Origin of the sequence: Thalassospira sp. MCCC 1A01148 (assembly GCF_001613795.1) — a bacterium.
GTDB lineage: Bacteria > Pseudomonadota > Alphaproteobacteria > Rhodospirillales > Thalassospiraceae > Thalassospira.
The window spans coordinates 1-41,216 of sequence record NZ_LPVZ01000015.1; the positions used below are offsets into that span (position 1 = coordinate 1).

Consider the following 41,216-nt stretch of genomic DNA (forward strand, 5'->3'; position numbering starts at 1 on the left):
ATTTGTGCGGATATGCGAAGCAAAATTGCAGGAAGATGCACATCTTTCAAGATTTTGCGACAACGTAGCCCGTGCAAATCCGGGTGATCCGAAGGACAACTGATATGAGAGAAAGCCTCTGCGTCAAATCCCTTGATTGGGAACCACCCCAATCTTCGGGCTTTTCCTTGCTTTTTCTCTCATATCAATTGCCGGATCGATCATTTGGATAAGTTTGGACCCTGGTCATGGTCAAGAGTCGGTTTTGTCCGAAATATCGAACAGCTCCGATGAAAGATAAACACAAAATAGACGCCGTAAACAAAAATCAGGGTCGCCGAAATGGTGTTTGACGGTCGAATATTCGAAACAGTTCCGCGGTGGTGTTAAAGCGCTAGTGCATGGGCATGTCTCATGCTAACGACTTTGACGTGCCTGTATTGCAGGCCTTTCCGCAAGGCGAATGTGCGACATTTTGGTCAGAGGGCCGAATACCTTTCGCGATACGGGAAGAATAAAATCAGATGCCGGTGGACGGTGTCCGCCACCGAACCGGTCGAGAGAAGCACTTAAAAAGGTACGGGAGACCTTTTGATGACAGCCACCACGAAAATCAGTCGTCCGAACGATCTTTCGGCGTTCTGGATGCCCTTTACGGCCAACCGTCAGTTCAAGCAGACCCCGCGTATGCTGGTCTCGGCGGACGGCATGTATTACAAAACCGACGACAACCGCGATATCCTTGACGGCACCGCAGGCCTTTGGTGCTGCAACGCCGGTCACAAGCGTCCGAAAATCGTCGAAGCGGTCAAGGCGCAGATGGATGAGCTGGATTACGCACCGGCGTTCCAGATGGGCCATCCCAAGGCGTTCGAGCTGGCCAGCCGTCTGGCTCAGCTGATGCCGGGCAATCTTAACCATGTATTCTATACCAACTCCGGTTCTGAATCGGTTGAGACCGCGCTTAAAATCGCACTGGCCTATCACCGCGCACGTGGCGATGGTCAGCGGACCCGTCTGATCGGTCGTGAACGCGGCTATCACGGTGTGAACTTCGGTGGTATTTCTGTCGGTGGTATTTCGGGTAACCGCAAGACCTTTGGCCAGATGCTGGGCGGTGTTGACCATATGCGTCACACCTATCTGCCGGAAGAAAACGGTGTCACCCGTGGCATGCCCGAACATGGAGCCTACCTTGCCGAAGATCTGGAACGCATTTGCGCGCTGCATGATCCGTCAACCATCGCGGCCGTCATTGTCGAGCCGGTTGCAGGTTCCACCGGCGTTCTGATCCCGCCGAAGGGTTATCTGGAACGCCTGCGCGAGATTTGCACCAAGCACGGCATTCTTCTGATCTTTGATGAAGTCATCACCGGTTTCGGTCGCCTTGGCGCACCGTTCGCAGTTGATTATTTCGGTGTTCAGCCGGATCTGGTCACGACCGCCAAGGGCCTGACCAACGGAACCATTCCGATGGGTGCCGTGTTTGCCACCGACGAAATCCATGATGCGTTCATGACCGGTGCGGAAAACATGATCGAGCTGTTCCATGGTTACACCTATTCGGGTAACCCGGTTGCCTGTGCAGCCGCGATGGCAACGCTTGAGACCTATGAAGAAGATGGTCTTTACACCAAGGGCCAGGAACTTGGTCAGTATTGGGAAGATGCAGTGCACAGCCTGATCGACCTGCCGCTGGTCAAGGATGTTCGTAACCTGGGTCTGATCGGTGCGATCGAGCTGGAGCCGATTGAAGGCTTCCCGACCAAGCGTGCCTTCAATGCCTTCCTCAAGGCGTTTGAAAAAGGCATCCTGATCCGGACCACGGGTGACATTATTGCGCTGTCGCCGCCGCTGATCCTTGAAAAATCACACATTGATCAGCTGTTCGGCACATTGCGCGAAGTGCTTAAAGAGATCGATTAAGATCAAGAAATTCGCCCCTTGTCCGTTCCAAACGGGCAGGGGGCAACGGCTTGCAGGGCTGATAAAAAATCAAACGGTTCTGCAACGCCACGGAGGAAACATCTGTTTCGCGATTTTACTGATCGCGTCCCGTCTGGGAATGGACCCGCATAAAACAAAACAGGGTTCTTGGGGCGCGTTCGGACATAAGTCCAAAGATCAGCAAAAGCTGGCAAGGACATAAAAATATCAGATCAAGGAGGTATCTCGGATGTCGATGCTGAGAGGCGGACTGATTCAAATGAGTCTGAAAGGGTCAACCGATCAGACCCCCGAAGAAATCCGCAAGGCCATGATTGATGCACATCTGCCCTATATTGAAGAGGCAGCCAAAAAAGGTGTGCAGGTCCTGTGCTTTCAGGAAGTTTTCACCCAGCCCTATTTCTGTCCGAGCCAGGACAAGAAATGGTATGCGGCCGCGGAAAAAATCCCCGATGGCCCGACCACACAGCTGATGTGTGAGCTGGCAGCAAAATACAAAATGGTGATCGTTGTTCCGATCTATGAGGAAGACATCACCGGTGTCTATTACAACACCGCTGCCGTGATTGATGCCGACGGTACCTATCTTGGGAAATACCGCAAAACCCATATCCCCCACGTCGCCGGTTTCTGGGAGAAGTTCTTCTTCAAGCCGGGCGTCTCGGATTGGCCGGTCTTTGACACCCAGTACTGCAAACTTGGCGTTTACATCTGCTATGACCGCCACTTCCCGGAAGGCTGGCGTGCGCTGGCGCTGAACGGGGCGGAATATATCGTCAATCCGTCGGCGACTGTTGCCGGGGTGTCGGAATATATCTGGAAACTCGAACAGCCGGCATCGGCTGTGGCTAATGGGTGTTTCATCGGCGCGATCAACCGGGTTGGACGCGAACAGCCGTGGGATATTGGCGAGTTTTATGGTCAGAGCTATTTCGTCAATCCACGTGGCGAAATCGAAGCACAGGCATCGCGTGACCAGGACGAATTGCTGGTCCATGACATGGATATGTCGATGGTGCGTGAAATTCGCGACAACTGGCAGTTCTTCCGCGACCGTCGCCCGTCGACCTATACCCGTCTGACGGACGGTAACTGATTTCATGATACCGGCGAGCGGTTTGTGGCTGCTCGCCGTTTTGCCCTGATCGACAGGTGGGGTATCATTCCCCATTCCCGGCAATGACCGGGCAAAGGCTTTATGCGTTTGATCAAATGTCGACAGGGTTCAGGGCAACGTCCCTGAGGGAGGCTTCCAATAAGTCGGATCAGAAATCTTTCTGGTTCGGAAGAGAGACATACGATCAGGGGAAACCCCATGACGCTAAAACAAGTCGTCAATAATGTTGCTGAGATGCCCGCATCGAAAAAAGCTGTTGTTGATATCAATAAACTGTCGCTGACCTTTCAGACGGCAGATGGTCCTGTGTACGCCCTTTCCGATGTCGATCTGACCATCGAAGAAGGCGATTTCGTTTCCTTTATCGGTCCGTCAGGTTGCGGCAAAACCACGCTTTTGCGTGTGATTGCAGACCTTGAGCAAGCCACCGGGGGCGATATTTCGATCAACGGTGTTACGCCACACGAAGCCCGCGAAAAGCGTGCTTATGGCTATGTCTTTCAGGCACCGGCGCTTTTGCCGTGGCGCTCGATCGAACGCAACGTGACCTTGCCGCTCGAAATCATGGAAATCTCCAAGGAAGAGCGCGTCAAGCGCGCCCAGGAGGCCCTGAAACTTGTCGAGCTCAATGGCTTTGAAAAGAAATTCCCATGGCAGCTGTCTGGTGGCATGCAGCAGCGTGCATCAATTGCGCGTGCGCTGTCATTCGACGCCGACCTGCTTTTGATGGACGAACCGTTTGGCGCGCTCGACGAGATTGTGCGTGATCATCTCAATGAACAGCTGTTGAAACTTTGGGCGCGCACCAACAAGACGGTGGCGTTTGTGACCCACTCCATCCCCGAGGCGGTGTATCTGTCGACCAAGATTGTCGTGATGTCACCGCGTCCTGGGCGCATCATTGACGTGATCGAAACCAACTTCCCGAACGACCGTACACTCGATATCCGTGAAACGCCGGAATTCCTCGAGATTGCGCATCGGGTTCGTGAAGGGCTGCGTGCGGGGCACAGCAATGACGAGTAATGCTGCTTCCATGACCGGGTCCGTTAACGGACCATCGACCTGGACGCGCATGATGTCTGGCCAGACCGGGCCGGTCTGTGTTGTTCTGATTGCGCTTCTTGTTCTGTGGTATGTCGGGGCCGTTTTCATGAACGCACCGACCCAGATTGACCGATATGACCGTGCTGACCAGACCTGGACTGCCGGCCAGCTGATCGAAGACACGCTGGCACAGGATCGTCCGATCCTGCCGGCCCCCCATCAGGTCGCGGTCGAGATGTATAAAACCATCTTTGCCATCAAGATCACGTCCAAGCGGTCGCTGGTTTATCACAGCTGGGTGACGCTTTCCTCGACCCTTCTGGGCTTTGGGATCGGGACGTTGCTTGGTGTGTTGCTGGCGGTGGGCATCGTTCATGTCATGACGCTTGAAAAAAGCCTGATGCCATGGGTGATTTCATCGCAAACCATTCCGATCCTTGCCATCGCCCCGATGATCATTGTTGTTCTGGGGGCCATCGGGATCAAGGGACTGGTGCCAAAGGCGGTTATTTCGACCTATTTGTGCTTTTTCCCGGTCACGATCAGCATGGTCAAGGGCCTGCGTTCCCCACAGGTGATCCAGCTTGATCTGATGCGGACCTACAATGCCTCGAAATGGCAGACCTTCTGGCAGCTTCGTTTGCCGTCCGCCATGCCATACCTGTTTGCCAGCCTGAAAGTCGCGATTGCGATCAGTCTGGTCGGTGCCATCGTTGGTGAATTGCCGACCGGTGCGCAGGCAGGGCTTGGTGCGCGTTTGCTGGCGGGGTCCTATTACGGACAGACCATCCAGATCTGGTCGGCCCTTCTGACAGCGGCCTTTGTGGCGGCCATCCTTGTGGTGATCGTTGGCTGGTGTGAACGCAGGGTCCTTGTGCGGATGGGAGTAAAGTCATGACCGGGATGAAACTGGACAAATTCTGTCTCGTTGCGGCGATTGCGGCTTTGCTGGCCCTGATTTTTCCGCTGTCGGGCATTGATGGTGATACCGGAAAACAGGTTGCCTTTGTCGGCGATATTCCGGGGCTTGCCATCGCCATGGCACTTTGTGTGATTACCGGTGCGGCTTTCACCTGGCTTGGTGTGCGGTCGGTCAAGGCGGGGATGGTTATTCTTGCGGTTGCCGTGTTTGGCTGCTGGCAGGCTGTGGATGTTCTTTATGATCATGGTGTGGCCGGTTATGCCGCGCTTGGATTCTGGTTGTTTATCATTTCGCTTTGGGCGTTTGTCTGGCGCGGGATTGATGTGATCGCCAATTTCCACAGCCTTGATCGCAGCAAGCAACACGCTGCCAACATTGTTGTGCCGTTGGCCTTTGGCGTATGGCTTCTGTTTGTATGGGAAGTCGTCGTTTCAGGCTTTGGCGTGCCACAGGTCCTGTTGCCGCCGCCCAGCATGATTGGCGAACGGTTTGTCAATTCCACCGACATTCTGGCATCCGACTTCCACCAGACCTTTGTGAAGGCGGTGCTCAGTGGCTATGTCATGGGCTGTGGATCGGCCTTTATCATCGCGATTGCCGTTGACCGTGTGCCGTTTCTTAAACGCGGTCTTTTGCCGCTGGGCAACATGGTGTCGGCCCTGCCGATCATTGGTGTCGCGCCGATCATGGTGATGTGGTTCGGCTTTGACTGGCAGTCAAAGGCGGCTGTGATCGTGATTATGACGTTCTTCCCGATGCTGGTGAATACCGTTACCGGGTTGAATGCGGCAGGTAAGCTTGAAAAGGATCTGATGGCGACATACGCGTCGGGCTATTGGTCAACACTGTTCAGACTGCGTTTGCCCGCTGCCATGCCGTTTGTGTTCAACGCGCTTAAAATCAATTCCACGCTTGCGCTGATTGGCGCAATCGTCGCCGAATTTTTCGGCACCCCGATTGTTGGTATGGGCTTCCGCATCTCGACCGAGGTCGGGCGGATGAATATCGACATGGTCTGGGCGGAAATCGCATTGGCGGCCCTTGCTGGGACCGCCTTCTACGGAGCCGTGGCTTATATCGAGAGAAAAGCAACGTCATGGCATCCGTCATTCCGGGTACGTCGCCATTAAAGGCATAAAACAAGACGACCCGTCGGGAGGACTTGACTACAACCTGAGGAGACATCGACGAATGAATAAGTTTATTTCGACTGCTATGGGGTTGAGTTTCGGGTTGGCATCGTTTTCGGCGATGGCAGCAGACGAGGTAACCCTGCAGCTTAAATGGGTCACACAGGCCCAGTTTGCAGGCTACTATGTGGCACTAGACAAAGGTTTCTATGAAGAAGCCGACCTTGATGTGACCATTAATCCGGGTGGTCCGGACGTTGCCCCGCCGCAGGTGATTGCCGGTGGTGGTGCCGACGTGATCATTGACTGGATGCCGTCGGCCCTTGCATCGCGCGAAAAGGGTGTGCCGCTGGTTAACATCGCACAGCCGTTCGCCAAATCGGGCATGATGCTGACCTGCCTGAAGGAAACCGGCATTGAAAGCCCGGATGACTTCCCGGGTCGTACCCTTGGTGTCTGGTTCTTCGGGAACGAGTATCCGTTCCTGAGCTGGATGTCGAAACTCGGCATTCCGACCGATGGCGGCGACAATGGCGTGACCGTCCTTAAGCAGGGCTTCAACGTTGATCCGCTGATCCAGAAGCAGGCCGACTGCGTGTCGACCATGACCTATAACGAATACTGGCAGGTTATTGATGCCGGTATCCCGGCCGACGACCTCAAGGTCTTCAAATACGAAGACCAGGGTGTCGCAACCCTTGAAGACGGTCTTTATGTTCTTGAAGACAATCTTGAAGACCCGGCATTTGTCGACAAGATGGCACGCTTTGTTGATGCCAGCATGAAGGGCTGGATGTGGGCAAAGGAAAACCCGGAAGACGCCGCGATGATCGTTCTTGATAACGACATGACCGGTGCCCAGACCGAGAAACACCAGGTCCGCATGATGACCGAAATCGCCAAACTGCTTGGTGATTCTGCGGTTCTTGATGAAGCAGCCTATCAGCGTACCGTTGACAGCCTGCTTTCGGGTGGTTCCGATCCGGTGATCACCAAGGAGCCGGAAGGTGCCTGGACTCACGCAGTGACCGACAAGATGTAATTTGATCATCTTGTGAATTTTGACCGTCCGGCGGGGTTTTGCTTCGCCGGACGGGATGACCTCCAAGACTATGACGATTGATTGACGACTGATTGAATACCCTCTGGGTGTTTGGAGATAACGGGCGAAATGCCGGGATGGCCCGCAACTTTTCGCCGCTCAGACAACAAGGAGCCACCCATGTCCATGGTTATTCGTGGCGGAACCATTGTTACCGCCGACCTGACATACAAATCCGATATCCTGATCGAAAACGGCAAGATTGCCGCGATTGGCGACAACCTGACCGGGGACAAGGTGATCGAGGCCGACGGCTGCTATGTGATGCCCGGCGGTATTGATCCGCACACCCATATGGAAATGCCCTTTATGGGCACCTATTCCGAAGACGATTTCGAAAGCGGCACCAAGGCTGCTGTTGCCGGCGGGACGACCATGGTTGTCGATTTCTGCCTGCCGGCACCGAACCAGTCGCTGCTTGAAGCACTGCAGGCCTGGGATAACAAATCCTCCAAGGCGGTGTGTGACTATTCCTTCCACATGGCGATCACCTGGTGGAGCGAGCAGGTCTTTGATGAAATGAAGACCGTTGTGCAGGAAAAGGGTATCAACACCTTCAAGCATTTCATGGCCTACAAGGGTGCGCTGATGGTGGATGATGACGAAATGTTCGCATCCTTCTCGCGCTGCTCGGAACTGGGCGCGATGCCGCTGGTCCATGCGGAAAACGGCGACGTGGTCGCGACCCTTCAGGCCAAATTGCTGGCCGAAGGCAATAACGGCCCCGAAGCCCACGCCTATTCACGGCCCGTGGATGTCGAAGGCGAAGCATGTAACCGCGCGATCATGATTGCCGATATGGCCAATGTGCCGCTTTATATCGTGCATGTGTCGTGCGAACCGGCCCACGAAGCCATTCGCCGTGCGCGCCAGAACGGCAAGCGCGTCTTTGGCGAGCCGCTGATTCAGCACCTGATCCTTGATGACAGCGAATATAAAAACACCGATTGGGATCACGCCGCCCGTCGCGTCATGTCCCCGCCGTTCCGCAGCAAGGAACATCAGGATGGCCTGTGGAATGGTCTGGCATCGGGCAGCCTGCAGGTTGTCGCAACCGACCACTGCGCCTTCACCACCGAACAGAAACGCATGGGCGTTGGTGACTTCACCAAGATCCCGAACGGCACGGGCGGCCTTGAAGATCGCATGCCGCTTCTGTGGACCTATGGTGTTGGTACCGGTCGTCTGACCCCGAACGAGTTCGTGGCGGCAACGTCTACCAACATTGCCAAGATCCTTAACATTTATCCGCGCAAGGGTGCGGTTCTGGTGGGCGCAGATGCCGATCTTGTGGTCTGGGATCCGAAGGCCTCCAAGACCATCACCGCCGAACACCAGCAGTCCGCAATTGACTACAACGTGTTCGAGGGCATCGAGGTCACCGGCCTTCCGCGCTACACCATCAGCCGTGGCCGTATTGCCGCCGAAGAAGGTGTGGTTCTCGCCAAATGCGGCGACGGCGAATTCATCGCCCGCGAACCGTATCCGGCCGTCAACAAGGCGCTTTCCAAATGGAAAGAAATCACATCCCCGCGCAAAGTTGAACGCAGCGGTATTCCGGCTGGCGTTTGATCGACCCTTTATGTACCTGACCTTGAAATGCCGTCCTTCGGGGCGGCATTTCTTGTTTCAGGTGCCGGTTTGCCCGTGAAAGGCTCGGACCGAGTTGATGAAGGCACGAAGGGCGGATGGCAGATAGGTGCGTTTGGGATAGTAAATCCAGAACTGGCCGTAATCGGGCATCCAGTCTTCCAGGATCGGGACAATTTCACCCCGTTCAATCGCGTCATCGGCAATGCCTTGCAGCTTCTGGCCAATGCCGATTCCGTTCCTGACCGCATCAAGCATCATCTGCGTTGAGCTCACGGTCAGATTGCCGTTATTTGCCAAAACGAAATGGTTCTCGCCATCAGTGAAGTCCCATGGTGCGAGCTTGCCGCCGGGAAACAGCAGATTGATGCAGTTATGATTGACCAGATCATTCGGGTTCATGGGCGTGCCATGGCGTTTGAGGTAATCCGGGCTTGCGATCACCATCGGGCGGATGGATGGGCCAAGGCGAATGGCGGTCATGCCCGGTGCCAGTGTTTCTTCAAACCGGATACCGGCATCAAATCCCCCGGCGACGATATCGACGAAACCGTCATTTTCAATGATCTCAAGGCGAACATTGGGATTATCCCGACAAAAACCTGCGATGGCTGGGGCAAGCACCACACGCGCGGCATTGGCCGGAACATTAAGCCGCAATGTGCCGGTCAGGCCAGATCGATAATCATCGAGACTTTGCAACGCACCGCTCATCTCGCGCATGGCCGGACTGACCCGATCATAAAGTGCGCGGCCCGCATCGGTCGGCGCGACACTGCGCGTGGTGCGGTTTAACAACCGGACTTGCAGGCTGTCTTCAAGGTTTTTGATGCGGTGGCTGAGTGCCGAGGGTGTCACGCGCAGTTGCTTGGCAGCGGCGCGAAAGCTGCCCAGTTCGATAATGGCGCAGAAGGCCGCCAGATCGCTGATGTTCTCATTCACCATTGATGAAAATATCTCAGTAAATACTTTAGTATTGCGTAGATTGTTTCACCATAACGTAGGTCATAGGCTGTCGTCATTCAGTTTCGCGGAAGATCCGCACAAAGCATGGAGTTTGGATGATGTTTGGGAAATCAACAATCTGGTTGGGCGCGATGGCGCTGTGCGCCGGGCTATTGGGGGGGGCGTCAGCCCATGCCGACGAGGCAAAGCGCATTCTGGTGTTTGGCGATTCAAACAGCTGGGGCTGGAAGGCAAAGTTGGAGGCGTTCCCTGTTGAACGGTTTGGCGATGACGAACGGTGGGCAGGCGTGATGGCAACTGGCCTTGGAGAAGACTACACCGTGATTGTTGATGGGCTAAACGGCCGTACGACTGATCTGGATTTCGGTGAAGATTTGGGCGCACTGGCAGCCGAAGATTTCAATGGTGCCAAGGACCTGCCGGAGGTTCTGGCCAAGAACCTGCCGCTTGATCTGGTCGTTGTGATGCTGGGCACCAATGACGCGCAGGCGCAGTTTGATCGTAATGCCGATCAGGTGGCGCAAGGAGCGATGCATCTGGTGGATATCGTGCGCAACATCAATGGCGGGGTTCTGACCACTTATGGCACGCCAAAGGTGCTGTTGGTAACGCCGCCGCCGATGGGTGATATTTCCAAAACCCCGCTTTCGGCCAACATGGCGGGCGGTGTTGAAATCTCGCAACAATTTGCTGATGCATTTGATCGTGCGGCCAAGCTTGCCAATGTGCCGGTCTTTGATGCGGGAAGTGTCATTGGCACCAGTGGCATTGATGGCATTCATTTGACAGCCGAGGAACACGCCATCCTTGGCAAGGCCGTTGCAAAGCAAATCGAGGCAGGTGTGCTGGTTAACTGACTGGGACTATTTCGAACGAAAACAGGGCAGCCATTGGCTGCCCTGTTTCGCATTTGCGTGTTGTGAACAGCACTTTACGACGGACTGAACAATTTCAGCATCACGATCCCTGACAGGATCAGTGCGATGGCGACCAACCGTCCGGGGTTGGCCGGTTCGCCGACCATGATGATGCCAAAGATCACCGCACCCGCCGCCCCGATGCCGGTCCAGATCGCATATGCCGTTCCGATCGGGATAGAGCGCATGGCGATTGAAAGCAGCCAGAAACTGGCGGCAATTGCGGCAATGGTAAGCGCACTTGGGATGGGCTTGGTGAAGCCTTCGGTGTATTTCAGGCCAATCGCCCAGCAAATTTCAAGAAATCCGGCAATAACCAACGCTGTCCAGGCCATGGGGGCCTCCTGTCTTGCGGGGCCGTCCCCATTGATCGGATCAGGAATACCGGTCGTCCGGTATCAAGGCGGAAGTCGAACTGTCTGAAATTAGTCTAGTTCAACGTGTGCAGTGCGACAATGTAAAAATGACGCAGTGCAACATGGGTATTCGCGCCCAAAAGCGAACGTGAGCCAAGACGACAGATGCATGCCGCACAGCTCTGGACTATGATGAGGCCATCGAATTGCGTGCTTCAATTCAAAGGTTTGCTGGCGTCGTGACGAAACCTGATCAAGACCGGTCCCCGCAGATACCGACCCTTGGCCTTGTTCTGGCCGGGGGCGAAGCACGACGCATGGGTGGCAATAAGGCATTCCGTGCAGTCGGGGGCAAAAGCCTGATCGGGCGGGTGATTGATGTTGCCCGGGCGCAATGCGATCAGGTGATGATTTCATCGAATGCCGGGGCAGATGCGTTTGCTGATTTCCGCCTGCCCGTGGTGGGCGATCATCCTGCAACAGGGCAGGGGCCGCTGGGGGGTATTCTTGGCGGCTTGCGCATGTTGCCCGATGGTATTGACTGGTTGGTGACGTTCCCGGTTGATTGCCCGATTGTGCCGCTTGATATGGTGGCGCGCTTGCGGGCCGCTGCCGAGGGTGCCGGGGTGACGGCCGCCTTTGCAAGCCATGCGGACCGCGATCATTATCTTTCAAGCATCTGGCATCGGGACTCTGCGCAGACAATTGCCGATTGTTTGGCAGCCGATGACCGTCGTGTGCGTGGCCCCTTGCAGGCAGTGGGCGCAGCCCGGGTGATCTTCGCGGATCGCGTTGCCGGGTTGGAGCCCTTTACCAACGTCAACACCCCCGAGGATCTGCGTGCAGTGAATGCCGCGCTGTCAGATCATATCGCAATGGCTGATAAATCGTCGACCTGACGATAAGAGCCGCCCGGCAATATTCAGCATCACAAAACCCGTATCCCCGCGTCATTTGCAAAGCGATGACGTGAAAGGATTGCGGCATGAGTAATTATGGTCAGTCACTGCAACTGGTGTTGAATACCTATATCGGCGGGGCCACCAAACTGCTGACAAGTGATATGCGCAAACGGGTTGGCAGCGTGTTCACCCAGATCGAAAACACGGTCGCAAATATCGAAACCCTGACCGCAAAGGTAACAGCCGGTTCGGTTTCTGAGCCTGCATCCCAACTTGAAAACTGTGAACGTTCGCGGCAGATGCTTGCGATTGCGGTGCGATCGCTTGAACAAACACTTCAGCAGCTTGCAAGCGAGCGCGTATCGGCCATCAAAAAAAGTGCAACCATTGAACAGGGCGCGCTGAGCGCACTCGACAAAAAGCAGAAGAACCTTGATGACCAGCTTCTTGAAAATGTGAAACAGATTTCAAAGGCCGTTGGAACGTCGCTTGATAAGGCGACGCAAACGCTCAAGGACGCCCTTCAGGTCGTTAAAAAGCCGACGGGGAGCACAGGTCATGATCCGTCCGCAAGCAGTTCTGATGATCCGAAGAAACCATCCTCCCCGGATCTGAAAATTGCCGTTCCGAAATTGTCGGAGGTCATGAAATTCGACACGACCAAGACCGAAAAGATGCTTGATGACCTTGCCACGATTTTGCTTGGAAAAGGAGCCTGATCAATGCCCTATACCGTTCGTGCCGCTGCTGTGGCGTCTGATCATGCGGTGATTGCCAAGGCAATTGATGTCTGGATGGCGGTTCCCGAAAACGCAGTTGGGCTGTCGTCGCCAACTCTTGATCAGGTCAAGAAAGCCCTCGCCGATCATTTCAACGAGATGTTCGAGGCCGCAGTAAATGCGCGCAATTTTGAAGGCCCGGGACTTCAGACCAAGCTTTTCGATATCATCAAAGCGGCACGCAATGCATTTGCCTGGCACGTGCAGAACGAAGACGCCGATCCGATGGATCTAGATAACGCTGCTGATTTCGTGGAACTCAAGGATCTGAACATTAATGACCCCGATCTGCAGCTGACAAGGACGCAAACAGCGCGCCTTTACTTTGCGCTGACCAAGATATTGCTGGTCAGCAGCGCGCTTTCGCTTGAAGACGCGGTATCGATGGTCAACGCCGCGATGGTTTATCAGGCAACCGCCGTTGGCGAGCTTGATAACCGTCATGAGGTTTGGCTTGGCTATGTCGGGATGTTTTCATCCTTCTTGCTGTGGGTGACCGACTGGCACCGCAACGGATCGCCAAGGGTGGAGTGGCGCGAAGCAAGCGACTGCTTCGAAAAAGCCAGTGTTGTTATCAAGCATGTCGGTTTCCTGTTTGAACAGGCATCACTTGGTGCACTGAGCTATTATGGCAGTGTTCCCAATGCATCGGCGCAAATTACCGTTGCGGGTGGATGTTTGCTCGCAGCGACGGTTCTTAAGCACAACAAGGCCGTCGTGCTGCAAGTCCGCAAAGGCATTGATGTCAGCTTCAAGCTCGTCCTTGTTCTGCTGACATTGGTTATCTACTGCCTTGTCATGGCGTTTGCCGGGACAGGACAGGGCTTTGCCGGAATGTTTGGGTATCTTGGCTACCGCTGAGTGGCGATTGACGCTTATTCAACCGCGCAGGCACGCCACGGCTGCCATGGCTCGTAGTTTCCAAAGAACTCGGCCAGGAAATGATCGACGCGTTCGCGGTTGATGGCACGGTCTTTGGGCGTCAGGTCCTTGTCGAACTGGCCACAATTTTCCTCGACCGCATCGCCGATGGTTTTCCAGTCGATATCTTCGTTATGGCCAGGCATACCGGTCGCAATCGCGCACCAGCCAACGGCCTCGGCCTTGTCATCAACCGTGCGGGCTTCTTCGGCAAGGTATGCTGCTGCGCGCATTTCACCGTGTTGGGCAGCACGCCGGAGATAAGTCAGGCGATCCACATCACTTTTGGCAAACCGGTTGGCAAGCAGGGTCGCCGCACGCGGATCGCCAAGTTCCCACGCCTGTTTCAGGTGTGCCTCGGCCTTTGCCGCTTCGCCCTGATCAAGTGCATCAAGGGCGAGCCATAGCATTGCCTGCGTATTGTTCTTTTGCGCCGCCGCTGTATAGAGGTTGCGAATATCGGCTTTATCACCGCCCATCGCTTCAAGGCGGCGCGCCATGACAACACTGGCATCAGGGTTGTTGTTGTCTGATGCCTGTTCCATCAGGCTCCAGCCAGCTTCTTCGTCGGCAGCCACGCCAACGCCGTTGATGGTTTGGCAGGACAGAAGATATTGCGCGGTGGCATCACCGTTGTCTGCCAGCGATGAAAAAATGCCGGCCGACTTTTCAAATTCCCCGTGGCGATAGGCCTTGATGCCGTCATCAAGTGCCGACGATGCCAACGCCGGGGCTGCACCCAGGGCAATCATCAAGGCAGTCACCGTGGCAAGTGCCAAAGCACCAACGCGTGTGGCTTTCAAACAGGATGGTTTTGCTGAACGGGCGATGATGTTTTTCATGGTGTCTTGTCTAACATTTCTGTGCCAGGCGGGCGAAAAAAAATGCCAGAACAGACCAGATGGCCTGTCCTGGCAGTTTGCTTTCATCGCAGGGAGGCAACTTCTTCTGGTTGATTGCGGGATGTCGTTTGGGGCTGTTCCGAACGGATGGTGCGCAGGAAGTCACGAACCCGATTGCCCAGATCATCGGATTGGTTGCGAAGGCGACCTGTCGCATCAAGCAGGCCGTCAACCGCGGCAAGGTTGTCATCTGCTGCGGCGCTGACCTGCGTAATCGTGCCATTCATCTCGCTGGCAGCTGTTGCAGATTGTTCGACGTTACTGGCGATTTCAGCCACGAATTCCTGCTGTTCGGATACAGCGTCCGACATTTCACCGACGGTTTCATGGATGCCGGTGATGCTGTCTCGAATTTCGGCGATGGCCTTGACGGCAACCCCGGTGGTTGACTGGATTTCGTTGATGCGCTGGGCAATGCGGTCGGTGGCTGTTCCGGTCTGGTTGGCAAGGTTTTTGACTTCCTGTGCGACAACCGCAAACCCTTTGCCAGCCTCACCGGCGCGGGCGGCTTCAATCGTTGCGTTCAGGGCCAACAAATTGGTCTGGGCTGCAATGTCCTGAATAAGGTTCAGGATCTCGCCGATTTCCTGCGCACCGGTTTCAAGTTCATGCATGGTGGCATTTGTCCGTTGGGCAGCTTCAACCGCACTGGTGGCGGCACCAACCGACTTTTGCGCCCGATGCCCGGTATCGCGCACCCGATCCGAAAGCGACTGTGTGGCATCCGATACCGATGCCATATTGATCGATATTTCTTCGGAAGCGCCAGCAACACCGGTGGCATTGGTCGAGGCCACCTGTGCGCGATCGCGGACCTGATCGGATGTGGTCTGGATGTTTTCTGCCTCGTGCGCGACGTCCTGGGCGACTTGCAGGATTGACGTTTCAAACGCATCAGCCAGATCAAGCATCGCGCGCCGCCGTTCGTGTTCAGCCTGTTCGCGTTCGCGGGCAACTTTTTCTTCGGCCTGTTGTGCGGCAAGGCTGGTTTCACGGAACTGTCCGAGGATTTCAGCCATTCGGCCAATTTCATCCCGGCCAGTATCCCTGACTTCGGTCGAAAGATCGCCGTTGGCAACCTTGCGCATCCCGTCAATCACGCGCAGAAGACGCTTGATCAGGTTGCCACGCACATAAAACAGCATGATCCAAAGCGATATCAGCAGAACAGAAATCCCGATGATCGCAATGACCTGTTGATCCCATTCGACCTTTGAAAGGGCTTCGCTGGCGTTGGCGTCAACCTCGGTGCGCTTGGTGTCGACCATCAACGCGATGGCGTGTGACAGGGCCTCGGCAGTTGCCAGTGTGGCATCAAGGGTCTGTTCAGTTTCATACTGGTTGTCCCATTCTGCCTCGCGCAGATCAAAGACACTGTTGCTGCCTTTGCCAAAGGCCAGAAGGGCATTGGCAAGTTCACGGATACGCTTTCCGTCATCATTGTCTGGCAGTTCTTCAAGCGCATCGGTGATGCGCAGCTCCGCCCAGCTCCATTGACTGCGAACCTCATCCATGGCCTCGCCCTCGGGTACGGCGATGGCGGCGGTCAGCATGCCAAAGGCAAGGTTCACATTGGCGCGGATTTCGGCAATCAGCTGTGAAAAGCCGATGGTCTCTCCAAGCTTTTCTGCTGCATCGGTATTGCCATTGGCGACGCGTGATATACCGCGATCCACATCAATATCAACGACCTCGACCAACGGGCTCAGGAACTCTGACAGGTCGCTATAGGCAAAGACCATATCAAGGGTCAGATCACCGCGCAGCTTTTCGATCTCAAGGCGTCTGGTGGTCATTTCATGAAGGTGTTGACGCCCGGTGACGATGTTATCAAGATGCTCTCTTAGAATGGAAATGGCATCGACAAGTTCCGGCTCTGGCGCAGTGGTTTGCGCATCAGCGCTTTGTGCTTCTGAGCCACCCGTGTTCTCCGTGCCATCGGCAACCGCGGGTGCGTTTGATCCTTCGCCTTCGCCGGCGTTCCGGGCGGCAAGGTCAATAATGATGGAATCCGGATTGGCTTCGGTGATTTCCTGAAGTCTGGCCCGCGCATTGGCAACAAGTTGATCAAGGCGGGCCTCGGTTGCGGCCAGTTCTTCGGCATCCCGTGACGCGGCAAGCACGGGGGCCTGTGCGGCAAGGCCAACACCGTTCGTCGCCAGTTCCATCTGACGGATGATCGAGGGCAGGCTGTTGGTTGTAATATCAGCGACAAGGTCGCGATTGCTGCCAAAAGATACCCACGACACGGCCGATGAAATCCCGGCCAGAACCAGAATCAAGGCAAAAGAAGCCATTAGCCGACCTTGAATGCCAAGGCCCGCGCGATGTTTTTTGATGGCGGTATTCACTGTTTCCTCCCTGTCTGGCCCTTTGTTTTTTCTTTGGGCAGACAATTCCCTTTTTGGGAAATGTGCATCCTTTTTACGGACTTCTCGGGTTTTTATGACTTAACGGAATACGCGTCGGAAATATGAATTCTATTGGAAAATCGGGTGGGACGGTCGGGGGTGAAAAAATCACCCCCGACACCCCCAGTAGTGTAGCCCGAATTACTGGGCTGCACGCCATTCCGCGATCAGATCGTCATATTTGACGGTCTCACCCTGCGGTTTTTCGTTGTCGAGCGGCGGTTTCGGAGCGCCCGGCTGGTCGAACCAGTACTGGGCATCACGCTCTTCGTTCAGCTTCGGTGCACATTCGCCACCGATGCCTGCACGCTCCAGACGCTGCAGAACACGGTCCATGGAGTTCGCAAGGTTGTCCATGGCTTCCTGCGGGGTCCGTTCGCCGGTAACAGCTTCGGCAACGTTCTGCCACCAGAGCTGTGCCAGTTTCGGATAATCCGGAACGTTGGTACCGGTCGGCGACCACTGAACACGGGCCGGCGAACGATAGAACTCAACCAGACCACCCCAGTTCGGTGCGACATCGGTCAGTTCCTGGGTATCCAGGTCAGACTGACGGATCGGTGTCAGACCGGTCAGGGTCTTCTTCAGCGAAACGGTTTTCGAGGTGGTGAACTGTGCATAGAGCCATGCAGCTTTGCGGCGCTCAAGCGGGGTGGACTTCATCAGAGTCCAGGAACCCACGTCCTGATAGCCAAGCTTCATGCCTTCTTCCCAGTACGGGCCGTGCGGCGACGGGGCCATACGCCATTTCGGCGTGCCATCGTCGTTCACAACCGGAGTGCCTTTTTTCGCCATGTCGGCGGTAAAGGCGGTGTACCAGAAGATCTGCTGTGCGATCTGGCCCTGTGCCGGAACCGGACCAGCTTCACCAAAGGTCATGCCGGCGGCTTCTGGCGGAGCATAAGCCTTGAGCCAGTCGATGTATTTGGTCAGCGCATAAACCGCTGCCGGGCCGTTTGCGGCACCACCACGGCTCACACTTGAACCAGCCGGGGAGCAACCTTCAACACGGATACCCCATTCGTCGACCGGAAGGCCGTTCGGGATGCCCTTGTCGCCAGCACCTGCCATGGAAAGCCACGCATCGGTGAAGCGCCAACCCAGCGACGGGTCTTTTTTGCCGTAATCCATGTGGCCATAGACTTTCTGGCCATCGATTTCACCAACGTCATTGGTGAAGAATTCGGCGATATCTTCATAAGCCGACCAGTTGACCGGAACACCCAGGTCATAGCCGTATTTGTCCTTGAACTGCTTCTGCAGGTCTTCACGCTGGAACCAGTCATAGCGGAACCAGTACAGGTTCGCGAACTGCTGGTCAGGAAGCTGATAAAGCTTGCCATCCGGACCGGTGGTGAAGGACAGGCCGATGAAATCATCAAGATCAAGTGTCGGCGAGGTAACTTCTGCACCTTCGCCAGCCATCCAGTCGGTCAGCGGCACAACCGCGTCGTAACGCGCGTGGGTCCCGATCAGGTCCGAGTCATTGATATAGGCGTCATAGATGTTGCGGTTCGACTGCATTTGGGTCTGCAGTTTTTCGATCACATCGCCTTCGCCGATCAGGTCATGCGTCAGGTTGATCCCGGTGATTTCCGAGAACGCCTTTGCCAGAACCTTGGACTCGTATTCGTGCGTGGTGATGGTTTCCGACACCACATTGATGTCCATGCCGCGGAACGGTTCAGCTGCTTTGATGAACCATTCCAGTTCGGCCATCTGGGCGTCTTTGCTCAGGCTCGACGGCTGAAACTCGCTGTCGATCCATTTTTTCGCCGCGTCGGTATATTGATCTGCCATGGCCGGGTTCGCCAGCACAGCAAGACCAAGGGCGACGGCAACTGCGCTGCCTTTAACAACGCTTTTGGCACCTTTGGCTTTAACGATCATGTCGTTTTCTCCCTGGTCGTCTTCCTTATTGCTCATCCGGTAAACCCGGTCATCGACGCTGGGGGAAGACGGACAGCCCACCGTGATGAATACAGAGGAAACGGCACCGCTGTAGGATGCGGTACCGTCTCGGTTCTTAACCCCAGCGCATCACAACGATGAGCCAGACAAGTGCAATGATGGAGCCGATCCAAAGGGCGGCATCGGTAAATGCCAGCCAGCCCAGATGGATGTAGGCTGCGCCCACCAAACTGATAAACAGGCGATCTCCGCGTGTGGTGGTCAGTGGCAAAAAGCCACGCCGCGGTACGGTTGGTGAAACCGCCTGCCAAATTCCCATCCCGATCAGCATCAGAATGATGCAGCTAAAGAACGCTGCGGTAATCGGGGTCCAGGCCATCCATGCCATTTTGATATTCCTCCTGTTTTCCGATTACACGCGACCCATCGCGAAACCTTTGGCGATGTAGTTGCGAACGAACCAGATCACCAAGGCGCCCGGGACAATTGTCAAAACACCCGCTGCGGCCAGAACGCCCCAATCAAGCCCCGATGCCGAAACGGTACGGGTCATGGTGGCGGCAATCGGCTTTGCCTCGACCGAGGTCAGCGTACGTGCCAGCAGAAGTTCAACCCAGCTGAACATGAAGCAGAAGAAGGCCGTTACACCGATGCCTGAACGGATCAGCGGAATGAAGATCGTGGTAAAGAAGCGCGGGAACGAATACCCGTCGATATAGGCCGTTTCATCGATTTCCTTGGGGATCCCCGACATGAAGCCTTCAAGGATCCAGACAGCCAGTGGCACGTTAAACAGGCAGTGTGCCAGTGCCACAGCAATATGGGTGTCAAACAGGCCGACACTGGAATACAGCTGGAAGAACGGCAACAGGAACACGGCCGGCGGTGCCATGCGGTTGGTCAGAAGCCAGAAGAACAGATGCTTGTCGCCGGTAAAGTTGAACCGCGAAAAGGCATAAGCTGCGGGCAGGGCGACAACCAGTGAAATCACCACGTTGATGCCGACATAGATCATCGAGTTGATGTAACCCGTATACCATGCCGGATCGGTCAGGATCGTCGCATAGTTGGCCAGTGTCGGGTTGTCCGGGAACAAGGTCATTGCGCCCAGGATTTCCGTATTGGTCTTGATCGACATGTTGAACAGCCAATAGATCGGAACCAACAGGAACAGAATATAAAGAAGAAGTCCGATATGTCGTTTCTGGAACTGCATTTTATTGTTCCCCCTGCTTTCCGGCGTTCATCACGACGGTATAGAAAACCCAGCAAACCAACAGAATGATCAGGAAGTAGACCAGCGAGAAGGCCGCAGCAGGACCAAGGTCAAACTGACCGACTGCCATCCGGGTCAGGAACTGGCTGAGGAAGGTGGTTGCGTTACCCGGACCGCCACCGGTGAGGACGAACGGTTCGGTATAGATCATGAAGCTGTCCATGAAGCGCAGCAGAACACCGATCACGAGAACCGACTGCATCTTGGGCAGCTGAATGAAGCGGAACACGGCCCAGCGTGATGCACCGTCAATCTTGGCCGCCTGATAATAGGCATCCGGGATTGACCGCAAACCGGCATAGCACAGCAGCACAATCAGGCTGGTCCAGTGCCAGACATCCATGACAAGCACCGTGATCCAGGCGTCCATCGGGTTCTGGGCATAGTTGTAATCAATGCCCATCAGATTGATCACATAGCCACCCAGACCAATGTCTGCACGGCCAAAGATCTGCCAGATGGTGCCAACCACGTTCCATGGAATAAGCAGCGGCAATGCCAGCAAGACCATCGATGCCGAAACACCCCAACCCTTGCGCGGCAGGGTCAGTGCGACCGCAATGCCCAGCGGAATTTCGATAAACAGAACCGAAAGCGTATAGAAAATCTGGCGCAGCAGCGCGTCATGCAGGCGGCTGTCGCCCAGAACCTGTTCAAACCATTCGGTGCCGACAAAGAACCGCGTTTGCGGATCGAAAATGTCCTGAACCGAATAGTTCACAACCGTCATCAGCGGAATGATCGCGCTGATGGCGACGATAAAGAACACTGGCAGGACGAGGAACCAGGCCTTGTTGTTGGTAATCTTGTTCATTTCCTCATCCCCCCTTACGCGACCAACTGACTGTCGGCGTAAAGCTTGGTCCATTCCGGCGCAAATCGCAGAATGCCGGACTGGCCGACAACCTGTTCGTCTTCGCCGAGCTTGACCTTGATTTCAGATGCGCCGAACCGGGTGGTCGCGATCTTGAACTGGCCAAGGTCTTCGACCTTGATGATGTTGACTTCGATCCCGTTTCCGTCTGCTCCCTTGGCGGCATCGCCGGTATCAAGGGTCAGGAATTCGGGGCGAATGCCCAGTTCGATCTTGCCGTTTTGTTTTGAGATGGCCTCAAGGTGACGGTCCGAAAGGCCGATACGCTGGCCATCAACCCAGGCTGCGCCATCATCAATCTTGCAATCCATGATGTTCATGCCCGGACTTCCGATGAAATACCCGACAAAGGTGTGGGCCGGATTTTCAAACAATTCCTGCGGGGTGCCCAACTGCACGACCTTGCCGCCATACATGACAACGACCTTGTCGGCAAAGGTAAGCGCCTCAACCTGATCATGGGTGACATACACCATGGTCGGGCGCAGCTTGTTATGAATTTCCTTGAGCTTGCGACGCAAAACCCATTTCAGATGCGGGTCAATCACGGTCAGCGGTTCGTCAAACAGAATGGCCGAGACATCGTCACGCACCAGACCACGCCCCAGCGAGATCGTCTGTTTTTCATCCGCGCCAAGGCCGCGTGCCTTTTGCTTGAGCTTGCCGGTCAGATCCAGCATGCCAGCAATTTCACGCACACGGGCATCAACACGCTTTTCATCAATGCCACGGTTGCGCAGCGGGAAGGCCAGGTTGTCATAGACCGTCATGGTGTCATAGATCACCGGGAACTGGAAAACCTGTGCGATGTTGCGCTCTTCCGGTGCCAGGTTGGTAACATCCTTGCCATCAAACAGGACCTGCCCGTGGGACGGGGTCAAAAGACCGGAAATGATGTTAAGCAATGTCGTCTTGCCACAGCCCGACGGGCCAAGAAGCGCATATGCGCCGCCATCTTCCCAAACGTGTTCCATTCGGCGCAGGGCATAATCCTCGTCCGTTTTCGGATCGGGGAAGTAGGAATGCGCAAGACTTTTAAGATCAATACGTGCCATTTTACTTACTCTTCCCTCACGCCGCTTTGCCATTGGTGACTTCGACCGGCGGGGCGGCCACGAGTTGCCCGGTTGCATTAAAGGCAAACAGGCGTGTCGGATCGACATAGAACTGGGTGGCTTCGCCAAGGCGCGGGTTGTGCACGCCTTCTTCCTGAATCACCCAGGAAACGTCGTTGAAATGGACGTGAACAAAGGTTTCCGAACCGGTGATTTCGGCCAGTTCGACCTGACCCTGCATCGCGACCGTGTCATCACCGGTCGGATCAACCGACAGATGGTTGGCGCGAATGCCAAGGGTGTAGTCGCCATTGCCAAGATTTGCCAGATGCCCCGAAAGCGGAACCTGATGGCCGCTTTTCATGAAGATCGCGCCATCGCGAACTTCCGCTTCGACAAGGTTGATCGGCGGATCGGAAAAGATCAGGCCGGTCTTGACCGACGTCGGGTTGTGATAAACCTGTGTGGTCGGACCAAACTGTGTCACCCGGCCTTCATGCATCACTGCGCATTTACCACCCAGAAGCAACGCTTCCATCGGTTCGGTCGTGGCATAGACAACAATGGTGTCGCGTTCTGCCAGAAGGTTGGGGATCTCTTCGCGCAGTTCTTCGCGCAGCTTGTAGTCAAGGTTGACCAGCGGCTCGTCAAGCAGCAGCAATTTGCAATCCTTGACCATGGCGCGTGCCATGGCGGTACGCTGCTGCTGGCCACCGGAAAGTTCCTGTGGCAGGCGATCAAGCAGATGTTCGATATGCATGAGTTCGGCTGTCGAGCGCACGCGCTTTTCGATCTCTGCCTTGTCGACACCCTGAAGCTTCAGCGGCGATGCAATATTGTCGTAAACGTTCATCGACGGATAGTTGATGAACTGCTGATAGACCATGGCGACATTGCGTTTCTGCACGGCCTGGCCTGTTACGTCGGCATTATCAACAAGAATGCGGCCCTTGGTCGGAGGTTCAAGCCCGGCCATGATCCGCATCAGGGTGGTTTTCCCGGCCAGGGTCCGTCCCAAAAGGACGTTGAACGATCCCGGTTCCAGTGTCATCGACACATCGTCGATATGGGTCTCCCCACCCATGGTCTTGGTTATGTTTTCAAGCGTAAGGGTCATTTTCCACTGTTTCCTTCGCCCGTTTTCACGGTGTTTTTTGATGTCGGTTCGGTTTTGAACCATTGGACAATGGCATTACGCGTCTCATCCGAAAGGTGCAGCCCCAGTTTGGAGCGGCGCCACAAAATATCATCGGCCGTTCTGGCCCATTCGTGATCCACCAGATAGCGCAATTCGCACTCATATACGTCGTCGCCGAAGTGCTTTCCAAGCCCTTTTAGATCCTTGGCTGTACCAATGATCATGTCGGTGAGTGTGCCGTAGTTTTGCACGTAGCGGTAGATTTGTGCGTCCGGAATCCAGGGAAACTTCTTGTGCGTTGCGGCAAGATAGCGCTCGAAATCTGCATCAGGGATGTCGCCGCCCGGAAGCGGCTTGTCGGCTGTCCATCTTGTGTCATCGCGGCCAAGCAGCGGGCAGAGCTTGCTCATCGCGGACTCAGCAAGCTTGCGATAGGTGGTGATCTTGCCGCCATAGATGTTTAGAAGCGGCGCACCATCATCTGACTGATTGCCCCGGTCAATTTCCAGAACATAATCGCGGGTCACCTGGGATGCGTCTTCGCTGCCATCGCCATACAGCGGACGGACACCGGAATAGGCCCAGACAACATCGTCGGTGGTGATTTTCTTGTCGAAATAGGTATTGGACAATTCGCACAGATACTTGGTTTCATCCGCGCTGATCGCGACCTTGGCCGGATCGCCCTTGTAGTCCCGGTCGGTGGTGCCGATCAGGGTGAAGTCCTGCTCATAGGGGATGGCAAAAACAATGCGACCGTCCGGGTTCTGGAAGATATAGCAATAGTCATGGTCAAACAGCTTGGGTACCACGATGTGGCTGCCCTGAACCATGCGTATGCCCTGTTTCTTCTTGGCTTCAACCCGGCTTTCAAGAAGCTCTGCACACCAGGGGCCGGCGGCATTAACCAGTGATTTTGCCTTGATGGTCTTTTCCGACCCATTATCGATATCACGAAGTGTGACGACCCAAAGATCGCCTTCGCGCTTGGCCGAAACACATTCGGTGCGGGTTTCGATATCGGCACCCCGATCACGGGCATCCATGGCGTTAAGCACCACAAGGCGCGCGTCCTGAACCCAGCAATCGGAATAGACAAATGCCTTGTCCATGCCCTTGACCAGTGGCGCACCGGCCGGATGGCTGCTGAGTTTGATGCCCTCAGACCCCGGAAGCTTTTCGCGCCCACCAAGGTGGTCATACAGAAACAGGCCCAAACGGATCATCCATGCCGGACGCAAACCTTTGACGTGGGGCAGGACAAACCGGAGTGGCCAAATGATGTGCGGGGCTGCGCGCAGCAGAACTTCGCGTTCAATCAACGCTTCGCGCACAAGGCGGAATTCATAATGCTCAAGATAGCGCAGGCCGCCATGGATCAGCTTCGTGCTTGCCGATGAGGTCGCGCTGGCTAGGTCATCTTTTTCACACAGATAAACCTTAAGCCCGCGGCCCGACGCGTCACGCGCGATACCCGTGCCATTGATCCCACCACCAATAATGGCGATGTCGTATGTGTCTGGATTGAGCAACCGATTCCTCCCCAATTGCTCTTATTTGTGACAGCTGTTCTCAACTGCCGTTCTGTTCTTTCACAAACGTTACGAATGCCCCAAAATAATTGCAAGCGAAAATTATGGTGAATTGAAATTTTCGATTATGAACTTCGATGGCCGCGATATAATCTGTTGTTATTGTTCTATATTTTCTGACGCGCTCGGTTTTCCATTGCCAGAAAGCCTTCTTCGTTCACTTACAATCAGGGGCGATCAAAGCCCAGAATCGGTTGAAAATGAAAAAATACGCGATGCGAAGGTGGTTTTGCGCCCACTGAGTTATCTGCGTGATCTATGGGCGCCGGGAATATATCGACAGATGGCAATGTGCCGCAGGTTCTTTTAAATCGGGGGCTGAAACACCGGTTATGTGCAATCTTCTGGCAAAGCGGGTGGTAACCCCGGTTTGCGATTGCTATTGGGTAAATATCCCGCAAAAATGTGGCATCCACCACGGAGCAGACTAGATAAGAACCAGAGTTCGATCATGTCGCTCCCAATAATGCTTTTCGGAGGCACTCAAATGAATTCGCTTAAAGACCCCAGTCTTTTCACCCAGCAGGCCTATGTCGGCGGGGAATGGGTCGATGCCCCAGACGGAAAAACCGAACAGGTGACCAACCCGGCAACCGGCGAAGTGCTTGGCACCGTTCCTGTGCTTGGCCGCGATGCGGTTGCCCATGCGGTTGACGTCGCCGAAAAGGCGCAAAAGGCCTGGAAAAAACGCACCGCCAAGGAACGGTCTGCCATTCTGATGAAATGGTACGACCTGATGATGGAAAATCAGGATGACCTGGCGGCAATCATGACTGCCGAGCAAGGCAAGCCGTTGCCCGAAGCCAAGGGCGAAATCGCCTATGCATCCAGCTTCCTGCAGTGGTTCGCCGAAGAAGGCAAGCGCATCTATGGTGATGTGATCCCGACCTATGCCGAAGGCCGCCGTGTCATGGTTCTGAAAGAACCGGTCGGTGTTTGTGCCGCGATCACGCCATGGAACTTCCCGACGGCAATGATCACCCGTAAAGCTGCCCCGGCACTGGCTGTGGGCTGTTCGATGGTGGTTAAACCGGCAATGGAAACGCCGTATTCGGCCCTTGCCATGGCGATCCTGGCTGAACGTGCCGGCCTGCCGAAAGGTCTGCTTTCGATTGTTACCGGTGATGCCAAGGAAATTGGTGCGGAGATGACCGAAAACGCCAAGGTCCGCAAGCTGACCTTTACCGGCTCTACCCCGGTCGGGCGTTTGCTGATGCGCCAGTGTGCCGATACGGTCAAGAAAATCAGCCTTGAGCTTGGCGGTAACGCCCCGTTCATCGTCTGCGAGGATGCCGATATTGATGCCGCCGTCGAAGGCGCGATTGCATCCAAATACCGTAATGCCGGTCAGACCTGTGTTTGTGCCAACCGTCTGTTTGTTCATGACGCGGTCTATGACGAATTCGCTGAAAAATACGCAGCCAAGGTCGCTGAAATGCCGGTCGGTAATGGTGTCGATGATGGCGTTATCATCGGCCCGCTGATTACCGAAAAGGCGGTTGAGAAGGTTGAAAACCAGATTGAAGATGCGGTTTCGAAAGGTGGCCGTATCCTCACGGGTGGCAAACGTCATGAAAAGGGCGGTTCGTTCTTCCAGCCGACCGTGATTGCCGATGCCAACCGTGACATGCTGGTCTTCCGCGAAGAGACCTTTGGACCGATGGCTCCGCTGATCCGTTTCAAGACGGATGAAGAAGTCCTGGAAATGGCCAATGATTCCGAATTCGGTCTGGCGTCCTACTTCTATTCGCGTGACATCTCGCGCATCTGGAAGCTGGCAGAGGGCCTTGAAAGCGGTCTGGTCGGCGTCAATGTTGGTGTCATGGCGACCGAGGTAGCACCGTTTGGCGGCTTCAAGCAGTCCGGTGTTGGCCGCGAAGGTTCCAAATACGGTGTCGAGGATTATCTCGAAGTCAAATATGTCTGCATTGGTGGTGTTGACGAATAAGTCACACGGCCACTGTACGGAAACGAAAAGGGCGCTGCCATCTGCAGCGCCCTTTTTTGCATTCAATGTGGGGAAGTCCGGTGTGGGGAAGTCCGGTATCAGGCTTCAAACAGGCCTTTTTTGCGCGCACCGGATGCCTGATCGTTCTCATCGGTATTGCCGGTGATTGACTGTGACGAGCCGCTCGGCAGTTCGGACTGAAGTTCGGTGAATACGTCAAACATGTTCGGGTTAAAGGCGATCTTTGCCTGCAAGCGATCCCGGCGTTCATCTGCCGTTTCATCATCATTGGCAGATTTTCCAAGCTCTGCTTGGGCAAGTGTGTTGCCATTCAGTCGTTGTTCGATGGCATCGGCGATGGCTTTTTCGATAGCCTGACGGTCTTCAGCATCCATTTCCGCCAAGGTTTCTTCATCAAGACCCATGCTTTTTAGGATCTTGGCGCGCATTTCTTCGATCTTGCGTTCCTCGATTTCCTTCACATAGGTCGTGAAGCCGTGCTCGCGGATATAGGCCAGCTCGGCATTTTCTTCCTTCTCTTCTTCGGGAACCGGGCGGCTGTTTGACGCAATCGTCTGGCCGAAACTGGCAGCATGCTTGGCGTTATGCGCCGTGTTGGTGACGGCAGCCAACGTATCATACAAACCCATAAAGCCCTCCATGGGGAAAAAGATGCCGGTTAAAACTCATTCTCCCGTATTCGTTGCAATAGACGTGCCGCAATCCATGCGGTCATTTCTGCCGTCGTGGGAAAAGCCAAACTCCGATTGTTTTTTCCGTTGTAAAACAGGGGATTGAGCGGAAAGTGCAGAAAATTTTCGAAAACGAATTGTTTTTTGCCGCGATTTTTTTCTAAATAGAGCGATAAAACCAATGGTGCCGTCATGTGGACGGGCCGCAACGCATCAATGCATGCAGGGTCGGATCGCAGGAAAACTGCCGGCTCGGGAGGAAAACAAACATGTCAGAAACGCGCTATATCCTTGCCATTGATCAGGGAACGACAAGCTCACGTGCGATCGTCTTTGATGAAAATGGTCGCTCTGTCTCTGTTGCCCAGCAGGAATTCCCGCAGCACTTCCCCAACAGTGGCTGGGTCGAACATGACCCGGAAGACCTTTGGGATACCGTCGTTGCTGTCTGCAAGGAGGCATTGGCGCGTGTTGATATCACCAAGGTCGCGGCAATCGGCATCACCAACCAGCGCGAAACCACCGTTGTCTGGGATCGCAAGACCGGCAAGGCGATTTATAATGCCATTGTTTGGCAGGACCGCCGAACCGCCGCACTGTGTCATGACCTCAAAAAGGGTGATCCCAAGCTCGAAGAGGCGGTCAATGCAAAGTCGGGCCTTTTGATTGATCCCTATTTCTCGGCAACCAAGGTTGCATGGATCCTTGATCATGTGTCTGGCGCACGTGCGCGTGCTGATCAGGGGGATCTGGCCTTTGGCACAGTCGACAGTTTCCTTTTGTGGCGTCTGACCAGTGGCAAGTCGCATGCAACCGATGCGACCAATGCGGCGCGCACCAACCTGTTTAACATTCGCGAAAATGCTTGGGATGACGAGCTTTGCAAAATCTTCCGCGTTCCGCGCAATATGCTGCCCGATGTCAAGGACTGTGCGGCTGATTTCGGGGTAACCGATGCTGATCTGTTTGGCGCGGAAATCCCGGTGATGGGCATGGCGGGCGATCAGCAGGCGGCCGCATTCGGGCAGTGCTGCTTTGAGCCTGGTGATATCAAAAGTACCTATGGCACGGGCTGCTTTGTCATTCTTAATACCGGGGACGAGGCGGTAACATCCCAGCACCGGCTTCTGACCACGGTTGGCTATCGCATCAATGGCAAAACAAGCTACGCCATCGAAGGTGCCATCTTTGTTGCCGGGGCGGCGGTTCAATGGCTGCGTGACGGGCTTGGTATCATCAAGTCGGCGGCCGAAACCGAAGGATTGGCGAAATCCCTTGATGACAATCATGGTGTTTACCTTGTTCCGGCCTTTACCGGGCTTGGCGCGCCATATTGGGACCCGGATGCACGCGGGGCGATTTTTGGTCTGACCCGTGATACTGGCCCGCGCGAATTTGTCCGCGCCGCCCTTGAAAGTGTTTGTTATCAGACCTTTGATCTGTTCGAAGCCATGGCAGCCGATGGCGTATCGCCCAAGGCGGTGCGCGTTGATGGTGGCATGGTTGCCAATGACTGGATGTGCCAGATGCTCTCTGACGTTTTGGGCATTTCGGTCGAACGCCCGGAAGTGACCGAAACCACGGCACTTGGGGCCGCATACCTTGCCGGATTGCAGGCCGGTATTTACCGCGATCTCGATCATATTGCAGAGAACTGGCACCTTGATGCCAGCTTTGAGCCCAATATCGAACCGGGCCGCCGCAAGGGTTTGCTTGATGGCTGGAAAGATGCGGTCAAACGGGTCCAGACTTCCCCATCTGACTGACCCAAGTGACTGATACGCATGGCAGCCTTGCCTATGGTTTTGCGGTGCGGGGCTGGTAAGTCCGCGAAATGATTTGTATTATTTAGGGTCAGGACCTTCCAATTTGATTGGAATGGCAGAGCTTATATTTGTGAAATCCAAGGAAAATTCTGCCAAGCGGGTTGGTACCCCGCTTAAGGGATTTGACGCAGGAGTTTGCAAATATAAGCTCTGTCCTTCGGATCACTCAGATTTGCACGGGCTTCGTTGTCGCAAGGCCTTGAAAGATAAATATCTTCCTGCGGTCTTGCTTCGCGTATCCGCACAAATCTGAGCGACCATTCAAACCAAATTGGAAGGTCCTGACCCTGCAGACAGCGTCAACGATGCTGTCCTTTCTTTTTGCGTGATCGACGCGGTTTTCCCGATCTGTTGCGCAGTGCCTTGCGTCCTTGCCCATTGGTGCATTGGGGGAACCATGCTTGATCTGATCGTCGGAAAAGTTGGACCTGTCTTTTTGACGATCCTGTGCGGTTTTCTTCTTACGCACATCAAGATCATCAAGCGTGAAGGCATTCCGTTTCTGGCCAAGCTTGCCATGAATGCCTTTATCCCGGCGATGCTGTTTCAGACCCTGTCACAATCCGACATCAGCGCGCATTTCGATCTGCGGCTTTGGGGCAGTTATTATTCCGGCGTGCTGTTGAACTTCGCGCTGGTGTTTATAATCGCCAAGCTCTGGCTGAGTGCAAAAACCGATGAAGCGGCCGTCACCGCGATGGGCGGCGTCTTTTCCAACATCGTTCTTCTCGGTATCCCGCTTGTGCAGGCGGTCTACGGCGAAGAAGGCCTTGTACCGCTTTTGATTGTGCTGTCGATCCATCCGGTGACCCTGATGGGCATGACGATCATGATTGTTGAGGGCAGCCGCGGTGGCGATGGTCATTGGCTGTCCAACGTATTTCGCAGCATCGTGCGTGTGGCCAGAAATCCGATCATTGCGGCGATTGTGCTTGGCGTACTGGCGTCGCTTTTTGAAATCCGCATGCCGGAAATGGTCGATGGCACGCTTGAGAGGTTCCGTACAGCGGGCCCGACCATAGCGCTTTTGCTTGTTGGGGCCGGGCTTTATGGGCAGTCGGTGCGCGGCAATCTTAGTGCCAGCTTGCTTTGCACCTGTGCCAAGATGTTTGTTCAGCCGCTTCTGGTCTTCTCGGTCGGGCATTTCATTTTCGATTTGCCGCCGCTTTGGCTGATGATCGTTACTCTCGTCGCTGCCCTCCCGAGTGGCGCGAACGTCGCGATTGTCGCGGGCAGCTATAATGTCTGCATTGATCGATCTTCAACCACGATCCTGCTGACCACAATCATCAGCATCCTGACGTTGCCGCTTTTGATTTTGTATGCCGGTCCGCATTAATCCGATGGGGTGTTGGCTGCGGCAAGAATGCGCGCCATCAAGTCGATTTCCTCTTCGATGCTTGGCATCAAATCTGGGCGTTCGCCGCTCGTAATCGCACGGGCGAATGTATCGATTGCCTTAGATTGGCCCTTATCCTGCCCCAGCCAGTTGCGCAGAATGGTCTTTCCATTGATCGTTAGTCTTTTCCAGTTACCCAGCGTGGCTGTGAAATGCGGTGCATCTATTTCAAGGACTTCCTTGGGATCATTGCGGTTACCTTGCAGATAGCTGACCTCGCCAGCCGATCCATCTGCAAAGCGCACCTGCCAAATACTGTCGCCAGCCGTGCGATCTATCCATCGGCAGGTGAGCTCAATCAGTTCGCGATCGACCAGACTCTTGATCAAATCAATAAAATGGCTGATCTCGCCAATCGTGCGCCCGCCTTGATCGGAATGATGAAGCCAATGGTCGGCGGGAAGGGGCCTGATCCGAACCCGATAGCGGAACTGTTTTACGCCTGCGGGCAATGCTGCACGCAGTTGCTTGACCATCGGCGCATAACGCCGATTATGTCCAACCATAAAGATGCGCCGCTGCGAGGCACCAACCGCTTCGCGCAGGACCTCAAGGCCTGCTTGATCAACTGCCATCGGCTTTTCCAGCCAAACATGCTTGCCGGCGGTGATTGCCTTGGCGGCCAGTTCGGCATGGCTGTCATGGCGCGTGGCAATGACAACGCTGTTGATTTCATCCTCAGCAAGTAGTGCATCGGCGCCACTGTATGTGCGCAGCCCATCAATTTTCTTTGATAGCGCGACAGCAGCCAGCCCGCTTTGTGAGCAGCAGGCGATGACCTCAGCCTCTGGATGCTGTTGTAACAAGGGTAACAGGCTGCTGCCCGAATAGTTGCCCGCCCCGATCAGTCCGGTCCGGACGTGGCCGTTTACGGGCTCAGATTGTTGTCCTGAGGGTGCAAGGGGCTCTGCCTTTGTGTTGTCGAACGGTTTATATCGCACGAGTGTCGCCAGTTGCGCGGGATCAGGGCCCATGGCGAAATGATCCACGATATTCTCAAAATCAATCTCGGATGTGATCAACGGGCTCGGATCAAGACGTTTGTCCGCCATTAGATCGAGGGCTGCCTGCATGTTGCGCTTGATCGTCCATCGCACATAGCCCAGGGGATAATCTTCACCTCGTTCTTCATAGTTGGGATCATAGCGCCCGGGCCCGTAGGACCGAACCTGACGAAGGGTGATTTCCTTTTCGTATAGCGCTTTGCGTTTGCCGGTCGGTTCGACATTGCCAACACAAACGATCATTCCCCGGTCGCGACACAGGCGGGCCGCGTCGTCAATCAGGTGATGATCCGCTTTGCCGGGGGCGCAGATATAAACAGCGTCAAAGTGATTTTCCGAGGCGTCATTTGCCGTGGCATAGCATCGAACATGTTTTTTGCTGGTCGCAAAGGCGCGACGTTTGGGATTGGGCTCAATAACGGTAACCAAAGCCCCAGCAGTACCAGCCGTTTGGGCAACAAGTTGGCCAATTAATCCTGCTCCGATGATCGCAATATTATCGCCAATTGATGTCTCCCCTTGTCTAAGGGCATGCAGGGCCAAGGCGTAAAGCGGGGCAAAGGCGGCGTTTCGATCGGCAACGGCATCGGGTATCGGACAGGCAAGATTTACGGAGACCCGGTTCCATTCAGCGTGATTGGCCTGTCCCATTCCTGCCATGACAACACGCTGTTTCGGCACAAAGCCCGAAACATTATCCCCGGTGGCTTCAACCCGCCCGACAGCGCAGTACCCCATATGCATCGGGCGGCCAAGACGATTGTCAACGCGTCGTAGGGTACTCTGCAAACCCTCTGATTTCAGGTGATTAATGGTAAGCGCGACAAGATCCGGGCGCTGCCATGCTTTCCGCAACAGGCTCGCACGTGTTTCACCTGCTTGCGTGAACTCGGTTCCCGGGCTGATCAACGAGTAGCAGGTTTGAACCAGAAGTGTGTTCTTACCCGGCAGAGGAATGGGGCAATTTGTCAGCGCAAGCTTGCGCTCGCCGGGAAAGCGCAGCAGGGACTTCATTTCCGTCATCGTCGCGCTCGATGTTTGATTGGTTGAAAAGATGAGGCATGATTAAACCATATGTAGCTGTGGTCAGTCGACGCGTTATTGTCGATGATTATTGACGTGCAAGTCCTGCGCGGTTAGCAAGGTGGCAGACTTCAATTTGGAACAATCCATCATGCAACAGACCGTCCCGACCCGGCATTGGCGCGAGACAATGCTTGGCATCGCCGCCATTCTGTTTGGTATTTCGGCACCGCTATTTTTCTTTGGTCGGACGGCTCTTGGGATTGGACTTGGCTTGTCGCTGGTATGCGCTATTGCCTCTGCCCATCACGGTGACGCATGGCGTAAAATGCGCCGGGATATCGCGACGCCAATTGGTGGATTGGTTCTTGCCGCACTGATCGTTTTTCTGATTTCAGCACTGCTTTCCGTTGTGCCAGAGAAATCGCTCGGCACATGGCTGGGGCGTTTCGCGATGCTTGCAGGCATCTGGTATCTCATGCGTTTGATCGAACCGCAGTGGAGATTGGCTTGGGATGCCTGTGTTTATGCGACATGGATACTGGTGGCCTATTGCGTGGTTGCTATACTCGTTCAGCCAGAAATTCTGTCGTTAAAAGCAATGCTGGAGCCAGACTTCCGTTTCGACATCACCAGGCGTCTGAAGCCTGTCGGCAGTTTCCTGATCTTTGGCGCAATGATCCTGATTTTCGATGGGATTGACCGCAAACATGCACTCCGGGTTTTGTCTCTTGCTGTGGCGGCTGTAGTATTGCCAATTTTGGAGGTCTCGCAGGGCAGAGCGAATGTCTCCGCGATATTGGCTGCCGGGGGGGCAATTGGCTTTTGTGCTGTATTCTTGATCCGTTCGCGGTTGATGCAGGTGTCAATTGCAGCTTTATTGGTGGCATTTGTTGTTTTAGCGCTTTCCTGGTTGGGGGACGTGACGGCGAACATGTCTGATCTGCGAGGTTTCGAGCCCTATTTGCCAATGTGGCTTGTCGATGTGCATCGGCAAATGATTTGGCAGTTCACGTTTAACCATGTTTTTGATCATCCGCTCATTGGTTATGGAATCAACGCATCGCCGTGGGTGCCAGGCGCGAATCAACTGGCCGGAAGCTCAACGCAGTCTGTTCTGCCTGGGCATCCACATAACTGGTTCATGGAGATATGGCTTGAAACCGGCGTGTTAGGACTGGTTGTGGTCGTGCCGCTCGTGTTCATGATCGGCCTGACGGGCTTCAAGGACGTTCGCCATAACGGAATTGTCGCCAGTGGTCTGACGCTGATGATGATGGCAGCTTACTGGTTTGCCGGGTTGTTCAATTATTCCTTCTGGACGTCATGGTGGTTCGGTGTGGTGATGCTGACATTTGCGTTGGCATTTTTGCGGCGCGAGGCAATGCTTCCCAAAGTCTCCGCGCGCAAGCGTCGCAAGACCATGATTGTTTGCACTGAGGACTGGTCGTTTGTTTCGCATCGTATCGGTTTGGGGCGCGCAGCATTGGTGCGCGGAGATGACGTTGTTGTCGCCTGTAATACTGGAGCTGCGGCCCACGAACTGCGCAAAGAGGGCTTTCGCGTCGTTAGTATTCCGATCGCGCGCGGTGGTCTAAGCCCGATCAAGTCCCTCAATACGATCAGGGCACTTGCTTGTCTGATTCGGCGCGAGAACCCGGATGTGGTTGTGAATGTCGCGATCCAGTGCGTCGTATTGTCGTCCTTTGCCGGTTTGATGGTTGGTGCAAAACGGACAGTCAATATGGTCACCGGACTTGGCTTTCTGTTTGTCTCGGATGGTGCAAAGGCAAAGATTGTGCGCCATATCGTTTCGCTGTTGCTTCGCTTGTATGCGTTTTGCCCGTCGATCAGAATGATTGTGCAGAATGCAGATGATCATGCTTTGATGAAAGCGCTTGGTTTCACGGAAAAGCGTTTGATGCTGATCCGTGGCTCCGGGGTCGATATTTCGACCTTCAGGCCGACTGATAAGGCAACGCGAGCGGATTCCGAACCCAGAACGGGGGTTTTCGTTGCGCGTATGCTCTGGTCCAAGGGGCTGGGTGAACTCATTGAAGCTGCGCGTATCTTGAAATCGCGTGACCGCAATTACCGCATTTTGCTGGTTGGCGATACCGACCCTGCCAATCCTGATAGCGCTGATGAAAAAGACCTTCTCGAATGGCAGTCGCAAGGCTTGATTGAATGGATGGGTAAACGATCAGATGTGGCGGAACTATTGCGTGATGCTGATTTGGCGGTTCTGCCCTCCTGGCGTGAAGGCCTGCCAAAATCATTGCTCGAAGCTGCTGCAAGCGGGCTCGCAATGGTCGCGACTGACGTACCTGGTTGCCGCGAAATTGTTCGCCACGGTGAGAATGGCCTTCTGGTGCCTCTTCGTGATGGCACTCAGCTGGCCAATGCCATCGAAGAATTGATGGAGGATGACACACGGCGAAAGGCCTATGGTCAGGCCGCCCGCATGCTCGTTGAGCGCGAGCTTTGTGATAGCGTCATCATCACCAAAACTCTGGCTTTTGTAACTGGCGACGACATGTCGGGTACAGGGCTGTCGACATCAGTGATGGCAACAACTTAAGCGCACTTTGGTACCTGCATATCAAGTCTCGTCGTAAAAAGGGTCCGGTTTCGGGCCCTTTTTTTGTTGTGAAGAAACCCGTTGCATCGGGATTTTATATTTTGTATACAATATACATCAATTGAATGCGGCCCGCTATTCCTTGGGCTTTCAGAGCGTAAAGCTGCGGCAGTCTTGCCGCACCATATCAGGAGGTTACTTTTCCATGCAGGTAAACTGGACTGGCGTTTTCCCCGCCGTTGCCACCCAGATGAACGAAGACGGTTCGATCGATTTTGATATGACCGCCGAACAGATCGAAGCCCTGATTGATGCAGGTGTCGATGGCTTGGTTATGCTGGGATCGGTTGGCGAAAACACCGCCCTTGATCCTGAAGAAAAAATCGCTGTCCTGAAGCTGGCGGTAGAAGTCACCAAGGGCCGTATCCCGGTTCTGTCCGGTGTGGCAGAAAGCTCCACCCGTGCAGCCATTCGCTATGTACAGGAATGCGAGAAACTCGGTGCTGATGGCCTGATGCTTCTGCCGGGCATGGTTTACACCGCCGATCCGCGCGAGAATATCGAACATTTCCGCACTGTCGCGGCTGCGACCAAGCTGCCGATCATGATCTATAACAATCCGGGTGCCTATCGCATTGATATCAAGCCCGATGAGTTCAATCAGCTTGCCGATGTCAAAAACCTTGTCGCGATCAAGGAAAGCTCGGGCGATCCGCGCCGTATCACCGATATCTATAATGCCTGTGGTGACCGTTTCGTTCTGTTCTGCGGCATGGATGACTTGGTCATGGAAACCCAGGTTCTGGGGGCTGTTGGCTGGATTTCCGGTTTCACCGATGCCTTCCCGAAGGAATCTGTCGCGCTCTGGAAGCTGCTGTCTGAGGGCAAATACACCGAAGCCCTTAAAATCTATCGCTGGTTCACCCCGGTTCTGCACATGGATGTCCATGCGAAGCTGGTTCAGTACATCAAGCTTGCCCAGGAAATGACCGGCGTTGGCAAACCCCACGTCCGTGCTCCGCGGTTGCCCCTGGTTGGTGAAGAGCTTGAAACCATCAAGGCAACCATCCAGAAAGCCATCGATACCCGCCCGTCACTCTAAGGGCGATGCTTTGCAATCTTGATGCGCGTTGCATAACACCATGATTGCACTGGTACTGTATTTGATGAAACAGTAGGCTCCTCCGCGCATGTCGCGGGGGAGTTTCCTGCGATCTGCCCGTGGGTTAGAAAAGAAAGCGCCACATACACCAATTCGTGAGGCCCCAAAATGACACCAGCCAAAGCCACAAGTTCATCTGATACGTCCGCCAGTCAAAAGGTTGTTGTGATTGGTGCGGGTATTGTTGGTGTCAATGTCGGCTTGGCCCTGCTTGGCAAGGGCTATGACGTCACGATCCTGGATCGTGGGGAGCCGGGCATGGGGGCATCCTTTGGCAATGCTGGCGGTATCGCTGTGTCCGAATGCGCACCTGTTGCGATGCCCGGCATGCTTAAAAGCGTTCCGGGATGGTTGATGGATCCGTTGGGTCCGCTTTCGGTGCGTTGGGGCTATTTGCCAAAGATGATGCCGTGGTTGCTGCGGTTTCTTGCAGCAAGCCGCAAAACCCGGGTAGAGCAAATTGCAACCAATATGGCGACCTTGCTCAATCGCGCATGGGATGATTACGATCCGGTGATAAAGGACGCTGGCCTAGCAGATGCCGTTTTCAAAAAGCATGGCGCCATGGCGGTTTATCGCAGCAATACCTCACGAAAGGCCGCTGAATACGCGATTGATCTGCGCCGGCGCAACGGCATCAAACTGCGCGATCTGACCCGCGATGAAGTCCGCGACATTGAGCCGGATCTGGCACCAATCTTTGCCTGTGGCGTGATGGAAGAAGATTGGGGACATGTCCTTGATCCCTTCAAAATCACCACGGGCATCTTCAAGCATTTCCTGGAGCGTGGCGGCAAGTTCCAAACCGCCGATGTCGCCAATTTCGTCTTCCGCGATGGCAAGCCACGCGCTGCGATCACGGATGCCGGCGACATGATTAATTTCGATAATGTGGTTGTTGCCTGTGGTGCGTGGTCAAAAACGCTGGCCAAACGGCTCGGTTCACCGGTCCCGCTGGATACAGAGCGCGGCTATAATACCACCGTGCCCTATCACGATGCCAAACTGTCGCGCATGGTTGTCTGTGCCGATGACAGCTTCGTGCTAAGCCCGCTTGAAATGGGCATTCGCGTTGGGGGTGCAGTGGAATTGGGCGGTCTTTTGGCAGCCCCCAATTATGATCGCGCCAAGGCCCTGTTTGCCAAGGGCAAAGAGGTCCTGCCCAAACTCAGTGCCGAGGGGGGCACAGAGTGGATGGGCTTCCGTCCGTCCATGCCGGACTCAACCCCCGTTATTTCCCGAAGCCCGCGCCATGCCAATGCATTCTTTGCGTTTGGTCACGGCCATCTTGGCCTGACCTTGGGTGCAACGACCGGGCGTCTTGTTGCTGACCTGATGGCAAGTGGCGAAGCACCGGTCGACATGACCCCTTATCGTATCAATCGTTTTTAAGGCCCCACCCATGACGAAAAGCAGTTTCTTTTGTGTCGATGGTCATACATGCGGCAACCCGGTGCGTCTGGTTGCCGGCGGTGGCCCCAAGCTTGACGGGGCGACCATGCTTGAAAAGCGCGCACATTTCTTGCGCGACTATGACTGGATCCGAACCGGCCTGATGTTTGAGCCGCGCGGTCATGATGTCATGTCGGGATCGATCCTCTATGACCCGACCTCGGATGATTATGATGTCGCGGTCCTGTTTATCGAAACATCGGGCTGCCTGCCGATGTGCGGCCATGGCACCATCGGGACTGTGACCATGGCGATCGAGGAAGGGCTGGTAAAACCCAAAACGCCCGGCCGCTTACGCCTTGAAACGCCAGCTGGTCTCGTAATTGCCGAGTATAATCAGGTCGGTGATTACGTTGAATCGGTCAAGCTCACCAACGTGCCGTCATTCCTGTACAAAACCGATATCGAAGTCGATTGTCCGGATATTGGCCCCATCAAGGTCGATGTTGCCTATGGCGGCAATTTCTATGCGATTGTCGAACCGCAGGAAAACTATCGCGATATGGCGGATTTTTCCGCAGGTGACCTGCAGCGCATCAGCCCGGAACTCCGCCGACGTCTGAACGAACAGAACGAATTCGTGCATCCGCTTCATCCCGATATCAAGGGACTGTCGCACATCCAGTGGACCGGCAAGCCGACCCAACCTGAAAGTACTCATCGCAATGCGGTCTTTTATGGTGACAAGGGTATTGATCGCTCGCCGTGTGGAACCGGGTCATCGGCCCGGCTCGCCCAACTGGTCGCCAAGGGGCAGTGGGATCCCGAACATGAGTTGGTCCACGAGAGCATCATCGGCTCGCAGTTCCGGGTGTCGGTGGTCGAGAAAACCAAGGTTGGTGAATTTGATGCCGTCGTACCGGGGATTGAAGGCTGGGCGCGCAAGCATGGATACAACACCATCTTCATCGATGACCGTGATCCCTATGCTCATGGCTTCATTGTCAAATAGGGCAGGCGTGTCCAAGATCACATCTTTATGCAAAAAGGGGGCATCATGCCCCCTTTGTCCTATACCGGCGGAGAGTGTGGAATTATACAGTATGCAATTGTATTGCGACTTACGTGGCCCGACGCTATGAATAGCAAAACTGACAAATTCTGTCGGGTCGCAACAAGATGCCCGACAACCGGCATGCCACATAGCGTCGGTGTAACACCAAAAAAGAGCTGAAATGACCGCAACACCGCGATTTACCCGCCGCACCATCACCGATCAGGTGACTGAAGATCTTCGCACACGCATTCTGACAGGCGATTTTCCTGCGGGTCACCAGTTGCGACAGGATGCAATTGCGGGTGAATACAACGTTTCACGTATTCCGGTCCGTGAAGCCTTGCAACGCCTGGATGCCGAGGGCCTCGTTTCGTTTCAGCCGCACAAGGGGGCGGTTGTCTCGCAGCTCTCGCTTGATGAGATCGAGGAACTTTTTGAAGTCCGCAAGCTCCTTGAATGTGATCTTCTGCGTCATGCTGTCCCGCGCCTGACCCAGGCCGATCTTAAATCGGTCGAAGATATCCTGATGGTCTATGACGAGGCGTTCCGCGCTGGCGATGTTTCCAAATGGGGCGAGCTTAACCGCGAATTCCACGACCGGCTGTACCGTGCATCCAATCGTCCCAAGACGCTCGAGATCGTGCGTATGATCGGCAACAACACTGTGCGCTTTACCCAAGCACAGCTTGCGCTTTCCGGGGCAACTGACCGGGCTGAACGCGAACATCATCAGATTTTTGAGGCCTGCAAAGCAGGCAATGTTGATGAAGCCGTTGAACTTCTGGCCAACCACATCCAAAGCTCGGCCGATAGTTTGATGGGATGCCTGCGCAAGGCTCGTGAATAGGCTCAAACAATTGACGATTTGAAAAGGGATGCTGTTGGCATCCCTTTTTTACTGCTGTGAAGGTATGTGGTTTTGGGTCAACCAACAATAAACCCGCGCCCAACCTCATCATCTTCTTCATACCAGAAACTGGCCTTGCCGCTGTAATGCGCCTTGCCCTTGACCGAGGCAATGATCGCTTCATGCGGGCCACAGCTGGTTGTCGCTTCAACCGATCCTTCAAAGCTTGATCCGATTACGCTTGCAAATACCCGGACCTGTCCCGGCGCAATCAGTCCCCTGGCATGTTGAATGGCAAGGCGGGCACTGACCCCGGATCCGGTTGGGCTGCGATCAACCTGATTTTTGGCAAACACACATATATTACGTGTCGCAGGTATCTCATACATATCGCGTCCGTCGGTCAGGATCGCACCGTATAAAAAGGCCAGATCGTCATGATCGGGATGGGCCAGCGTGATGCTGTCATTCACCGCTTGGCATATCTCTTCTGCCAGTCGGGTCAGGCGGCCAACATTTTCCGGCGTGATGGCGATATCAAATTGCCTAGCATCCAGAATGGCATAAAACGCCCCGCCATATCCGATATCGGTTTTAAAGGCCGTGCCATCGGGAAGACGCAAGGAAACATCATTGGCAAGCATAAAGGATGGCACAGATGAAAACCGGACCTTGTCGGTTTTGCCGTTACTGACTTCGACCTCGGCACGCACCAGGCCACAGGGGCATTCAATATTGACTGTGGTGATCGGTTCGACGGCTTTGACCAGACCATAATCAATCGCGTAGCGACCAAGGGCCAGAATCGCATGGCCGCACATGGTCGAATAACCTTCATTATGAATGAACAGAACCGCAAGGTCGGCATCGGGCAGGCTGGGTTCAACCAAGATCGCGCCATACATGTCATAATGGCCGCGCGGTTCGAACATCAAAAAGCGCCGCAGATGATCAAGGTGGTCCTTGGCATAGCGGCGCTTGGCCAGAATGTCCTTGCCGGGAATGTCGGGGTAACCCGATGTAATGATTCGCAGCGGCTCACCCCCGGTATGCATGTCGACCACCTCAATCGGGTTCGATGGACCGGGATAGGCAGGCGCTATTTGCGAATCATTTGGCGACGCCGGGGGTGTTTTGTCGTGGGGCATGGTGTTCGATCCGGATTATTTGCCGCTTTTCGCGCGGGTGATTCTATGGTGGGCAGAAACTTGCGCGAACATCTTATCGGCATTATCGCGCAGGGCAATCCGATCCGGCCGCAACTTTCGGGTTTTGGGCCCCTTGCAGGTCATAAAAGTGAAACCTATATATGGTTTCGCGCAAAAATTTTGCGTAACGGCATTTCTGTCATTTTTTTGCAAAAAGGTGTTTGACAGTTTTGGGAGTGGGGCCTATAACCCGCCTCCACCGACGGGGTGCGGCGCCAACGAGACGGCGACGCGGACTTGGCG

The 41,216-nt window shown here is 54.8% G+C and carries 34 protein-coding genes; 20 read left to right on the plus strand and 14 right to left on the minus strand.

Annotated features, from left to right (window positions below):
- Positions 1-573 precede the first annotated feature (573 nt).
- From AUQ43_RS06245 to hydA, 7 genes are all read left to right on the plus strand, one after another.
- A complete protein-coding gene (locus AUQ43_RS06245) occupies positions 574-1,905 on the plus strand; it encodes an aspartate aminotransferase family protein (RefSeq protein WP_062955415.1) in 1,332 nt (443 codons plus the stop codon).
- A 280-nt stretch (positions 1,906-2,185) separates the two neighbouring features.
- Complete coding sequence (locus AUQ43_RS06250) at positions 2,186-3,022, plus strand: nitrilase-related carbon-nitrogen hydrolase (protein ID WP_232310605.1); 837 nt, start codon at positions 2,186-2,188, stop codon at positions 3,020-3,022.
- Between the two features lie 255 nt (positions 3,023-3,277).
- Positions 3,278-4,069: an ABC transporter ATP-binding protein gene (locus AUQ43_RS06255; RefSeq protein WP_062955446.1), complete on the plus strand. Its 792-nt coding sequence runs from the start codon at positions 3,278-3,280 to the stop codon at positions 4,067-4,069.
- On the plus strand, positions 4,059-4,988 hold the full coding sequence (locus AUQ43_RS06260; protein WP_062955417.1) for an ABC transporter permease: 930 nt from the start codon (positions 4,059-4,061) through the stop codon (positions 4,986-4,988). The genes AUQ43_RS06255 and AUQ43_RS06260 overlap by 11 nt, the downstream gene beginning before the upstream one ends.
- Positions 4,985-6,142 (plus strand): ABC transporter permease, encoded by a 1,158-nt coding sequence (locus AUQ43_RS06265; RefSeq protein WP_062955418.1) that lies wholly within the window; start codon positions 4,985-4,987, stop codon positions 6,140-6,142. Before AUQ43_RS06260 ends, AUQ43_RS06265 begins: the two co-directional genes overlap by 4 nt.
- A 61-nt stretch (positions 6,143-6,203) precedes the next feature.
- Positions 6,204-7,184, plus strand: coding sequence for an ABC transporter substrate-binding protein (locus AUQ43_RS06270; protein WP_062955419.1), 981 nt, complete (start codon positions 6,204-6,206; stop codon positions 7,182-7,184).
- Between the two features lie 180 nt (positions 7,185-7,364).
- Entirely contained in the window at positions 7,365-8,816 is a 1,452-nt protein-coding gene (gene hydA / locus AUQ43_RS06275; protein WP_062955420.1) for a dihydropyrimidinase, read from the plus strand.
- A gap of 57 nt (positions 8,817-8,873) precedes the next feature.
- On the opposite strand, the gene AUQ43_RS06280 is transcribed toward hydA, so the two are convergent.
- Entirely contained in the window at positions 8,874-9,779 is a 906-nt protein-coding gene (locus tag AUQ43_RS06280) for a LysR family transcriptional regulator (protein ID WP_062955421.1), read from the minus strand.
- Positions 9,780-9,895: 116 nt separating this feature from the next.
- Between AUQ43_RS06280 and AUQ43_RS06285 the strand changes: the two genes are divergently transcribed.
- The gene (locus AUQ43_RS06285) at positions 9,896-10,657 is read left to right on the plus strand and encodes an SGNH/GDSL hydrolase family protein (RefSeq protein WP_062955422.1); all 762 of its coding nucleotides are present in this window, start codon (positions 9,896-9,898) and stop codon (positions 10,655-10,657) included.
- A 74-nt stretch (positions 10,658-10,731) separates the two neighbouring features.
- Here the strand turns inward: AUQ43_RS06285 and sugE are convergent, their stop codons facing one another.
- Positions 10,732-11,052, minus strand: coding sequence for a quaternary ammonium compound efflux SMR transporter SugE (gene sugE / locus AUQ43_RS06290; protein ID WP_062955423.1), 321 nt, complete (start codon positions 11,050-11,052; stop codon positions 10,732-10,734).
- Positions 11,053-11,312: 260 nt separating this feature from the next.
- On the opposite strand from sugE, the gene mobA reads away from it, so the two are divergent.
- From mobA to AUQ43_RS06305, 3 genes are all read left to right on the plus strand, one after another.
- A complete protein-coding gene (gene mobA / locus AUQ43_RS06295; protein ID WP_062955424.1) occupies positions 11,313-11,972 on the plus strand; it encodes a molybdenum cofactor guanylyltransferase MobA in 660 nt (219 codons plus the stop codon).
- Positions 11,973-12,058: 86 nt separating this feature from the next.
- Complete coding sequence (locus tag AUQ43_RS06300; protein ID WP_062955425.1) at positions 12,059-12,694, plus strand: hypothetical protein; 636 nt, start codon at positions 12,059-12,061, stop codon at positions 12,692-12,694.
- 3 nt (positions 12,695-12,697) lie between these two features.
- Positions 12,698-13,615 carry a hypothetical protein gene (locus AUQ43_RS06305; RefSeq protein ID WP_062955426.1) on the plus strand — a complete coding sequence of 306 codons (918 nt, stop codon included), beginning with the start codon at positions 12,698-12,700 and terminating at the stop codon, positions 13,613-13,615.
- Positions 13,616-13,629: 14 nt separating this feature from the next.
- On the opposite strand, the gene AUQ43_RS06310 is transcribed toward AUQ43_RS06305, so the two are convergent.
- From AUQ43_RS06310 to glpD, 9 genes are all read right to left on the minus strand, one after another.
- The gene (locus AUQ43_RS06310) at positions 13,630-14,517 is read right to left on the minus strand and encodes a tetratricopeptide repeat protein (RefSeq protein WP_232310606.1); all 888 of its coding nucleotides are present in this window, start codon (positions 14,515-14,517) and stop codon (positions 13,630-13,632) included.
- Positions 14,518-14,600: 83 nt separating this feature from the next.
- Entirely contained in the window at positions 14,601-16,874 is a 2,274-nt protein-coding gene (locus AUQ43_RS06315) for a methyl-accepting chemotaxis protein (RefSeq protein WP_062955427.1), read from the minus strand.
- A gap of 255 nt (positions 16,875-17,129) precedes the next feature.
- Positions 17,130-18,878 (minus strand): ABC transporter substrate-binding protein, encoded by a 1,749-nt coding sequence (locus AUQ43_RS06320; RefSeq protein ID WP_062955448.1) that lies wholly within the window; start codon positions 18,876-18,878, stop codon positions 17,130-17,132.
- A gap of 136 nt (positions 18,879-19,014) precedes the next feature.
- The gene (locus tag AUQ43_RS06325; RefSeq protein WP_062955428.1) at positions 19,015-19,287 is read right to left on the minus strand and encodes a DUF2160 domain-containing protein; all 273 of its coding nucleotides are present in this window, start codon (positions 19,285-19,287) and stop codon (positions 19,015-19,017) included.
- 24 nt (positions 19,288-19,311) lie between these two features.
- A complete protein-coding gene (locus AUQ43_RS06330; protein WP_062955429.1) occupies positions 19,312-20,115 on the minus strand; it encodes a carbohydrate ABC transporter permease in 804 nt (267 codons plus the stop codon).
- Between the two features lies 1 nt (position 20,116).
- The gene (locus tag AUQ43_RS06335; protein WP_062955430.1) at positions 20,117-20,989 is read right to left on the minus strand and encodes a carbohydrate ABC transporter permease; all 873 of its coding nucleotides are present in this window, start codon (positions 20,987-20,989) and stop codon (positions 20,117-20,119) included.
- A gap of 14 nt (positions 20,990-21,003) precedes the next feature.
- On the minus strand, positions 21,004-22,104 hold the full coding sequence (locus AUQ43_RS06340; RefSeq protein ID WP_062955431.1) for an ABC transporter ATP-binding protein: 1,101 nt from the start codon (positions 22,102-22,104) through the stop codon (positions 21,004-21,006).
- A gap of 16 nt (positions 22,105-22,120) precedes the next feature.
- Positions 22,121-23,221 carry an ABC transporter ATP-binding protein gene (locus tag AUQ43_RS06345; RefSeq protein WP_062955432.1) on the minus strand — a complete coding sequence of 367 codons (1,101 nt, stop codon included), beginning with the start codon at positions 23,219-23,221 and terminating at the stop codon, positions 22,121-22,123.
- Positions 23,218-24,774, minus strand: a complete 1,557-nt coding sequence (glpD, locus tag AUQ43_RS06350) for a glycerol-3-phosphate dehydrogenase (RefSeq protein WP_062955433.1) — start codon at positions 24,772-24,774, stop codon at positions 23,218-23,220. The genes AUQ43_RS06345 and glpD overlap by 4 nt, the downstream gene beginning before the upstream one ends.
- 547 nt (positions 24,775-25,321) lie before the next feature.
- Between glpD and AUQ43_RS06355 the strand changes: the two genes are divergently transcribed.
- Positions 25,322-26,782 (plus strand): NAD-dependent succinate-semialdehyde dehydrogenase, encoded by a 1,461-nt coding sequence (locus AUQ43_RS06355; protein ID WP_062955434.1) that lies wholly within the window; start codon positions 25,322-25,324, stop codon positions 26,780-26,782.
- A gap of 98 nt (positions 26,783-26,880) precedes the next feature.
- Here AUQ43_RS06355 and AUQ43_RS06360 read toward each other — a convergent pair whose 3' ends face one another.
- The gene (locus AUQ43_RS06360) at positions 26,881-27,432 is read right to left on the minus strand and encodes a hypothetical protein (protein WP_062955449.1); all 552 of its coding nucleotides are present in this window, start codon (positions 27,430-27,432) and stop codon (positions 26,881-26,883) included.
- A 311-nt stretch (positions 27,433-27,743) separates the two neighbouring features.
- On the opposite strand from AUQ43_RS06360, the gene glpK reads away from it, so the two are divergent.
- On the plus strand, positions 27,744-29,240 hold the full coding sequence (gene glpK / locus AUQ43_RS06370; RefSeq protein WP_062955436.1) for a glycerol kinase GlpK: 1,497 nt from the start codon (positions 27,744-27,746) through the stop codon (positions 29,238-29,240).
- A 457-nt stretch (positions 29,241-29,697) separates the two neighbouring features.
- Positions 29,698-30,639, plus strand: a complete 942-nt coding sequence (locus AUQ43_RS06380) for an AEC family transporter (RefSeq protein WP_062955438.1) — start codon at positions 29,698-29,700, stop codon at positions 30,637-30,639.
- Here AUQ43_RS06380 and AUQ43_RS06385 read toward each other — a convergent pair.
- A complete protein-coding gene (locus AUQ43_RS06385) occupies positions 30,636-32,717 on the minus strand; it encodes a bi-domain-containing oxidoreductase (protein WP_198157155.1) in 2,082 nt (693 codons plus the stop codon). The genes AUQ43_RS06380 and AUQ43_RS06385 overlap by 4 nt on opposite strands.
- 160 nt (positions 32,718-32,877) lie before the next feature.
- On the opposite strand from AUQ43_RS06385, the gene AUQ43_RS06390 reads away from it, so the two are divergent.
- The 5 genes from AUQ43_RS06390 (at position 32,878) to AUQ43_RS06410 (ending at position 39,765) form a co-directional block, all read left to right on the plus strand.
- Entirely contained in the window at positions 32,878-35,307 is a 2,430-nt protein-coding gene (locus AUQ43_RS06390; RefSeq protein ID WP_062955440.1) for a glycosyltransferase, read from the plus strand.
- A 205-nt stretch (positions 35,308-35,512) separates the two neighbouring features.
- Positions 35,513-36,409, plus strand: coding sequence for a dihydrodipicolinate synthase family protein (locus AUQ43_RS06395; RefSeq protein WP_062955441.1), 897 nt, complete (start codon positions 35,513-35,515; stop codon positions 36,407-36,409).
- A gap of 168 nt (positions 36,410-36,577) precedes the next feature.
- On the plus strand, positions 36,578-37,861 hold the full coding sequence (locus AUQ43_RS06400; RefSeq protein WP_062955442.1) for an FAD-binding oxidoreductase: 1,284 nt from the start codon (positions 36,578-36,580) through the stop codon (positions 37,859-37,861).
- 10 nt (positions 37,862-37,871) lie between these two features.
- Entirely contained in the window at positions 37,872-38,873 is a 1,002-nt protein-coding gene (locus AUQ43_RS06405; protein WP_062955443.1) for a 4-hydroxyproline epimerase, read from the plus strand.
- Positions 38,874-39,096: 223 nt separating this feature from the next.
- Positions 39,097-39,765, plus strand: a complete 669-nt coding sequence (locus AUQ43_RS06410; RefSeq protein WP_062955444.1) for a GntR family transcriptional regulator — start codon at positions 39,097-39,099, stop codon at positions 39,763-39,765.
- 77 nt (positions 39,766-39,842) lie between these two features.
- On the opposite strand, the gene AUQ43_RS06415 is transcribed toward AUQ43_RS06410, so the two are convergent.
- Positions 39,843-40,913: a proline racemase family protein gene (locus AUQ43_RS06415; RefSeq protein ID WP_084272011.1), complete on the minus strand. Its 1,071-nt coding sequence runs from the start codon at positions 40,911-40,913 to the stop codon at positions 39,843-39,845.
- On the opposite strand from AUQ43_RS06415, the gene AUQ43_RS06420 reads away from it, so the two are divergent.
- On the plus strand, positions 40,905-41,138 hold the full coding sequence (locus AUQ43_RS06420) for a hypothetical protein (protein WP_147250467.1): 234 nt from the start codon (positions 40,905-40,907) through the stop codon (positions 41,136-41,138). The genes AUQ43_RS06415 and AUQ43_RS06420 overlap by 9 nt on opposite strands.
- The last annotated feature ends 78 nt before the right edge of the window (positions 41,139-41,216 follow it).

Bases quoted from the DNA above. Each gene is read 5' to 3' on its own strand.
- AUQ43_RS06245 (WP_062955415.1), top strand. From the start codon at position 574: ATGACAGCCACCACGAAAATCAGTCGTCCGAACGATCTTTCGGCGTTC.
- AUQ43_RS06250 (WP_232310605.1), top strand. From the start codon at position 2,186: ATGAGTCTGAAAGGGTCAACCGATCAGACCCCCGAAGAAATCCGCAAG.
- AUQ43_RS06255 (WP_062955446.1), top strand. From the start codon at position 3,278: ATGCCCGCATCGAAAAAAGCTGTTGTTGATATCAATAAACTGTCGCTG.
- AUQ43_RS06260 (WP_062955417.1), top strand. From the start codon at position 4,059: ATGACGAGTAATGCTGCTTCCATGACCGGGTCCGTTAACGGACCATCG.
- AUQ43_RS06265 (WP_062955418.1), top strand. From the start codon at position 4,985: ATGACCGGGATGAAACTGGACAAATTCTGTCTCGTTGCGGCGATTGCG.
- AUQ43_RS06270 (WP_062955419.1), top strand. From the start codon at position 6,204: ATGAATAAGTTTATTTCGACTGCTATGGGGTTGAGTTTCGGGTTGGCA.
- hydA (WP_062955420.1), top strand. From the start codon at position 7,365: ATGTCCATGGTTATTCGTGGCGGAACCATTGTTACCGCCGACCTGACA.
- AUQ43_RS06280 (WP_062955421.1), bottom strand. From the start codon at position 9,779: ATGGTGAATGAGAACATCAGCGATCTGGCGGCCTTCTGCGCCATTATC.
- AUQ43_RS06285 (WP_062955422.1), top strand. From the start codon at position 9,896: ATGATGTTTGGGAAATCAACAATCTGGTTGGGCGCGATGGCGCTGTGC.
- sugE (WP_062955423.1), bottom strand. From the start codon at position 11,052: ATGGCCTGGACAGCGTTGGTTATTGCCGGATTTCTTGAAATTTGCTGG.
- AUQ43_RS06300 (WP_062955425.1), top strand. From the start codon at position 12,059: ATGAGTAATTATGGTCAGTCACTGCAACTGGTGTTGAATACCTATATC.
- AUQ43_RS06305 (WP_062955426.1), top strand. From the start codon at position 12,698: ATGCCCTATACCGTTCGTGCCGCTGCTGTGGCGTCTGATCATGCGGTG.
- AUQ43_RS06310 (WP_232310606.1), bottom strand. From the start codon at position 14,517: ATGAAAAACATCATCGCCCGTTCAGCAAAACCATCCTGTTTGAAAGCC.
- AUQ43_RS06315 (WP_062955427.1), bottom strand. From the start codon at position 16,874: ATGGCTTCTTTTGCCTTGATTCTGGTTCTGGCCGGGATTTCATCGGCC.
- AUQ43_RS06320 (WP_062955448.1), bottom strand. From the start codon at position 18,878: ATGATCGTTAAAGCCAAAGGTGCCAAAAGCGTTGTTAAAGGCAGCGCA.
- AUQ43_RS06325 (WP_062955428.1), bottom strand. From the start codon at position 19,287: ATGGCATGGATGGCCTGGACCCCGATTACCGCAGCGTTCTTTAGCTGC.
- AUQ43_RS06330 (WP_062955429.1), bottom strand. From the start codon at position 20,115: ATGCAGTTCCAGAAACGACATATCGGACTTCTTCTTTATATTCTGTTC.
- AUQ43_RS06335 (WP_062955430.1), bottom strand. From the start codon at position 20,989: ATGAACAAGATTACCAACAACAAGGCCTGGTTCCTCGTCCTGCCAGTG.
- AUQ43_RS06340 (WP_062955431.1), bottom strand. From the start codon at position 22,104: ATGGCACGTATTGATCTTAAAAGTCTTGCGCATTCCTACTTCCCCGAT.
- AUQ43_RS06345 (WP_062955432.1), bottom strand. From the start codon at position 23,221: ATGACCCTTACGCTTGAAAACATAACCAAGACCATGGGTGGGGAGACC.
- AUQ43_RS06355 (WP_062955434.1), top strand. From the start codon at position 25,322: ATGAATTCGCTTAAAGACCCCAGTCTTTTCACCCAGCAGGCCTATGTC.
- AUQ43_RS06360 (WP_062955449.1), bottom strand. From the start codon at position 27,432: ATGGGTTTGTATGATACGTTGGCTGCCGTCACCAACACGGCGCATAAC.
- glpK (WP_062955436.1), top strand. From the start codon at position 27,744: ATGTCAGAAACGCGCTATATCCTTGCCATTGATCAGGGAACGACAAGC.
- AUQ43_RS06380 (WP_062955438.1), top strand. From the start codon at position 29,698: ATGCTTGATCTGATCGTCGGAAAAGTTGGACCTGTCTTTTTGACGATC.
- AUQ43_RS06385 (WP_198157155.1), bottom strand. From the start codon at position 32,717: ATGAAGTCCCTGCTGCGCTTTCCCGGCGAGCGCAAGCTTGCGCTGACA.
- AUQ43_RS06390 (WP_062955440.1), top strand. From the start codon at position 32,878: ATGCAACAGACCGTCCCGACCCGGCATTGGCGCGAGACAATGCTTGGC.
- AUQ43_RS06395 (WP_062955441.1), top strand. From the start codon at position 35,513: ATGCAGGTAAACTGGACTGGCGTTTTCCCCGCCGTTGCCACCCAGATG.
- AUQ43_RS06400 (WP_062955442.1), top strand. From the start codon at position 36,578: ATGACACCAGCCAAAGCCACAAGTTCATCTGATACGTCCGCCAGTCAA.
- AUQ43_RS06405 (WP_062955443.1), top strand. From the start codon at position 37,872: ATGACGAAAAGCAGTTTCTTTTGTGTCGATGGTCATACATGCGGCAAC.
- AUQ43_RS06410 (WP_062955444.1), top strand. From the start codon at position 39,097: ATGACCGCAACACCGCGATTTACCCGCCGCACCATCACCGATCAGGTG.
- AUQ43_RS06415 (WP_084272011.1), bottom strand. From the start codon at position 40,913: ATGCCCCACGACAAAACACCCCCGGCGTCGCCAAATGATTCGCAAATA.